The following is a 56,398-nucleotide window of genomic DNA, read 5'->3' on the forward strand; positions in this document are numbered from 1 at the left end:
GACAATCTGGACGGGTGAAGTCGGCTAGACCGTCGTCTCTTGTGAGGAGGACGCTTCCGACATGAAGGCCGTCGTGATGGCCGGAGGTGAAGGCACACGCCTTCGCCCCATGACCTCGAGCATGCCCAAGCCGCTCCTACCCGTGGCGAACCGCCCGATCATGGAGCACGTTCTGAGGCTGCTCAAAAGGCATGGGCTCAACGAGACCGTCGTTACTGTTCAGTTCCTGGCCTCACTGGTCAAGAACTACTTCGGTGACGGCGAAGAGCTCGGAATGGAGCTCTCCTATGCCAACGAGGAGAAGCCACTCGGTACCGCCGGAAGCGTCAAGAACGCCGAAGAGGCGTTGAAGGACGATGCCTTCCTCGTCATCTCCGGCGATGCCCTGACCGACTTCGACCTCACCGAGCTGATCAATTTCCACAAGGAGAAGGGCGCGCTGGTCACCGTCTGTCTGACCCGCGTACCCAATCCGCTGGAATTCGGCATCACCATTGTCGACGAAGAAGGAAAGGTCGAGCGCTTCCTCGAGAAGCCGACCTGGGGGCAGGTCTTCTCCGACACGGTGAACACCGGCATCTACGTGATGGAGCCCGAGGTCTTCGACTATGTCGAGGCCGATGTGCCCGTCGACTGGTCCGGTGATGTCTTCCCACAGCTGATGAAGGAAGGCAAGCCGATCTACGGCTTTGTCGCCGAGGGGTACTGGGAGGACGTCGGTACCCACGAGAGCTATGTGAAGGCCCAGGCCGACGTCCTGGAGGGCAAGGTCGACGTCGAGATCGACGGCTTCGAGCTCTCGCCGGGTGTGTGGGTGGCCGAGGGTGCGGAAGTGCATCCCGACGCCGTTCTTCGGGGACCGCTCTACATCGGGGACTACGCCAAGGTCGAGGCCGGCGCCGAGATCCGTGAGCACACCGTCGTGGGGTCCAACGTCGTCGTGAAGAGCGGGGCGTTCCTGCACAAGGCCGTGGTGCACGACAACGTGTACGTCGGGCAGCACAGCAATCTGCGCGGCTGTGTCGTAGGGAAGAACACCGACATCATGCGTGCGGCCCGGATCGAGGACGGCGCGGTCATCGGGGACGAGTGCCTTGTCGGTGAAGAATCGATCGTTCAGGGCAACGTACGGGTCTATCCGTTCAAGACCATCGAGGCCGGCGCCTTCGTCAATACCTCGGTGATCTGGGAGTCCCGGGGCCAGGCGCATCTCTTCGGTGCCCGAGGCGTCTCCGGCATCCTGAACGTGGAGATCACGCCCGAGCTCGCCGTGCGCCTCGCCGGCGCCTATGCCACGACCCTGAAGAAGGGGTCCACGGTCACCACGGCCCGCGACCACTCCCGTGGTGCGCGAGCGCTGAAGCGGGCGGTCATTTCCGCGCTGCAGGCCAGCGCCATCGACGTACGGGATCTGGAGAACGTACCGCTGCCCGTTGCCCGGCAGCAGACCGCTCGGGGCAGTGCGGGTGGGATCATGATTCGGACCACGCCCGGGGTGCCGGATTCCGTGGACATCATGTTCTTCGACGGGCGGGGAGCCGACCTGTCGCAGGGGAGTCAGCGGAAGCTGGACCGGGTGTTCGCGCGGCAGGAGTATCGGCGAGCGTTCCCCGGCGAGATCGGGGATCTGCACTTTCCCGCGAGCGTGTTCGACTCGTACACCGGGTCGCTGCTGCGGAACGTCGATACGACGGGTATCGCCGAGTCGGGGCTGAAGGTCGTCGTCGATGCGTCGAACGGTAGCGCCGGGCTTGTGCTGCCCAGCCTGCTCGGCAAGCTCGGGGTGGACTCGCTGACCGTCAATCCGGGGCTCGACGAGTCACGGCCCACGGAGACCGCGGATGTGCGGCGCTCGGGTCTGGTGCGGCTCGGGGAGATCGTGGCGTCGTCGCGGGCGGCGTTCGGGGTGCGGTTCGACCCGGTCGGCGAGCGGCTGTCGCTGGTCGACGAGAAGGGGCGGATCGTCGAGGACGACCGGGCGTTGCTGGTGATGCTCGACCTGGTGGCCGCGGAGCGGCGCAGTGGTCGGGTGGCGCTGCCGGTGACCACCACGCGGATCGCCGAGCAGGTGGCGGCGTACCACGGGACGCAGGTGGAGTGGACGACGACGTCGCCCGACGATCTGACGCGGGTCGGGCGGGATGACTCGACCATCTTCGGCGGCGACGGCAAGGGCGCGTTCATCGTGCCCGAGTTCAGCAGTGTGTTCGACGGTACGGCCGCCTTTGTGCGGTTGATCGGGCTGGTGGCGCGGACGCAGCTCACGCTCAGCCAGATCGACGCGCGGATTCCGCGGGCACATGTCCTCAAGCGGGATCTGGCTACCCCCTGGGCGGTCAAGGGGCTTGTGATGCGTCGGGTCGTGGAGGCGGCCGGCGATCGCTTTGTCGACACGACCGACGGGGTGCGGGTCGTGGAGACCGACGGGCGATGGGTCATGGTCCTGCCCGACCCCGCCGAGGCGGTCACCCATCTGTGGGCCGAAGGGCCCGATGACGCCTCCGCCCAGGCACTGCTCGACGAGTGGTCGGCGGTCGTGGACAGCGCCGGACGCTGAAAAACGCTGCACGCGTGCGTGCCGGACAAGTGTCCCCAAGGGGGCCTGTCCGGCACGCCGGTGGGGCCATTCGGAGGTAGTGGTCGCGACGTGCGACGATGTGCGGCATGCCGCAGCAGCCCCCCGTTCGGAGCACTCCTACGCGCCCCTCGCGCCCGGACGCATCCATGTCGCTGCTCACCAACGTCATGGACCACAGTCTCGACGACGGGTACGCGGAGGCGGCCGCTCGGAAGAAGGCCGCGGGCGAGGGGGGCCTGCCGAAGACACTGCGGGCGAAGCTCGGTCTCGCGGCCGGCCTGGTGCTGGCGGCTCTGGTCGTGACCGTCGGGGCGGCGCAGGCACGCGTCGCGGCTCCCGTCGTCGCCAAGGAGCGCGAGGAGCTGATCGACCGCATCGACCGTGAGACGGACACGGCCGACAAGCTCGAGAGCACGGTCGACGACCTTCGTGACGATGTGAGCGCCATGCAGCGTGAGGCGCTACGGGACAGCGGCGGCAGCGGGCAGGCGGACCTGGTCGGCATTCTGTCCGGTGCCACGGCCGTGCACGGACCCGGTGTGAAGCTGGTCGTGGACGACGCCAAGGAGGCCACCACCGGTGGCGACGGCGACCCGCGAGAGACCTCCGGTTTCTCCGACACCGGACGGGTCCGGGACCGGGACATGCAGCGCGTGGTCAACGGGCTGTGGGAATCGGGCGCGGAGGCCGTCTCCATCAACGGACAGCGGCTGACGGCGCTGTCCGCGATCAGGGCCGCGGGCGACGCGATACTGGTCGACAACAGGCCGCTGGTGCCGCCGTACACGGTGCTCGCGGTGGGGGACGGGCAGCGGCTGAGCACCAGGTTCCAGAACAGCGCCGACGGGCTCTATCTGAACGCCCTGCAGGAGAACTACGGCATCCGGACGAGCATCTCCGTAGAGGGGGATCTCCGGCTGCCCGCAGCAACGAGTGTGATCGTACGTACAGCACAGCCGAGAACTGAGAAGGGCACATCGTGATCGCCGTACTGGGCCTCGTCGTGGGAGTCGTGGCCGGCCTCTTGGTCCGGCCCGAGGTTCCGGCGGTCGTCGAGCCTTATCTGCCGATCGCCGTCGTGGCGGCGCTCGACGCCGTCTTCGGCGGTCTGCGGGCCATGCTCGACGGCATCTTCGACGACAAGGTCTTCGTGGTGTCGTTCCTGTCCAACGTGGTCGTCGCCGCGCTGATCGTGTTCCTGGGGGACAAGTTGGGCGTGGGTGCCCAGCTGTCGACCGGTGTGGTCGTCGTCCTCGGTATCCGGATCTTCTCCAACGCCGCGGCGATCCGTCGGCATGTCTTCCGGGCGTGAGGCCGATGAGCGACCAGGACGGCACGCCGGAGAACAGGCTGCGCAAGGAACTGCCCGACGAACGGCCCGCTACCGCCCCGGAGAGGGCGGCGTCGCCGAAGGACGACAAGCCCGGGCTGACCGGTCGGCAGCGGCTGGTCCAGGGGCTGTGGCCGCCGCGGGTCACCCGTGCCCAACTGATCGTCGCCGTGCTGTTGTTCGGCCTCGGTTTCGGGTTGGCCGTGCAGGTGGCGTCGAACAGCGACGGCGACAGCGCGCTGCGCGGTGCCCGGCAGGAAGATCTTGTTCGCATCCTCGATGAACTGGATGACCGTACACAGCGTCTTGAGGACGAGAAGCAGGGTCTCGAGAACCAGCGGGACGAGTTGGAGAACAGCTCGGACCAGGCGGAGGAGGCCCGCAAGCAGACGTTGGAGAAGGAGCGGCAACTCGGCATCCTGGCGGGCACGGTGGCCGCGCAGGGGCCGGGCATCACGATGACGATCGAGGACACGAAGAGGACGGTCGAGGCGGACATGCTGCTCGACGCGATCCAGGAGCTGCGCGCGGCCGGTGCCGAGGCGATCCAGGTGAACGGTGTGCGGGTGGTGGCCGGCACCTATCTGACCGAGTCGGGCAACAGTGTGAGCGTCGACGGGAACAAGATCAACGCTCCGTATCGTTTCAAGGTCATCGGCAAACCGCAGGACCTCGAACCGGCGCTCAACATTCCTGGAGGCGTGGTGCAGACTCTGGAGAAGGAGCAGGCCACGGTCACCGTCGAGCGGTCGACCAAGATCGTCGTGGACGCCTTGCGAGCCGCGAAGCAGCCTGACTACGCTCGGTCGTCCTCCCGGTGAACCGCGGGTGCATGAGGGACGTCCGGCGAGGGCATGAGGTTGCGGGGGGTCGGCGCACCGATTGGGTGGTGCGTGGTGGAAACTGTCTGGTGGATACGGACGTTGTCAGGATGTCCGGGTCGGCCGGTGTATGCAGTCAGGGTTCGTCCTGCCCCACGGGCGGGTCTGTTTCGGTCAAGGGGAATCGCCCGTGAAGTTGTTTGCGAAGTTGTTCGGCAAGAGCGCGCGAGAGGGTAGCGACCATGCGAACGCGACCGCTCGCCATCGCGCACAGCCAGACGCGGAGGGCCAGCGCCCGCTGTTCCGGGACCAGGTGGGCGGTGACGCTGCCGGAGCGCAGGGCGCGCCGGTTGACCCTGCGCAGCCCGGCGGCATAGGTTTCGGGCAACCGTCAACCTCAAGTACGGGTGGAGAGTTTTCCATGTCGGCCCTGGTGTGTACGAGGTGCGGTAACCGCAACGCGGAGAACAGCCGCTTCTGCTCCAACTGCGGTGCGCCGTTGCGCGGTGGGCCCGAGCGGCCGTCCGAGACGACCTCCACCATCTCCATCTCCGGTCTCGAGGCCTACGACGCCGAGGTCACCGGTCAGACGCAGGTGCCCATGCTCTCTCCGGAGGCGCAGGCGGCTGTCGACGCGCTGCCCCTGGGTTCCGCGCTCCTGGTCGTGCGCCGCGGGCCGAACTCGGGCAGCCGCTTCCTGCTGGACGGCGATCTGACGACGGCCGGCCGTCATCCGCAGAGCGACATCTTCCTGGACGACGTGACGGTGTCGCGCCGTCATGTGGAGTTCCGTCGCCAGCAGGACGGCTCGTTCACCGTGGGCGACGTCGGCAGCCTCAACGGCACGTATGTGAACCGGGAGCGGATCGACACGGTGCCGCTGCACAACGGGGACGAGGTACAGATCGGCAAGTACCGGCTGGTCTTCTACGCGAGCCAGCGGGGCTACTGACCCCGTCAGGGAAGGTCCATGCTTCAAACACCGAGCGGCGGTGCCGGTCACGGTGCCGCCGCCGCGGACAGTGGGCTGATGAGCATCGGCACGGTGCTCAACGTGCTGCGCGACGAGTTCCCCGAAGTCACCATCTCCAAGATCCGTTTCCTGGAGTCCGAGGGCCTCATCGAGCCGCAACGGACCCCTTCGGGGTACCGCAAGTTCAGTGCTGAGGACGTCGAGCGCCTCGGCCATGTGCTGCGGATGCAGCGGGACCACTATCTGCCGCTCAAGGTGATCCGGGAGTATCTGGACGCCATGGAGCGCGGTGAGGCCGTGGCGCTGCCGGTGGTGGGGCGCCAGCGGGACGGCGGGGAAGCCCTGCCGGACCCCTGGGAGGCTCCTACGGCGGCGCGGATCGGCCGGGCCGAGCTGATGGCGGCCGCCGAGATCGGTGAGCGGGAGCTCGAGGAGTGGGAGTCGTACGGGCTCATCGCTCCGTTGCCCGACGGGGCGTACGACGCCGAGGTGGTCACCGTGGCGGCGCTCGTCGTCGAGCTGGGGCGGTTCGGGATCGAGCCGCGGCATCTGCGGGCGATGAAGGCCGCCGCCGACCGCGAGGCGGGCCTTGTGGACCAGGTGGTGGCCCCGCTGAAGCGCCATCGCAATCCGCAGACCCGGGCGCACGCGGAGGCCCGCACGAAGGAACTGGCGGGGCTCACGGTGAAGCTGCACGCGGCGCTGGTGCAGACGGCCCTCGGCGTACGGCTGCCCTGAAGGGCGTGGGCGTCGGATCCGGCTCCCGTTTCCGGCCCGACTACCCAAACGTCCCGGGCACGGCCTAGGGTTGCTGTGTGAACGAGCTCGATGTCGTAGGTGTCCGGGTCGAAATGCCCTCCAACCAACCGATCGTGCTTCTGCGTGAAGTGGGAGGCGACCGCTACCTCCCCATCTGGATCGGGCCGGGGGAGGCGACGGCGATCGCTTTCGCCCAGCAGGGCATGGCCCCCGCACGACCGCTGACCCACGACCTGTTCAAGGACGTGCTGGAGGCCGTCGGCCAGGAGCTCACCGAAGTGCGCATCACGGACCTGCGTGAGGGCGTCTTCTACGCGGAGCTCGTCTTTGCCAGCGGGGTCGAGGTGAGTGCCCGGCCCTCCGACGCCATAGCGCTGGCGCTGCGCACCGGGACGCCGATCTACGGCAGCGACGGTGTGCTCGACGACGCGGGGATCGCGATCCCGGACGAGCAGGAGGACGAGGTGGAGAAGTTCCGCGAGTTCCTCGACCAGATCTCGCCGGAGGACTTCGGCACCAGCAGTCAGTGAGAGGGGCCGGTCCGGCGGACTCGCGGTCCGTGACGGGGCGGCTGTGTCCGGGCACCACGGAAATGCTGGCATTTGCCACCGGCGTGTGAGAGCGTCCTACGGCCCGCCTCAAGCGCATTCGGCTAGCCTTTCCCCGCGGTGGGGTACGGGAAACCACTCCTAGGGTGATTATCACTCGGCGTGCCGAGTGTGGCGATCGTTGACGCGCCCCGGGTGACTGCCTACCGTCGAGAAGGCAGGTCAAGGACGGAGGTCGGCGTGAGAAGCAGCGGCGACGGTACGGCTGGGGGTGCCCCCGGACGGAGTCTCGGGGCAAGCGGTCCGTACCCTCCCCCAAGCTCTCAACTGCGTTCGAGTTGGGGGGACCCCCATCACGACAGCGCGGCCGATCACGTTCCGCAGCGACCGGCGGCCGTGCCGAGCAGTGGCGGAGGGGCGACGTCCATGGCGTCCGAGGAGATCGGCTACCGCGGTCCGACGGCCTGTGCGGCCGCCGGCATCACCTATCGGCAACTCGACTACTGGGCGCGTACCGGCCTGGTCGAGCCGAGTGTGCGGCCCGCCTACGGGTCGGGGACGCAGCGGCTGTACAGCTTCCGGGACGTTGTCGTCCTGAAGATCGTCAAGCGGTTCCTCGACACCGGTGTGTCGCTGCAGAACATCCGTACCACCGTGCAGCACCTCAGGGAACGCGGCTTCCGCGACCTGGAGCGCATGACGCTGATGAGCGACGGTGCCACGGTCTACGAGTGCACCTCGCCCGACGAGGTCCACGCGCTGCTCCAGGGCGGCCAGGGGATCTTCGGGATCGCCGTGGGGGTGGTGTGGCGGGACGTGGAGAGCGCCTTGTCGCAGCTGCACGGGGAGCGGATCGACACCGGCGAGACGCTCGTGGGGCACAATCCCGCCGACGAGCTGGCGCGGCGGCGGGGCAATCGGGCCGTTTGAGGCTCTGCCCGGGGCATCACCGAGGGCATTGTCAGTGGCGTAGGGCAGCATCGGACATGTGAGAAACGCGCCCACGATCCTGCATCTCGACATGGATGCCTTCTTCGCCTCGGCGGAGCAGGCGTCCAAGCCGAGTCTGCGCGGGAAGGCCGTGGTGGTGGGCGGGCTGGGACCGCGTGGGGTGGTGGCCACCGCGTCGTACGAGGCCCGGGTCTTCGGAGTCCATTCGGCGATGCCGATGGCGCAGGCGCGGCGGCTGGCGCCGAATGCCGCGTATCTCGTGCCGCGCTTCGGGTTCTACCGGTCGATCAGTGAGCAGGTGATGGCGCTGCTGCGGGCGTTGTCGCCGCTGGTGGAGCCGTTGAGCCTCGATGAGGCGTTCGTGGATCTGGAGGCCGGGGGAGCGGCCTGGGACGAGGGGTCGGCGCGGCTCGTGGGGGAGAAGCTGCGTACCGACATACGGGCGGTCACCGCGCTCACGGGGTCGGTGGGGCTCGCGGCGTCCAAGATGCTCGCGAAGATCGCGTCCGAGCAGGCCAAGCCCGACGGTCTGGTGGTGATCGATCCGGGGACCGAGCGAGAGTTGCTCGGGCCGATGTCCGTGCGGATCCTGCCGGGGGTGGGGCCGGCCACCGGGGACCATCTGCGGCGGGCGGGGATCCACACGGTCGAGGAGATCGTGGAGGCGGGCGAGGACGAGCTGGTACGGCTGCTGGGGAAGGCGCACGGGCACGGGCTGTATGCCATGGCGTTGGCGCATGACGAGCGGCCGGTGGTGGCGGAGCGGGAGACCAAGTCGGTGTCGGTGGAGGACACGTACGACGTGGACATCCATGATCGGCTGCGGGTGGGGATGGAGGTGCAGCGGCTGGCCGACCGGTGTGTGCGGAGGCTGCGGGGGGCCGGGTTGTCGGGGCGCACGATCGTGCTCAAGGTGCGGCGGTACGACTTCTCCACGCTGACCCGGTCCGAGACGCTGCGGGGGCCCACCGATGATCCGGCGGTCGTGCGGGAGGCCGCGGCGCGGTTGTTGGAGTCCGTGGACACGACGGGGGGTGTGCGGTTGCTGGGGGTGGGGGTTTCCGGACTGGCCGACTACACGCAGGAGGATCTGTTCGCGCAGGCCGCGGGGGATCTGGGGGAGCTGCCCGAGGAGGAGCCGGGGGAGGCGGCCGCGGAGAAGGACGAGGCGCCTGTCGAGCGGCGGTGGGTTGCGGGGCATGACGTCACGCATGCCGAGTTCGGGCACGGATGGGTGCAGGGGAGTGGGCTGGGGCGGGTGACGGTGCGGTTCGAGACGCCGGATTCCGAGCCGGGGCGGGTGCGGACGTTTCGGGTGGATGATGCGTCGTTGGCTGTGGCTGAGCCTTTGCCGTTGGTGGCGGTGGAGGGTGGGGCGTCCGGCCTTCGGCCGGATTTGATTTCCCATCCGCACCACCCGTGACAGTTTCGTTGTCGGGTGCGGGTGGCCCCTGTGGGGCGGGATCGCCGTCGGCGGCTGCGGGCTGCGGGCTGCGGGCTGCGAGGCGTCAGGCTTCTGCTTCCTCTGGGCCTGCGAGTTTGCCGAAGTCTCGGTCCGGGAGCGGGGGTGCGGGGGCCACGTCCAGGCCGTAGTGGTGGTAGAGCTGGAGTTCCTGGTCGGGGGAGAGGTGGCGGCCCACGCCGAAGTCGGGTGCGTCCTTGATCAAGGAGCGGTCGAAGGGGACCCGCAGGGTGCCCTCGATCAGTTCGCTCGGCTCCAGGGGCACGAAGGCGTCCCTGGAGAACAGGCCGGTGCGTATGGCCGCCCACTCCGGCACGCCGGTCGCGTCGTCGAGGTAGACCTCGTCGATCGTGCCGATCTTGGTGCCGTTGCGGTCCATCGCCTTGCGGCCGATCAGGTTGCGCGGATCGATATCGGTCTGCACGGGCCCTCCACTAGGTCGCGACTCGCAACTCATCCGTAAGCACTACAAAAGAGCAGATTGAGGCCGGTGGCCACTCGAGGGCTCCTCCAGGGATCCGCATTTTGCGCGCTGGTAGGCTGGCAAGCGGCTGTTGACCCTGTGCGGGAGAGTCCTCCGGAGATCGTCCGGAGGCGCCGAAGGAGCAAATCCTCCCCGGAATCTCTCAGGCCCACGTACCGCACTGACGAGGCCACTCTGGAAAGCAGAGCGGGTGTCGACGGCTTCCGCTCTCACCGACGGTGAAAGCCGGGCACCTTCGGGTTGTCCGGTGAAGCTCTCAGGTTGAGATGACAGAGGGGGAGGCCGCCGGGACCCGCAGCCGTGGTGTCCCTCGAAGGTCGCGTCAGACCAGGAGGCCTCCGCAATGACCGCCCACCGCACTCCGCTCACCGAACTCGAGCAGGGGATCCCCTTCGAGCAGCGTCACATCGGCCCCGACCACGAGGCTCGGGCCAAGATGCTCGCGCAGGTCGGATACGGCTCGCTGGACGAGCTCACCGCCGCCGCGGTGCCGGATGTGATCAAGAACGCCGACTCCCTCGATCTGCCGGGGGCGCGTACCGAGGCCGAGGTGCTGGCCGAGCTTCGGTCGCTCGCCGATCGCAACCAGGTTCTCGGGTCCATGATCGGGCTCGGGTACTACGGGACCTTCACCCCGCCCGTCATCCTGCGCAACGTCATGGAGAACCCCGCCTGGTACACGGCCTACACGCCCTACCAGCCCGAGATCTCCCAGGGCCGGCTGGAGGCCCTCCTCAACTTCCAGACCATGGTCGCCGAGCTCACCGGGCTCCCGACCTCCGGTGCCTCGCTGCTCGACGAGGGCACGGCCGCCGCCGAGGCACTGGCGCTGTCCCGGCGCATGGGCAAGAACAAGAAGGGGCTGTTCCTGGTCGACGCGGACGCCCTTCCGCAGACCATCGCCGTCATCGAGACCCGCGCCGAGCCGACCGGTGTCGAGGTCGTCGTCGCCGACCTCAGTGGCGGGATCCCGGCCGACCTCGCCGCGCGTGAGATCAACGGCGTGCTCATCCAGTACCCGGGCGCCTCGGGTGCCGTACGCGACCTCAAGGCGGTCATCGACCAGGCGCACGAGCTGGGGGCCCTGGTGACCGTCGCCGCCGATCTGCTGGCGCTGACGCTGCTGAAGTCGCCCGGGGAGCTCGGGGCCGACATCGCCGTCGGGACCACGCAGCGGTTCGGTGTGCCGATGGGCTTCGGCGGGCCGCACGCCGGTTACATGGCGGTGCACGAGAAGTTCGCGCGGAGCCTGCCCGGGCGGCTTGTGGGTGTGTCCGTCGATGCCGATGGGAACAAGGCCTACCGGCTCGCGCTGCAGACCCGTGAGCAGCACATCCGGCGGGAGAAGGCCACCAGCAACATCTGTACCGCTCAGGTGCTGCTCGCCGTGATGGCGGGGATGTACGCCGTCTACCACGGGCCTGAGGGGCTGAAGGGCATCGCCCGGCGGACGCACCGGTACGCCCGTGTCCTCGCCGCGGGGCTCACCGCGGGCGGGGTCGAGGTCGTGCACGGCGCCTACTTCGACACGCTCACCGTGCGGGTGGCCGGCAAGGCCGCCGAGGTCGTCGCCACCGCCGCGGAGAACGGGGTCAACCTGCGTCTCGTCGACGCCGATCACGTCTCCGTCGCCTGCGACGAGACCACCACGCGGGCCCAGCTGGGCGCGGTATGGACCGCGTTCGGGGTCGAAGGGGACGTCGAGGCGCTGGACGCGGCGGCTGAGGACGCGCTGCCGGGTGCGCTGGTGCGTACGGACGAGTTCCTGGCCCACCCCGTCTTCCACCAGTACCGGTCCGAGACCGCGATGCTGCGCTATCTGCGTCGGCTCGCCGACCGGGACTACGCGCTCGACCGCGGCATGATCCCGCTGGGCTCCTGCACCATGAAGCTCAACGCCACCACCGAGATGGAGCCGGTCACCTGGCCGGAGTTCGGGCAGCTGCACCCCTTCGCGCCCGCCGAGCAGGCGCAGGGCTATCTGACGCTCATCCGTGAGCTGGAGGAGCGGCTGGCCGAGGTCACCGGGTACGACAAGGTGTCGCTCCAGCCCAACGCCGGGTCGCAGGGGGAGCTGGCCGGGCTGCTCGCCGTACGCGGTTATCACCGGGCCAACGGTGATGAGCAGCGGACCGTGTGTCTGATTCCGTCCTCCGCGCACGGGACCAACGCCGCCAGCGCCGTGATGGCGGGCATGAAGGTCGTCGTCGTGAAGACCGCCGAGGACGGTGAGATCGACGTCGAGGATCTGCGGGCGAAGATCGAGCAGCACCGGGACGAGCTCGCGGTGCTGATGATCACGTACCCCTCGACGCACGGTGTGTTCGAGGAGCATGTCGCCGACATCTGCGCGCAGGTGCACGAGGCGGGCGGGCAGGTGTATGTCGACGGCGCCAACCTCAACGCGCTGGTGGGCCTGGCCAAGCCGGGGCACTTCGGCGGGGACGTCTCGCACCTGAACCTGCACAAGACGTTCTGCATTCCGCACGGCGGTGGCGGGCCGGGCGTGGGTCCCGTGGGCGTGCGCGCGCATCTGGCGCCGTATCTGCCGAACCACCCGCTGCAGCCCGCCGCCGGGCCGGAGACGGGTGTTGGGCCGATCTCCGCCGCGCCCTGGGGGTCCGCGGGGATCCTGCCGATCTCCTGGGCGTATGTGCGGCTCATGGGCGGGGAAGGGCTGAAGCGGGCCACGCAGGTGGCCGTGCTGAGCGCCAACTACATCGCCAAGCGGCTGGAGCCGCACTACCCCGTGCTCTACACCGGACCCGGTGGGCTGGTCGCGCACGAGTGCATCATCGATCTGCGGCCGCTGACCAAGGCGACGGGTGTGAGTGTGGACGATGTGGCCAAGCGGCTCATCGACTACGGGTTCCACGCACCGACGATGTCCTTCCCGGTGGCCGGGACGCTGATGATCGAGCCGACCGAGTCCGAGGACATCATCGAGATCGACCGGTTCTGCGACGCGATGATCGCCATTCGCGCGGAGATCGAGAAGGTCGGGGCGGGGGAGTGGCCGGCGGAGGACAATCCGCTGCGGAATGCTCCGCACACCGCCGGGGCGCTCGGTGGGGAGTGGGAGCACGCGTACTCGCGTGAGGACGCGGTGTTCCCGGGTGGGGTTGTCGTCGCCGACAAGTACTGGCCGCCGGTGCGGCGGATCGACCAGGCGTTCGGGGACCGGAACCTGGTGTGCTCGTGCCCGCCGTTGGACGCGTACGAGAACTGAGTCCGGCTGTGCAGGAGGGCCCCGCTTTGGCGGGGCCCTCTTGTTATGCCGTTGCCAACGCGACCTCGGTCGACTTGATCAGGGCCACCACGGCCGTGCCGGGCGCGAGGGAGAGGTCGGCTGCGGCGTCCTTGGTGATGGCGGCGGTCAGTTCGATGTCGTCGAACGCGATCTTCACGGAGGCCATCGCTGCGCCCATGGCGATGGTGGTGACCGTGCCGGGGAGTTGGTTGCGGATGGAGAGGCCGGTCATCGGGGCGGTGGCTACGGCCACCTCCGTCGACTTGATGAGGGCGCGGACGGCGGAGCCCGGGGCCAGGGCGAGGGCGGTCACGGATTCCTTGGTGATCGCCGCGGTGAGGTGTTGGCCGCCGGTGAGGCGGATGCCGATGGTGGCCATTACTTCGCCGGTGGTGATGGTGGTGACTGTGCCGGGGAGTTGGTTGCGGATGCTCAGGGTCATGGGCAACCACGGTAGGGGTATGGGTGGGTTTAGGGGTGTTGGTGGTGGTCGTGTTGGTGCGGGTGGCTCTTGTGGGGGTTCAGCCCCGTTGGCGGCTGCGGCCCGGGGCTCAGCCTGTGTGGACTCTGGGGCGGCGGGTGCGGTCTGGTTCTGCTTCTCGTAGGACCTCTCGGGTCACCGGGGCCACCTCGCCCTGGCCGAAGAGGAAGAAGCGGAGGAAGTTGGCGAACGGGCTGCCCTCGGTCCACTCGAAATAGATGTGGGGGGTGCAGGCCGTGGTGTCACGGACGTGGAGGAGCAGGGCGGCCAGGGCGTTGGGGATGGAGGAGGACTCCAGAGTCAGGACCCGGTAGCGCTGGTGCAGGACCTCGCCGCGGACCGTGAGCCCGGCCTCGAACTCCGAGGGGTCGGTGACCGTGACCTCGACGAAGACGAAGTCCTCCTGGCCGGGGATGTCGTTGTCCTCGCGGATCTGCTCGATCTTGTCGCGGTACTCGGCCTTGTCCCGGCTGTCGGGCTCGTTGGCGATGAAGCGGATCTTTCGGCTGGCCATGTCCCTGATGAATCGTTCCGCCATGGGATCCAGGGACACGCTCGTGACGCGGAGTTCGAAGGCGCGGGCCAGTCGGGACAGGAGGGAGACCAGGATGATGCCCGCGATGAAGCAGGCGCCGATCTTCACACCGTCCGGGCGCTCGATGACGTTGACGACCGTCGTGTAGAGGAACACCGCGGAGATCACCGCGAAGGCGACTGTCCAGCCGCGCTGACCCGCCTTCCGCGCCGCGATGGTCACCGCGATCGCCGCCGAGCTGATCAGGACGAGGACACCGGTGGCGTACGCGCCGCCCTGGGCGTCGACGTCGGCGTCGAAGATCCAGGTGACCACGAAGGCGATCAGGGTGAAGACGATGACCATGGGGCGGACGGCGCGGGCCCAGTGCGGGGCCATGCCGTAGCGGGGGAGATAGCGGGGCATCAGGTTCAGCAGGCCCGCCATCGCGGAGGCGCCGGCGAACCACAGGATGGCAATGGTCGACACGTCGTACACCGTGCCGAAGGCGCCGCCCAGATACTCGTGGGCGAGGAAGGCGAGGGCGCGGCCGTTGGCCTGGCCGCCCGACTCGAACTCCTTCTCCGGGATGAGGAGGGTGGTGATGAAACTGGTCGCGATGAGGAAGCAGCTCATGATGAGCGCGGCCGTGGTGAGGAGCTTCTTCGTGCCCCGGATGCGGCCCGCCGGGTTCTCCTCCGTCTCGCCCGGGTCGCCCTTGACGTGTGGCATGACCGCGACGCCGGTCTCGAAGCCGGAGAGGCCGAGGGCGAGCTTGGGGAAGACGACCAGGGCCACGCCGATCATCACGAAGACGTTGCCGTGTTCGGCGGTCAGGGCGCTGGACCAGTCGGTGACCACATGGCCTGCGGTGGCGACATGCCACAGGCCGACGATCACGACCACGACGTTGAGGGCCAGGTAGAGGCCCACCAGGAAGACGGCTACGCCGATGGCCTCCAGGAAGCCCTTGAGGAACACCGCGCCGAGCAGGGCCACGAGGACCAGGGTGATCAGCATCTGCTGGTCGTGCAGGGCGCTGTTGAGGTGCGGGTTCTCGACGAGGTGGGTCGAGGCGTCGGCGGCCGACAGGGTGATGGTGATCAGGAAGTCGGTGGCGGCGAAGCCGAGCAGGGTGAGGACGAAGAGCTTGCCCTTCCAGAAGGTGAGCAGACGCTCCAGCATCGCGATGGAACCCTGGCCGTGGGGGCTCTCCTCGGCGACGCGCCGGTACACGGGCAGCGCGCCCGCGAGGGTGACGATCACCAGCACGATCGTCGCGATGGGGGAGAGCAGGCCGGCCGCGAGGGCCGCGATGCCGGGCTGGTAGCCGAGGGTCGAGAAGTAGTCGACGCCGGTCAGGCACATGACGCGGTACCAGCGCTGGCCCGGGTGTTCCGGCTCGGACCCGGGCTGTTCGGTGTGCTCGGTCTGCCCCGTCGGCCCGGCGTGGCCCTGGCCCTTGCCCATGTCGGACAGACCCTCCAGCATCCAGGCGCGCAGGCGACTGGGTGGGGGGTGTTCGGTGGTGGCCATCGAGGGCTCCTGATGTGCGGCGCGGGATGCGGTTCCGTGCGGTTCGCGGTTCCGTGCGGTCCGGCCATCACACGGACGGCGGGATCAGCGTAAGCGGAGAGTGATGCAGGGGCCCATGGATCAAGGGGGTTGTGGGCGTCAAGAGTCCGTTAAAACTGGGCCTGTGAGCGTTGGCCGCAGGTCAGGAGGTGTGTTTCCGGGACGGGGCCGGGCGCTGCGCCGTGCGGGGGAGGTGGCGGCGGCCCGGGAAGGGTGGGCACCCAGTGTTAGCAGAGTCTCGGGCAGGCCCCTCTCGGTGGGGGATCCGGTCGTGGCGAAGGCCGTCGGCGTAAGGGACCCGTCAAAGGCGCGCCGAGTGCCGTATGGGAGCCGTCAACGGGGGGCGATTCCCGGTCGCGTCGGCGGTTTCCTCGAAGCGTCCCTGTTCAACGAACCTCACTCCAGGAGCTCACGATGGCCGATCTGGCCTTCGTCGTCACCACGATCGCGTGCTTCGCGCTGGTTGCTCTCGTCGCCAAGGGGGTGACGAAGCTGTGACCGCCGAGAACATCGTCGGCCTCGTCGTGGCCGTCGCCCTGCTGGGCTATCTCGTCCTCGCCCTGATCTTTCCGGAGAGGTTCTGAGAGCCGACATGGGTCCCGTCCTCGCAGGCGTTCTCCAGCTGCTCGCCCTGATCGGCGCGCTGGCCCTCGCCTACGTTCCCCTCGGCAGCCACATGGCCAGGGTCTACTCCTCCGACAAGCACTGGCGTGTGGAGAGGTGGATCTACAAGGGCATCGGCGCCGATCCCGACACCGAGATGCGCTGGACCGCGTATCTGCGCGGTGTCCTCGCCTTCTCCGCCGTCGGCGTGCTGTTCCTGTACCTCCTGCAGCGGATGCAGGGCGTGCTGCCCGGTTCGCTCGGCTTCTCCTCGATCGATCCCGACCAGGCGTTCAACACCGCCGTGTCCTTCGTGACCAACACCAACTGGCAGTCGTACTCCGGCGAACAGGCCATGGGGCATGTCGTGCAGACCGCCGGTCTGGCCGTGCAGAACTTCGTCTCGGCGGCCGTCGGTATGGCGGTGGCGGTGGCTCTGGTGCGCGGGTTCGCTCGGTCCCGGACCGGTGAACTCGGCAACTTCTGGGCCGACTTGGTACGGGGTGTCGTACGGATTCTGGTGCCGGGGGCCTTTGTCGCCGCCGTGGTGCTGGTCGCCTGCGGTGTCATCCAGAACTTCTCCGGCATCCATGAGGTCGGTCAGTTCATGGGCGGTTCCCAGCAGTGGAACGGGGGCGCGGTCGCCTCGCAGGAGGCCATCAAGGAGCTGGGCACCAACGGTGGCGGCTACTTCAACGCCAACTCCGCCCATCCGTTCGAGAATCCCACCCCCTTCAGCAACCTCTTCGAGATCTTCCTGATCCTCGTCATCCCGTTCGCGCTGACCCGGACCTTCGGCCTCATGGTCGGCTCGGTCCGGCAGGGGTACGCGATCCTCGCGACCATGGCCACCATCTGGCTCGGCTTCACCGCCCTGATGATGTGGACCGAATTCGCCCACCACGGCCCGGCGTTCGAGATCGCCGGCGGGGCGATGGAGGGCAAGGAGACCCGCTTCGGCGTCGGTGCCTCCTCGATCTTCGCCACGGCGACCACGCTCACCTCGACCGGCGCGGTGGACTCCTTCCACTCCTCCTTCACCGGCCTGGGCGGCGGCATCACCCTGCTCGGCATGATGCTGGGCGAGATCGCGCCCGGCGGTACCGGCTCGGGCCTCTACGGCATGCTGATCATGGCGGTCATCGCGGTGTTCATCGCCGGTCTGATGGTCGGCCGTACGCCCGAGTACCTGGGCAAGAAGATCGGCGCCCGCGAGATCAAGCTGGCCGCCTGCTACATCCTGATCACCCCGGCGCTGGTGCTCGTCTTCACCGCGTTCGCCATGGCCCTGCCGACGCCGGGCCACTCGATGACCAACAGCGGGGCGCACGGGTTCTCCGAGATCCTGTACGCCTATACGTCCGCCTCCAACAACAACGGCTCGGCGTTCGCCGGCCTCGGCGCGGACACGCAGTGGTTCAACTCGACGCTCGGCCTGTGCATGCTGTTCGGCCGCTTCCTACCGATGGTGTTCGTGCTGGCGCTCGCCGGATCGCTCGCCGAACAGCGGCCTGTGCCGGCCACGGCGGGCACCCTGCGGACCGAGAAGCCGCTGTTCACCGGCCTGTTGGTGGGCGCGATCCTGATCATCACCGGGCTCACCTACTTCCCGGCGCTCGCGCTGGGGCCGCTGGCGGAGGGGCTGGCGTCATGACCACCGACCTGCAGAAACAGGACATGACCACCGACCTACAGAAGCAGGACGCGATGTCCACTCCCACCCTGGTCCCCCACCCGGACGCGCCCGCCGGGCACAAGCCCCCGGAGGGGCGTGTCGGGGCCGGCCTCTTCGATCCCGGTCAGCTGCTCAAGTCGCTGCCCGACGCCGTCCGCAAGCTCGATCCGCGGGTGATGGTCAAGTCGCCGGTGATGTTCGTGGTGTGGATCGGGTCCGTGCTGACCACGGTCTTCTCCTTCAAGGATCCGGGCGACTGGTTCGGCTGGACCATCAGCGCCTGGCTCTGGCTGACCGTGATCTTCGCCAACCTGGCGGAGGCCGTCGCCGAGGGCCGCGGGAAGGCGCAGGCCGACACCCTGCGCAGGGCCAAGACCGACACCGTGGCGCGCAGGGCCGACGGGACCGTGGTCGCGGGCACCGAGCTGAGGATCGGGGACCTGGTCGTCTGCGAGGCCGGTGACGTCATCCCCGGCGACGGGGACGTGGTCGAGGGTGTCGCGTCCGTCGATGAGTCGGCCATCACCGGTGAGTCGGCGCCGGTGATCCGGGAGTCGGGCGGTGACCGTTCCGCCGTCACCGGCGGCACGAAGGTCCTCTCCGACCGCATCGTCATCAAGATCACGACGAAGCCCGGCGAGACCTTCATCGACCGGATGATCAACCTGGTCGAGGGCGCGGCCCGGCAGAAGACGCCGAACGAGATCGCGCTCAACATCCTGCTCGCGTCACTGACGATCGTCTTCCTGCTGGCCGTGGCCACGCTGCCACCGCTCGCGGACTACGCGGGAACCCATCTGACCATGGTCGTGCTGGTCGCGCTGCTGGTCTGCCTCATCCCGACGACCATCGGCGCCCTGCTCTCCGCGATCGGAATCGCCGGAATGGACCGGCTGGTGCAGCGCAACGTCCTCGCCATGTCGGGGCGTGCGGTCGAAGCCGCCGGGGACGTCTCCACGCTGCTGCTCGACAAGACCGGCACCATCACCCTCGGCAACCGTCAGGCCGCCGCGTTCGTGCCGGTGCGCGGGGCGACCGAGGCCGAGGTCGCCGACGCCGCCCAGCTGTCGTCGCTGGCCGACGAGACGCCCGAGGGCCGCTCCGTCGTCGTCCTGGCGAAGGAGCGGTACGGGCTCCGGGAGCGTGAGCTGCACGGTGCCGAGTGGATCGCCTTCACCGCGCAGACGCGGATGTCCGGGGTGGATGTCGACGGGCGCAGGATCCGCAAGGGCGCGGCCGGTTCGGTCATCGCCTGGGTGGTCGAGCAGGGCGGTGAAGTGGGCGAGGACGCCCGGGAGCTGACCGACCGGATCGCCGAGGCCGGCGGTACCCCGCTGCTCGTGGCCGTCGAAGACGCCGACGGGGCGCGGGTGTTGGGTGTCGTCCACCTCAAGGACGTCGTCAAGGGCGGGATGCGGGAGCGGTTCGAGGAACTGCGTCGCATGGGCATCAAGACCGTCATGATCACGGGTGACAACCCGCTGACCGCGAAGGCGATCGCCGAGGAGGCGGGTGTCGACGACTTCCTCGCGGAGGCGACCCCCGAGGACAAGATGGCGCTCATCAAGCGGGAGCAGTCCGGCGGCAAGCTGGTCGCGATGACGGGGGACGGTACGAACGACGCGCCCGCGCTGGCCCAGGCGGACGTCGGCGTGGCCATGAACACCGGTACGTCGGCCGCCAAGGAGGCCGGCAACATGGTCGACCTCGACTCCGATCCGACCAAGCTCATCGAGATCGTCGCGATCGGCAAGCAACTGCTGATCACCCGGGGCGCGTTGACCACGTTCTCTATTGCCAACGACGTCGCGAAGTACTTCGCGATCATCCCGGCGCTGTTCGCGGCCGTCTATCCGGGCCTGGACAAGCTCAATGTGATGGGCCTCAGCTCGCCCGACTCCGCGATCCTGTCGGCCGTCGTCTTCAACGCGCTGATCATCGTCGCGCTGGTGCCGCTGTCCTTGAAGGGCGTGCGGTACCGGCCGGTGAGCGCGGACAGGCTGCTGCGCCGGAACCTCACCCTCTACGGGCTGGGCGGGCTGATCGCTCCGTTCGTCGGTATCAAGCTCATCGACCTGCTCATCTCCCTGATCCCCGGAATCGGTTGACCGCCATGAACAACTCAGTTGCGAACACCGGACGTTTGCTGGGCGCGGGCCTGCGCGCGCTGCTGGCGCTGACCCTGCTCACCGGTGTCGTCTATCCGCTGGCCGTCACCGGCGTCGCGCAGGCCCTCTTCCCCGACAAGGCGAACGGCTCCGAGATCAAGGCCGACGGCAAGGTCGTCGGGTCCGCGCTGATCGGCCAGCAGGGATACAGCCTGGACTACTTCCAACCCCGTCCGGCCCGAGGCCTGGGCGAGAACACGGTCAACACCCAGTACAGGCTGCTCCTGTCCGGCGCCACCAACCGCTCCGGCGACAACCCCGAGCTGATCAAGTGGGTGAAGGAGGCGAAGGCCAAGGTCGTCAGGGAGAACTCCACCGCCGGCTACCAGGTCAGGCCCTCCCAGGTCCCCGCCGACGCGGTCACCTCCTCCGGATCGGGCCTCGACCCGGACATCTCCCCGCAGTACGCCGACCTCCAGGTCCATCGGGTCGCCGAGCGCAACGGCCTCTCCGTGGCCGAGGTGCGGAAGCTGGTCGACGCCCACACCGAAGGCCGCGGCCTCGGCTTCCTCGGGGAGCCCCGGGTGAACGTGCTGGAGCTCAACATCGCGCTCAAGGCGTTGGTCGAGGGCGACTGACGTCATCAAGATGCCGCCCGGCCGGTCCCGGCCGCGTGCCGCCGCCCCTCGGCGGTACCTGCGAGCGGGCAAGCGCTGTCTTGTTCCCGCCCGGGCATCCTCGTACAGTCCGCTTTCGTAATGTTCGCCAGTGGGGCCGAATGTTTCGATCGGCCCCGTCGGAAGGGCTGACGCATATGCGGACGTACGACAACCCCGTTCTCGGTGGCTTCCACCCCGACCCCAGCGTGTGCCGGGTCGGCGACGACTACTACCTGGTCTGCTCCAGTTTCGAGTACTTTCCCGGCGTCCCGCTCTTCCACAGCCGCGACCTCGTGCACTGGCAGCAGATCGGCAACGTCCTCGACCGGCCGGGGCAGCTGGAGCTCCCCGACGACGTCCCGGCCTCCGCGGGGATCTACGCCCCGACCCTGCGCCACCACGACGGCCGCTTCTACCTGATCACCACTGCCGTCGGCGCCGGTGAGAACTTCATCGTCACCAGCGAGCGGCCCGAGGGGCCGTGGTCCGACCCGGTGTGGGTCGACGTTCCCAGCATCGACCCCGACCTGGCCTGGGACGAGGACGGCAACTGCTGGTGCACGGTCGCCGGGTGCAGCCTCGCGCGCATCGACCCCGGGACAGGAAAGGTGCTGGAAGGGCCCCTTCCGGTGTGGTCCGGGACCGGGCTTGAGCACCCCGAGGCGCCGCACCTCTACCGGATCGGCGACTGGTGGTACCTGATGCTCGCCGAGGGCGGCACGGCCCACGGGCACAGTGTGTCGATCGCCCGTGCCCGCTCGCCGCGCGGACCCTGGGAACCCGCCCCGGACAACCCCGTGCTGAGCCACCGCAGCACCGACTCGCCCATCCAGTGCACCGGCCACGCCGACCTCGTCGAGGCGGCCGACGGCACGTGGTGGATGCTGCTGCTGGGCACCCGTCCACGCGGCTACTTCCCGGGCTTTCATGTGCTCGGCCGGGAGACCTTCCTGACGCCTGTGGCGTGGGTCGACGGCTGGCCGCAGGTGGGTCCGGTGCGGGAGAGCCATCCGGCGCCGGCCGCCTGGCACCCCGTACCGCCGCAGCCGGAGCGGGACGACTTCGACGCCGCCGAACTCGCCCCGTACTGGATCTCCCCGCGCCGCAGGCCGGCCGGCTCGTGGTCGCTCGACGAGCGGCCCGGGACGCTCACCCTGCACGCCACCGGAGACAGCCTCGACCGGCCGGGACACACCTTCGTCGGGCGCCGCCAACAGCACCCCGAGTGCCGGGTGGAGGCTTTGCTGGAGCCCGGAAACGGGCGCGCCGGGCTGTCCGTACGGATCGACGAGGCCCATCACTACGACCTGGAGATCGCCGGGGGAGAGGCGAGCGTGATCGCCCGGGTCGGGCCGGCGCGGCAGTGCGTCGCGCGGCGGCCGGTGGGCGCCGGACCGCTCGCCCTCGGCATCGGCGTGCGCACAGAACCGCTGGTCACCGCGACGGGCGAGGACCTGTCGGGACTGCGGGCCGGCGGCCCCGACGCGATCACCTTCACCGTCGACGGCGAGGAACTCGCCGCGCTCGACGGCCGCTATCTGTCCACCCAGGTCGCCGGCGGATTCACCGGCCGGGTCATCGGAATGTACGTCACCGAGGGCAGCGCCGGCTTCGACTGGTTCACGTACGCGGCCGAGCCGACGCGGTAGTTCCGGAAGGCGTCGGAAACTCTCGGGCCGGGCGCGTCGGTGTCAGACGCCACGGGCGCCGCGGAAGTCGTCGGCAGATTCACCTCGTACAAGGGGTTGCCACCGTTTGGGAGCTGTCTCTAGGGTGCGGCATCAACGAAGCTTTCTGGATCAACTCCGAAACTTTCGGTCCTGAGGACGGTGTAGTGGACACGCCGTCCCGTACCCAAGGAGTACAAAATGGGCGACCCGGCACTGTCCCGCCGCGGCTTCCTGGCGGCGTCCGCCGCGACCGGTCTGGGCATGACCGCACTGAGCGGCTGCGGTGGCGACTCGGACGGTGGGTCGTCCGACGGAACGACCACGATCGAGTGGTGGAACATCTCCACCACCGAGCCGGCCCACACCGTCTGGGCGGGCCTCGCCAAGAAGTTCGAGGCCCAGAACCCCAAGGTCAAGGTAAAGATCGTTCAGATGGAGAACGACGCCTACAAGTCGAAGATGACGGCGCTGATCGCCTCCGGGAAGCTCCCCGACATCTTCCACACCTGGGGCGGCGGCGTCCTCAAGCAGCAGGTCGACGCGGGCCTCGTCGAGGACCTCACCGACAAGACCAAGCCGTGGGCCGACGACCTGCTGAAGGTCTCCAAGGAGGCCTATCTGATCGACGACAAGGTCTACGGCATACCGTTCGACATCGGCATGATCGGCTTCTGGTACAACAAGGCGCTCTTCAAGCAGGCCGGCATCACCGAACCCCCCACCACCTGGGGGGCGTTCCTCGAAGCCGTCAGCAAGCTGAAGTCGAAGAACATCACGCCCATCGCCCTCGCCGGCAAGGAGAAGTGGCCCGGCATGTACTACTGGGCCTACCTCGCGATGCGCACCGCCGGCGCCAGCGCCCTGCAGAAGGCCTACGACGCCCAGGACTTCACCGGCGCCGAGTTCGTCCAAGCGGGCGCGCACCTCAAGACCCTCGTCGACCTCCAGCCGTTCCAGAAGGGCTTCCTCAACGCCGCGTACTCCACCCCGACCGGCCAGGCGGCCAGCGTCGGCAACGGCAAGGCGGCCATGGAGCTCATGGGCCAGTGGGCGCCGCAGGTCGAGGCCGACGCGGGCAAGGGCCTCGGGAAGGACCTCGGCTTCTTCCCGTTCCCGGCGGTCGAGGGCGGCAAGGGCGCCATCACCGAGGTGTTCGGCGGCGGCGGCGGGCACGCGCTGCGCCGGGGCGCCCCGCAGGCGGCCGTCGACTTCCTGAAGTTCTTCGCCTCCGAGGCCACCGACCTGGAACTGGTCAAGAAGACCGGCACCCTCCCGGTGGTCCCGGGCGCCGAGAGCGCCATCTCCGACGCCAACCTCAAGGCCGTACAGGCCCAGTTGAACGGGGCCACCGGCTTCCAGCTCTATCTCGACCAGGCCTACGCCCCCGCCGTCGGCCAGGAGGTCAACGACAGCGTGGCCGCGCTCATCGCCGGCTCCAAGTCCCCCGAGCAGGTCGCCCAGTCGATCACGAAGGTCACGAAGGAAGAGCAGTAGCAGCCGATGACCTCCACGTTCCTCGCAGACAAGCGGAGCGGACCCGGCACCGACGTCCCGCCCCCGGACAAGCTCAGGGCCCGGGGGCGGGCCCGGCGGCGCACGCTCAACTGGCTCACCGCGATGGGCTTCCAGCTGCCCGCGCTGGTCCTGTTCACCGGGCTCGTGCTGCTGCCGATGCTGTTCGCGCTGTACGCCGCCTTCTTCCGATGGGGCGGCTTCGGGATGCCCGAGGACTACATCGGTGTCGACAACTTCACCGACCTCTTCGACAACCCGGTGTTCCTGGGCGACCTGTGGCGCTGCCTCCTCCTGGTGCTGCTCACGCTCGCGCTGCAACTGCCCTTCGCCCTCGCGATGGCGGTCCTGCTCAACCAGCGGCTGCGCGGCCGGGCCGTCTACCGGATGCTGTTCTTCGCGCCCTACGTCCTGTCCGAGGCCATCACCGGCGTGCTCTTCAGCATGGTGTTCGCACCGGACGACGGTCTCGCCGACCATCTCCTCGGCGCCATCGGCCTCGACAGCCTCGGCGGCGAGTGGTTCGCCGACCCGTCGTGGGTCATGGCGACCCTGTTCATCGTCATGACCTGGAAGTACTTCGGCTTCCACATGATGCTCTACCTGGCCGGACTCCAGTCCGTGCCACGGGAGTTGACGGAGGCGGCGCTCATCGACGGCGCCAACGCCTGGCAGCGCTTCCGCAGTGTCACGCTGCCGCTGCTCATGCCCACCATCCGCATCAGCGTCTTCCTGGCCGTGATCGGCTCGATCCAGCTCTTCGACCTGGTGTGGGTGATCACGCAGGGCGGACCCGACCACCACTCCGAGACCATGGCCGTGACCATGTTCCAGTACGGCTTCAAGCGCTACCAGGTCGGCTACGCCAGCGCGATCAGCGTGGTCATGTTCGGCATCTGCCTCGTCTTCGCCCTCGCCTACCAGCGGTTCGTGCTCCGCCGCGACCTCGAAGGGGCCACCACCACGATGAGGGGGGCCGGCACATGAGCCTCAAGACCGAGGCACCGGGCCGCAGGAGTGACGGAACGAGCCGCAGGAGTGACGGAACGAGCCGCAGGAGCAGGACCGCACGCACGCTGCCGCTGCACGCCATCCTGCTCGCCGTCGGCGCCGTCATGGTCGTACCGCTGGTGTACGCCGTCCTGTCCGGCTTCAAATCCACGGACGAGCTCTCCACCAACCCGTTCGGGCTGCCGGAGCACTGGCTGGCGAGCAACTACACCGACATCCTCGGCTCGGGCGACTTCTGGAAGCTGCTCGGCAACAGCACGCTGATCGCGATCGCCACGACCGTGATCGTCGTCGCGGTGTCGGCGCTGGCCGCGTTCTCCTTCGCCCGGTTCGCCTTCCGGGGCCGGGAGGTGCTGTTCACCTTCTTCACGATGGGGCTGATGTTCCCCTTCGCGGTGGCCGCGCTGCCGCTCTTCCTGCTGCTGCGCTATCTCGGGCTGCTGGACAACCCGTTGGGCGTGATCCTGCCGCAGGCCGCGTTCGGGCTGCCGATGACCATCATCATCCTGCGGGCCTTCTTCCGGGAGATCCCGGGGGAGTTGGAGGAGGCGGCCACCCTCGACGGGTGCAGCTCCTTCGGGTTCATGTGGCGGGTGCTGCTGCCGATGGCCCGGCCGGCGCTCGGCACGGTCTCGGTGCTCGCGGTCGTCACCAGCTGGAACAACTTCATGCTGCCGCTGCTGGTGTTCACCGACAACACCTGGTGGACGCTGCCCATCGGCGTCCAGCAGTTCCAGGGCCAGTACTCCGCCGAGTACGCCCGGGTCTTCGCCTATCTCGTCCTCGCGATGGTTCCCGCCCTCGCCTTCTACTCGGTCGCCGAGCGCCAGCTCGTCGGCGGCCTCACCGCCGGAGCCACCAAGGGCTGACGGCGGCAGTACGGCCCCCACCCCCGCACGTGAGGAGTCGCACCACCATGCTCAAGAACCGCCTCAGACTCGTCGGCGCCCTGGCCGCGGTCCTGGTCGCCAGCGGAATGGCGGCGCCCGCCCAGGCGCACGACAAGCAGCCCACGCTCGCCGACCTCGCCCAGCGTCACGGCCGCTACTTCGGCAGCGCCACCGACAACCCCGAACTCGTCGACGAGCCCTACAAGGCGCTCCTCGGCAGCGAGTTCGACCAGATCACGCCCGGCAACGGCATGAAGTGGTACGCCACCGAGCCCCAGCAGGGCGTCTTCGACTGGACCAACGGCGACGAGATCGTGAACCTCGCCCGCGCACACCACCAGAAGGTGCGAGGCCACACCCTCGTCTGGCACAGCCAGCTGCCCGACTGGGTGACCTCCAGGGAGTGGACGGCCACCGAGCTGCGGGCCGTGCTGAAGAAGCACATCCAGACCGAGGTACGGCACTACCGCGGCAAGGTCTTCGCCTGGGACGTCGTCAACGAGGCCTTCAACGAGGACGGCACCTACCGCGAGACGGTCTTCTACAAGACCCTCGGCCCCGGCTACATCGCCGACGCCCTGCGCTGGGCCCGGCAGGCCGACCCGAAGGTCAAGCTCTACCTCAACGACTACAACATCGAGACGGTCGGCGCGAAGAGCGACGCTTACTACAACCTCGCCAAGGAGCTGAAGGCCAAGGGCGTCCCGCTCGACGGCATCGGTCTCCAGGCCCACCTGGCGCTCCAGTACGGCTATCCCACCTCGCTGGAGGACAACCTCCGCCGGTTCGCCAAGCTGGGCCTCGACACGGCGCTCACCGAGGTCGACATCCGGATGATACTGCCGGCGACCGAGGAGAAGCTCGCCGAACAGGCCCAGTGGTACGCCGACCTGACCGACGCGTGCCTCGCGGTGCGCCGGTGCGTGGGCATCACGATCTGGGACTACACCGACAAGTACAGCTGGATCCCGGCGTTCTTCGACGGCGAGGGCGCGGCCCTGCCGTACGACGAGCAACTCCAGCCGAAGCCCGCGTACTTCGCGATCAGGGACGCGCTGAAGTAGCGGCGGCCTCATGAGACACCCGGCGGCTGGGCACGGAGGGGAGTCCGCCGGGGTGCGGCCCGGCCCGGCGGTGCGTCCCACCGCCGGGCCGGTGTCGTGTTGTCAGCCGGGAAGCGACGCCGTGTCGTCAGCCGACATGCGGTGCCGCATTGTCAGCCGGGATGCGGTGCCGTGCTCGCGCGGATCACCAGCTCCGTGCCGAGCTCCACCCTGGGGGAGTCCGGCTGTTCGTCGCGGGCCAGTCTGAGCACCGTACGGACGGCCAACTTGCCCATGTCCGCGAGCGGTTGACGGATTGTGGTGAGGGGCGGGGCGGACCAGCGGACTTCCGGAAGGTCGTCGAACCCGACCAGGCTCATGTCCTCCGGCACCCTGAGCCCGCGGCGGCGCAGCGCCTCGATCGCGCCGAGCGCCATCTGGTCGCTGGCCGCGAAGATCGCGGTGGGCGGCTCGGGCAGGTCCAGCAGGGCGTTGCAGCCGTTGAAGCCGGACTCGGGGTGGAAGTCGCCGGGGACGACGAGGGAGTCGTCGACGCCGAGCCCCGCACCCTCCAGCGCGGCCCGGTAGCCGTCGAACCGCGCCCGGGAGCAGAGCAGCCGGGGCGGGCCCGCGATCAGGGCGATCCTGCGGTGGCCCAGGGAGAGCAGATGCTCGGTGGCCGCCATGCCGCCCGACCAGTTGGCGGCGCCGATGGTGGGGGCGTCCAGCGCGGGGGAGCCCGCCGGGTCGACGACCACCAGCGGGACGCCGAGGATGCGCAACTCCTCGTGCAGCACGGGCTCCAGGAACGAGGTGACGAGGATGACGCCGTCGGAGGCGCGGGCCCGCAGATTGCGCATCCACTCGCGGGCGTCGCCGGAGCGGCCGTGGATCGCCGAGACCACGGTGCCGACGCCGGCCGCGTGAGCCACCTCCTCGACCCCGCGGATGATCTCCACCGCCCAGGGGCTGTCGAGGTCGTTGAAGACCAGGTCGAGCAGGGCGGCGCCGGTGCCCGAGGCCGTGGGGCGCTTGCGGTAGCCGTACTGCTGGAGCAGTTGCTCGACCCGCGCCCGGGTCTTCGGGGACACGTCGGAACGCCCGTTGACGACCCGGGAGACCGTCGGCACCGAGACACCGGCCTGTCGGGCGATCTCGGTGATCGTGACCCGGCTCCCGGGCTCGGTCGGCCCTTCGGTGCCGACCTCGTGTGTTGCCAACTCCCCACCTCCGTGGACGGATCCACTGACGGATCGAAACTTCCAGGAGTCTTCCGGAAAACGGGCACGGATGGGAAGGGGCGCAGGGGGTCGATCGTCAGGATGAGCGCATTCCGCATGCGGGGCTACGGGGAGTGAGCACCCCCGGACATGCGTCGGGGCCGGTTCGCAGCGTGTGTCTGCGGGCCGGCCCCACTGTTCTCCGGGCGTGCGCCGGCCGCCCGGCGGTGCGTCAGGCGGCGGTCATCACCTTGTCGGTGCCCAGCGGGCGGTGCGGGGCGATGATCTGGCCGTCGGGCAGGAGCTCGCCGGTGTCCTCGAAGAGCAGAACCCCGTTGCACAGCAGGCTCCAGCCCTGCTCCGGGTGGTGCGCCGCGAGGCGGGCGGATTCCCGGTCGGCGGAGTCGGCGGTCGGACACGGCGGCTGGTGCTGGCACATGGGTGGGATCTTTCGCTTTGTCGTGGTTTTCATCGTTGCCCCCGTTGTGATAAGTCGGTCGGAACCAGTGTTGCCCCACGGGCGTCAATCCGCAGGGATTTGGCAGCACCGCTACTCACAGGTTCAGGACGCGTCACCCGGGCGGACGGTTCATCCCAACTGCACTGTCCCTTCGGGTGGTTCGCGATGGCCGGATGGGGCTAGTCCGGACGGGTGCGGGCAGGAAAAAAGGCTCGTACGAGCTGTGATTCGCTCGTACGAGCCGATGTCGTCGATGCCTTCGGTGTCGTGGGTGTCGTGGGTGTCAGGCGGGTTGGCTCAGCAGGGGTGCGGGCGCGGGTGTCACCCGGTGGGTCAGCATCGGGAGGAGTTCGGCGACGCGGTGCGGCCGGTGGGCGGCGATACCGGGTGGCGCGGGCGCGAGCGGGACGAGCAGATCGGTGGCGGCGGGATGGCCGCCAGCGCCGTCGGCGGTGCAGTCGCCGTGCAGCCAGAGCGTGAGCATGTACAGGCCGGGGACCGACAACAGGCGGGGCTGATAGTGCTGTTGCATGGTCTCGGCCTGGCGCAGCGCGCGCTCGGTGGAGGTGATGTAGGGGCCTTCGAAGAAGTGCGAGAAGGCCCAGCCGTCGGGGGTCAGCCGGGTCTCGGCCGCGGCCACGGCGCGGTCGCCGCACCGGATCAGGAAGCGCCACCCGGCCAGCCGGGTGGCGGCGGCGCCCTCGGCGGTGATCTCGTCGAGTACGTGGACGGGCAGCGGGAGTTCGGGGGTGGCGGGTCCCTGGGCGTTGCGCAGGGACGGTGTTCGGGCCTCGCGGACAGCGGTGGGCGAACCGAGCGCGGTGAGGACGGAGCGAAGTGCGGGCGCGGGGGCCGGGGGTACATGCAGCGGCATGGTGGGTCGCCTCTCATTCGACAGGCACAGTGGCGCGAGGGCGTGGGCGGACGGCGCTGTCAGCTCGCGGGGTCAGAGAGGCGGGGGCCGGGTCGTGCATACGCTTGAGGGGGGTGAGGCCTGCCGTACGGGACCTTGACGGCAGGATCGTTCGACCGGGGCGCCCGCCTACTGCCTCGCTCGCGGAGTTTATACGACACGTGTTCAGACGATGTTTCGTCTAGCCGTTTCCGAGGCGTTCGGCAAGGGTCCATTCGGTCGGCGATACGTGGGAATCATCCCGATTCTGGATCGGCCGTACGGCGATGACCTCGAAGAATGCCGGAGAACTGGACGGCCAATTGTCGTCGGCGTTTTTCACGAGATGTTCAGGGCACTCGAAACTGCACAGTGCCGCATGCCCGGTGAATGTGCCGCCGGTCACTTGCGCCAGAGTAGCGGTTGCCGGGTCCGTGCGGGACGTTATCGATCGGCTCCGCTGGGCATCATCCCACCTGACCCGGGACGCCCGGCGGCCGATGTACGGCACGCCCATCCGAGGAGGGACGCTTCGATGGGGGAGAAGGTCGTGGCAGGTCGGTTCGATCTGTCCGATCGCCAGCGCTACCGCGGCAAGCTCCGGCAGTGCCTGACGGGCTTGGAGCGGCTGCTGGAGGAGAAGCGGTTCGATCGGCCGAAGAACCTCATGGGGCTGGAGATCGAACTGAATCTCACCGGCGCCGACGGCATGCCGAAAATGCTGAATGCGCAGGTGCTCGAACGCATCGCGAGCCGAGATTTCCAAACAGAACTCGCCATGTTCAACCTGGAAGTCAACATAGCTCCACATCCGTTGGGAGGGCGTGTATTCGACCGGCTCGCCGAGGAAATACGCACCTCGCTGGCCTATGCGGACCGAAAGGCGGGAGAGCTCGACGCGGGGATCGTGATGATCGGCATTCTGCCGACGCTCGACCGGGACGACCTGGTCTCCTCCAACCTCTCCGACGTCGACCGCTACACCCTGCTCAACGACCAGATCGTGGCCGCCCGCGGTGAGGACTTCACCCTGGACATCGACGGGGTGGAACGCCTGAGCTGCACCTCGAAGTCGATAGCGCCGGAGGCCGCCTGCACCTCCGTGCAACTGCACCTCCAGGTCACCCCGGGGCGCTTCGCCGACGTGTGGAACGCCGCGCAGGCCGTCACCGCCGCGCAGATCGCCGTCGGCGCCAACTCGCCGTTCCTGTTCGGCAAGGAGCTGTGGAGCGAGTCCCGGCCCCCGCTGTTCCAGCAGTCCACCGACACCCGCCCGCCCGAACTCCAGGCGCAGGGGGTGCGGCCGCGGACCTGGTTCGGGGAGCGGTGGATCTCCTCGGCGTACGACCTCTTCGAGGAGAACCTGCGCTACTACCCGGCGCTGCTGCCGATCTGCGACGACGAGGACCCGCTGCAGGTGCTGGACGAGGGCGGGGTGCCGTCTCTCGCCGAACTCGTCCTGCACAACGGCACGGTGTACCGCTGGAACCGGCCGGTGTACGGCATCGCCGACGGTGTCCCGCATCTGCGCGTGGAGAACCGAGTACTCCCGGCCGGGCCCACCGTCACCGACGTCATCGCCAACGCCGCGTTCTACTACGGTGTCGTCCGCGCCCTCGCTGAGGAGTCGCGGCCCGTCTGGACCCGGTTGCCCTTCGAGTCGGCCGCCGCCAACTTCGACGCGGCCTGCAAGTACGGGATCGACGCCCGCTTCGAATGGCCGCGGCGCGGACGTCTCGGCGGGCTGACCCAGGTCGACGCCGTCACCCTCGTCCGCGACGAGCTGCTGCCGCTGGCCGAGGCAGGGCTCGACGGGTGGGGCGTGGAACCCGCCGACCGGGACTTCTACCTCGGTGTCATCGACGAACGCTGCCGACGCCGTGCCAACGGGGCGACCTGGCAGTCCGCGACCTTTCACCGGGCCCTGGAGAAAGGGCTGAGCCGCGACGCCGCGTTCGCCGCGCTGACGCGCAGGTACTGCGAGCTGATGCACGTCGGCGACCCGGTGCACATGTGGCCGGTGGGGTTGCCGGAGCCGGTGCCGCTGGGGTGAGGGCGCGGAGGGGAGATGGCGTGGGCCCGGTGGGCACCGCCGGGCTGGGCGGCGGTGGCTGAGCGCCGTTGCGGCGGGCGATGCGGACCGGCATGACGAGGGGCGGGCAGGTGGGAGGGCGCCATAGGAGGAAGGGTGCGGGCGGGATAGACGGGAGGGTGCGGGGAAGGCGGGAGGTGCGGGAGGGATAGGCGGGAGGGCCGGGGGGCGCCATAGGCGGGGGCGAGGTGTGGGGTGTCAGGCGTGGATGTGCCTGCGCCGACCGCCCGTCCGCGTTCAGCTTGCGCCAGCCGCCAGCCGCCAGCCGCCAGCCGCCAGCCGCCAGCCGCCGTCCGAGTTCAGCCCCGTCGCTGCCAGTCCGCGCCGGCCGTCCTCCGCGCTCCACCTCTGTCGCTGCCGTCCGCGCTCAGCCCGGGCGGGCTGTCTTCCGCGCTCGCCTCTCACTGCTGTCCTCCGCGTTCAGCCCCCGCTGTTGTCCTACACGCTCAGCCCCGCTCCTCCCGTCCGCGTTCCCCCGGCTGTTGTCCTCCGCGCTCAGCCTGCGCCGCTGTCCTCCGGGCTCAGTCTGCGCCGGTTGTCGTCCGTGTCGGCCCCGGCTGTTGTCCTCCGCGCTCAGCCTGCGCCGCTGTCCTCCGGGCTCAGTCTGCGCCGGTTGTCGTCCGTGTCGGCCCCCGCTGCTGTCCTCCGCGCTCATCCCGCGCCGCTGTCCTCCGCGCTCACTCCCCGCCGCTGCGCTCCGCGTTCAGCCCGCGCCGGCCGTCGTCCGAGCCGGCCCGCGCTGCTGCCCTCCGCGTAGAGCCCCGCCGCCCTCGTTGCTGCCCTCCGCGTTCAGCCCCGCCGCCCTCGTGCCTGCCTCCGCGCTCACCCCCCGCCGCCCTCCTGCGCCCCCGCCGCCACGATTGCCTTCAGGATTACCTCGTGGATCTGGGACGGGTCGGAGACCTCCTGGCCGGAGCCGCCTGTCGCGGTGGCTATCTGGGTGGCCTCCGTGCGGTCCGCGTCGGGGCCTACGGCGATCATGATGAGGGGGACGGGGCGGTCGGGTTCGGTGAGCCCGCGGAGGCGGTTGACGAGGGCGCCGCGGGCGATGCTGCCGGGGTCCTGGTTGACCCCGTCGGTCAGGACGACCAGGGCGTTGAACTTGCCCTTGGCGTAGGAGGCGACGGCGGCTTTGTAGGCGGCGAGGGTGGTGTCGTAGAGGCCGGTCGCGCCGTTCGGGACGGGGGTGAGGCCGCTGAAGGCCGCTGTCAGGCGGTCGCGCTGGGTGCCGTTGCCCTGAGTCGAGCCGAGGCGCTCGGTCGGCACCAGGACGCGGTAGTCCTTGTCGCCGTCCAGCTTGGTGGAGAAGTCCCACAGGCCGATCTCGTCGTCCGGCGTGAACGTGGCGAGGGCCTGGAGGAGGGACGCCTTGGTGACGTCCATGCGGGACTGGGCCGTGCCCGCGACCGGCTCGGACATCGAGGAGGACGCGTCCACGACCGTGGTGATCCGCGCGCTCTGCACCGTGATCGTCCAGGTGCCGAGCGCCTCCTCGAGCGCCGCCTTGGAGGCCGGCCGTACGGCGGGCTTCGCGTAGGGCTGCGGCTTGCTGCCGCCCGCCCGCGTGACGACCGACTGCGCCACCTCGTCGTCGGAGGTGCGGAAGCCGTACTTGTGGAACAGCTTCTGCTGCTCGGGCTTGCGCAGATAGTTCACGAACCGCAGCGCCGCCCGGCTCTCGTCCGTGCTCAGCACTGCCTGGTCGACCAGGGTGTAGGGGAAGTCGAGCCGCGGTGAGCCGTCCTTCGGATAGAAGAGGTCGAGCCCCTCGCCCCCGGGGGAGGCGTTGTACGCGAACGCCGCCTGCTCGCTGAGCACCAGCGCCTGGTTGCGCTTCGGGTTGCCCTGCTCGGTGCCGGAGGCGTCGCGCGGGAGGGTGTCCAGGACCTGGGTGTCACTGTCGGACGTGCGCTGCGACAGGGTCTTCATCATGGCCGCCGCCTGGGTGTCGCCGCCCTCGATCGCGCCCGCGGCGGCGCTCAGCCGGGTCAGCGCGAGCAGGCCGGTCGCGCTGCGCGCGGGGTCGGCCGCGCCGAGCCTGAGGCCGTCGTCCCGCAGGGTGGCACCGGCGAGTTCGATCCAGCTGTACGTCTTCTTCGGCCAGCCCAGCGACTTCGCGGCCCGCGGCACCATCGCCACCCCCACGGGCGAGGACGCGAAGTTGCCGACCGGCGTCACCTCCGTCGCCGCCCTGTCCGCCCCGACCCGCTCGACCCAGATCTCCGAGTCCGGCACCCATATCTGCACATCGGTCTTGCGGCCCCCGAGCAGCGTGTCCGCGACCTTGTGGGAGTCCTGGGCGCTGACGGTGACGTCCACGCAGCGGCCGTCGGAGGTGAGGCTGTGGTCGCGGGCCCGCTCCGCCGCCGCGCGCAGGGCCCGGGCCACGTCGGGAGAGGCGGCGACCTTCAGTCGTACCGCGTTGTCCTGGCAGGAGGAGCCGAAGGAGAGCAGTCCGCTGCGGACGGCCGCCGCCGCGCCGCCGGCGACGGTCAGGACGAGTACGGTCGCGATGGCCACCGTGCGGCGCCGGGCGCGTGGGCGGGGGTCGCTGGCGCCCGCCCCATACTGATCGGGCAAGCTGTGACGTCCCATGACGGTGGTGCCCCTCCCTGTCGGACCTGCTGCCGGTCGCCGGCCGGATGGCGGTCGAAGGGGGAGGAACGCCCCGTACGGTGTCCGTCCCCCAACGGCCTGTCGCGCACGATCGTCGTAAGTTCTCACGATCTTCGTAAGTTCTTTCGAGGACCCTAGCGGGGCCACGAAGGGGATGAGACGGGATTACTGAATTGGAGTCAGTTGTGCAGGCAGAGGCGGGTGCGGTGGCTGATTCTTTTCCGCCGGAGCGGCCCTCACGACGGATCCTCCGGGACGAGACCCTGCTCGTTCTGGGGCTTTCGCTCGGTGCGAGCGGTGTGTCCGCACTGATCAGTTTTGTCGGATCGGTTACCAAGCCAGGCGGCCTCAAGGACCAGGCGGCCACCCTCAACGCCTCGGCCGCGCCCGGCCGTCCCTGGCTCGATCTCGCCTGGCAGCTCTTCGGGATCGCCTCGTCACTCGTGCCCGTCGCCCTGGTCGCGCATCTGCTGCTGCGGGAGGGGAGCAGCCTGCGCGTCCTCGGCTTCGACCGCACCAAGCCGTGGTTCGACCTGGCGCGGGGCGCGGGGATCGCCGCGGTGATCGGCAGTACCGGAATCGCCTTCTACCTGGCCGCACGCGGCCTGGGCTTCAATCTCACCGTCGTGCCCGAGGCGCTGCCCGAGGTGTGGTGGAAGTACCCGGTGCTGGTGCTGTCCGCGATGCAGAACGCGATCCTCGAGGAGGTCATCGTCGTCGGCTATCTGCTGCGCCGGCTCGGCCAGTTGGGCTGGACGCCGGGGACCGCGCTGGTGGCCAGTTCCGTACTGCGCGGGTCGTACCACCTCTACCAGGGCATCGGCGGGTTCATCGGCAACATGGCGATGGGCGTGGTGTTCGTCTACCTCTACCGTCGATGGGGCCGGGTGGGTCCCCTGGTGGTGGCGCATTCGCTGCTCGACATCGGGGCGTTCGTCGGGTACGCGCTGCTGGCCGGGAAGGTGGGCTGGCTGCCGACCGCGTGAGCCGGCGCCGGCCCTGCCGGGGGCGTCAGACGAGCAGTTCGCCCTCGATCGTGGTGACCGCGCGGCCCGTGAGGAGGGTGCGGTCGCCGCGGAGTTCGGTGCGGACCCGGCCCGAGCGCGGGGAGGCCTGGAGGCCGGTCAGTTCGGTGCGGCCCAGCCGCTCGGCCCAGAAGGGGGCCAGCGCGGTGTGCGCGCTGCCGGTGACCGGGTCCTCGTCGATGCCGTAGTTCGGGAAGAAGCAGCGGGAGACGAAGTCGTAGCCCCGGGCCGGGTCCTCGGCGCGGGCGGTCGCGATGATGCCGCGCTCGGAGAAGGCGGCGAGGGCCTTGTGGTCGGGGTCGAGGGCGTGGACGGTCTTCTCGTCGGCGAGTTCGAGGACCAGGTCGCCGACGTTCGGGCCGGTGTCGAACGCGGAGAGCGGCACCGCGCCGAGCGCCTCCGCGACCCCGGCCGGCACCTCGGTCCGGGTGAGCGGCGCGGTGGGGAAGTCCAGGGTGATCGAACCGTCCTCGCCCGGTGTCGCGATGAGCACCCCGCTGCGCGTGGCGAACCGCACCGGGCCCTCGTGCGCGCCGGTCGTGCGCAGCACGTGCGCCGTGGCCAGCGTGGCATGGCCGCACATGTTCACCTCGGCGGCCGGAGTGAACCAGCGCAGCGCCCAGTCGGCGTCGCCGCCCTCGGGAAGGGGGTGGGCGAAGGCCGTCTCGGCGTGGTTGACCTCGACGGCCACGTTCTGGAGCCGCTCGTCGTCCGGGAAGGAGTCGAGGAGCAGCACGCCGGCGGGGTTGCCGGCGAAGGGGCGGTCGGTGAAGGCGTCGACGATTCGGATGCGCATGCGCTCGACGCTAAGCGCGAGTGGCCTACCAGGCCAAGGCCAATTCGGGGCCACTGGACCCATTTCCTTCCCGGGATTCCTCCCGTTCTCCCTCCCGGAGTGCTGTCTGGACGCGTCGCCCCGGCGGTGCGACCGTCGTCAACGCGTCACCCATCCGCGACAGTCCAGGAGGCCGCCATGTCCCAGCCGTCCGTTCTCCAAGCCCTGCTGGCCGGGCTGCGGGGCGGTGCGATCGAGGTCGTCGATCTCACGGCGCCGCTGTCCTCGGAGACCCCGGTGATCCAGCTGCCCGAGCCGTTCGGGCAGACGCAGGTGTTCGAGCTGGAGGAGATCAGCCGGTACGACGACCGCGGCCCGGCCTGGTACTGGAACAACTTCCGCACGGGCGAGCACACCGGCACCCACTTCGACGCCCCCAACCACTGGGTCACCGGCAAGGACCTCGGCGACGTGGCCTCGGTGCCGGTGAGCCGGCTGATCGCGCCCGCGGTCGTGCTGGACTTCTCCGCCGAGGCGGCCGAGGATCCCGACTTCCTGGTCGAGGTGGACCACATCAAGGCGTGGGAGGCCGGGAACGGTCCGCTGCCCGACGGGGGCTGGCTGCTGCTGCGCACCGGCTGGGACGCCCGGTCCCAGTCCCAGCGGGAGTTCCTGAACGCCGACGAGAACGGTCCTCACACCCCGGGCCTGTCGCCCGAGTGCGCCCGCTGGGTCGCCGAGGAGTCCCCGGTGATCGGCCTCGGCACCGAGACGGTGGGCACCGACGCCGGCGGGGCACACTCCTTCGACCCCGTCTTCCCCTGCCACTCGTACCTCATGGGCAACGACAAGTACGGGCTGACGCAGCTCCAGAACCTCGGTGAGCTGCCCGTCACCGGCGCGGTGGTCGTCGCGGGTCCGCTGCCGATCGTCCACGGCTCGGGCTCGCCGGCCCGGGTCATCGCCCTGGTGGAGCGCTCATGAAGGTCGCCGAGGCGGTCGGCAGGGCCCTGACCGGGGCTGGTGTGCGGCAGGTGTTCGGCGTGGTCGGCTCCGGCAACTTCCATGTCACCAACGCGATGACCGCGGCCGGTGCCCGCTTCGTCGCCGCCCGCCACGAGGGCGGAGCGGCCACCATGGCCGACGCCTACGCCCGGGTCAGCGGCACGGTCGCCGCCCTCAGCGTCCATCAGGGGCCCGGCCTGACCAACGCCCTGACGGGTGTCGCGGAGGCCGCGAAGAGCCGCACCCCGCTGCTCGTCCTGGCCGCCGAGGCCACCCGGCCGACCTCCAACTTCCACGTCGACCAGGAGGCGTTGGCGCGGGCGGTGGGTGCGGTCACGGAACGCGTGACGTCCCCGGCGTCGGCGGTCGAGCAGGCCTGCGGCGCCGTACGACGCGTGCTGCACGAGCGCCGTACCGTCGTCCTCAACCTCCCCTTGGACGTGCAGGACCTGGACGTCCCCGACATGGGCGCCCTGGCCGTCGTACCGCCCCCGGCGCGGAGCCCCGTGGAACCGGCCGCGGCCGAGGTGGCGGCGCTGGTCGCGGCCCTCGCCCGGTCCCGCCGCCCGGTGTTCGTGGCGGGCCGGGGCGCCAGGGCGGCCGGCGAGGCCCTGACCGCGCTCGCCGACCACCACGGCGCCCTGCTCGCCACCTCCGCCGTCGCCCACGGCCTGTTCCACGGCGACCCCTGGTCGCTCGGCATCTCCGGAGGCTTCGCCACGCCCCTGGCCGCCGAGCTGATCGAGGACGCCGACCTGATCGTGGCCTGGGGCTGCGCCCTCACCATGTGGACCACGCGGCACGGCCGGCTGATCGGGCCCGACACCACCGTCGTCCAGGTCGACGACGACGCCTCCGCGCTCGGCGCGCACCGCGAGATCCACCTGGGCGTCACGGGCGACGTCGCCCGCACGGCACGACAGGCGCTGGCCGCGGGCGGCGCACGACGCGAGGGCCGGCGCACCGAGGACATCGCGCAAGCCCTCCGCGCCCGCGGTCGGTGGCGGGACATCCCCTACGACGACGAGAGCACCCGGGACCGTATCGACCCGTGCACCCTGAGCGCCGCCCTCGACGCCATCCTCCCGGCCGAGCGGGTCGTGGGCGTCGACTCCGGCAATTTCATGGGCTATCCGAGCGCCTATCTGTCGGTGCCCGACGAGGACGGATTCTGTTTCACCCAGGCCTTCCAGTCGATCGGCCTGGGCCTCGCGACGACGATCGGCGCGGCCCTGGCCCGACCGGACCGCCTGCCGGTGGCGGCGCTCGGGGACGGCGGGGCGCTGATGGGAGTGGCCGAGCTGGACACCGTACGACGGCTCGGGCTGCCCATGGTCGTGATCGTCTACGACGACGAGGCCTACGGCGCCGAGGTCCACCACTTCGGGCCCGACGGCTTCCCCCTCGACACGGTCACCTTCCCGCCCACCGACCTCGCGGCCGTCGCCCGCGGCCATGGCTTCGAGGCGGTGACCGTGCGCGGCCGCGCCGACCTCAAGGCGGTGGAGGACTGGGTGGCGGGGCCCCGTTCGGCGCCGCTGCTGGTGGACGCCAAGGTGACGCGGGAGCACGGGGCCTGGTGGCTGGAGGAGGCGTTCCGGGGGCACTGAGCGGGAGCACGGCACGCGGGGGTCGGCTCCAGGGGCCTTGCCATGCGAACAGTTCCGATATATCGTTGACGCATCGCGACAGATCAACGATGGATGGAGTGATGGCGATGCGTTCCCATGGATTCGAACGTGGACACGGTGGACCCGGCCCCCGCGGCGGCCGAGGCGGTTCCGACGGTCGGCGTGGTGCCTTCGGGCCCTTCGGGCCGGGTGGCCCCGGCGGCCCCGGCTTCGGCGGACCGGGCTTCGGTCCGGGCCCCTGGGGGCCACGAGGGCGCGGCGGACCGAGGGGGAGGGCGCGGCGCGGCGACGTACGCGCGTCGATCCTCGCCCTGCTCAGGGACCGGCCGATGCACGGGTACGAGATGATCCAGGAGATCGCCGAGCGCAGCGGCGGGGCGTGGAAGCCCAGTCCCGGCTCGGTGTACCCCACCCTTCAGCTGCTGGAGGACGAGGGCCTGATCGCCAGCGAGAGCGAGGGCGGCAAGAAGCTGTTCTCGCTCACCGAGGCGGGCCGCACCGCGGCCGAGGAGGGCCCCGACGCGCCCTGGGAGGAAGCCTCCCGTGGTGTGGACTTCGAGGCGCTGGGTGAGATCCGCCAGGCCGGCTTCGGTCTGATGGAGGCCTTCGGGCAGGTCTGGAAGACCGGCAGCAAGGAGCAGCGCGAGAAGGCGGTCGGTGTCATCAACGAGGCCCGCAAGAAGCTGTATCTGATCCTCGCCGAAGAGGACTGACGGTCCGTACGGCCGTGCAGAGGCGCCCCGCGGAACATCCGCGGGGCGCCTTCGTGTGCGTCCGCTCCCGGTCAGGCCACCAGACCCGCCAGCTTCCGCAGCGATTCGTTCAGCGCGGCCGTCGCCGAGTCCTTCAGCTTGCCCGCCATCAGGGACACCGCCGCGCCCGTGAACTCGCTGTCGATGCGGACCGTGGTCGCGTCGCCGTCGGGGACGAGCGTGTAGCGGTTGACCAGGCTCACCGCCATCGGGCCCTTGCCCCTGGTGGCGAACACCCGGGCCGGCTCCAGCTCGTCGATGGTCCACTCGACCTCGGCCGGGAAGCCCATCAGCTTCATGTTCTCCTGGTAGGTCCCGCCCACTTCGAGGCTCTTCGGGCCGCCCTCGGGGAAGCTGGTGTGGGTGGCGTTCCACTCGCCGTACGACGACCAGTCCGTGAGCCGGCTCCACACCTTCTCGGCCGGCGCCTCGATCCGTGCCTCCGCGCTGACTTCGGCCATGCGACCACCCCTTCGTCTCCGGCTACGGTGTCGCGGAACGTAGCCGCAGGGCCGCGAACATTCAATGCTGATGAACCGTCAGGAAATGTGGAGACGGGCCGAGCCGGCGGCCGGTCAGGCCACCAGGCGTATCACCGCCGCGTCGAACACGTCCCACGCCCGCGGGAACGTGCTCTCGTCGTGGCAGTGCCAGGCGTCCCAGAACAGGTCGGCGAGCAGCGCGTCCTCCGGGGCGTACACCCGGTACACGTACTGCATCCCGTCGACGGCCGGCAGAGCCACCAGCCAACAGCTGCTCTCCATGTACCTGTGAGACGAGCGAGCCGGTACGGGTGGTTGCGTACGCGCGGGAATCAAGGCGGCGCGCGCCCGTCGTGGGGATACGGCCAGATCTCATCCGTAAGAACGAGATTTCGGCCGTGCGGGTCCACTCTCCGCCGGACGCGAAGATGGTTCCCGCCGGGGATGCCCCGCTGCGGCGGGACTGATGGGGTAGGGGATGTGCAACCCCGTATTCCCCGGCAGTCGGTGAGCGAGCCGGGAGGTCATCGCGCGGACCACGATGCCCGGCTCGGCGAGGAGCTGGCAGCGGTGGTCTCCGGCGCGCGCCGGCGGGCGCTCCGCGACGGGGACCGGCAGATCGACACGGCCCATCTTCTGCACTCCCTCCTGGAGTACGACGCCGAGGTACGGGCCGTCTTCGAGGGCGGACCGCGGCTCGCCCGGCTGCTCGCCTATCTCGTGCAGCGCAGCATCGGCTACGGGCTGCGCTGGCAGGGCAGCGTCGAGGACTCCGGCGCGGTGCCCGTGGTGACCCAGACGGAGGGCTTCTCGCCGCTGGCCGCGGGCGCGATGGAGTACGCCGAGGAGCGCGCCGCCGACCGTGGCGCAGACCGGGCGAGCGGCATCGACCTGCTCGCGGCCGTCGTCGCCGACCCCGAGGCGCGCGCCGTCGAGGTGCTGACCCGCGCCGGGATCGACGCGGGCGAGGTGCTCGCCCGGGTCGACACGCGTCCATGGGACGGCGACCTGCCGGACAGCCGTACGGCGTCCAGCCGCTGAGACAGGTGTCATCGGGGGTGACGCTCATGTCATCGCCTGTCATCATGTGCCGGTGCAGACGATTGACAGCAGTGGCGGCAACCACGGACGGGGTGTCGGGCTCGGCCTCGCCCTCGCGTCGGCGGTCGCCTTCGGAGGATCCGGTGTCGCGGCCAAGCCGCTGATCGAGGCGGGGCTCGACCCGCTTCACGTGGTGTGGCTGCGGGTGGCCGGCGCGGCCCTCGTGATGCTGCCGCTCGCCGTGCGCCACCGGGCCCTGCTGCGTCGTCGCCCCGCGCTGCTCGCCGGGTTCGGACTGCTCGGCGTGGCCGGGGTCCAGGCCTTCTACTTCGCCTCCATCTCCCGGATCCCGGTCGGTGTCGCGCTGCTCGTCGAATACCTCGCGCCCGCCCTCGTCCTCGGCTGGGTGCGGTTCGTGCAGCGCCGGCCGGTCACCCGGGCCGCCGCGCTCGGTGTGGTCCTCGCGGTCGGCGGGCTGGCATGCGTGGTCGAGGTCTGGTCGGGGCTGAGCTTCGACGCGGTGGGTCTGCTCCTCGCGCTCGGCGCGGCCTGCTGCCAGGTCGGCTACTTCGTCCTGTCCGACCAGGGCAGCGACTCCGGCGCCGACGCCCCCGACCCGCTGGGGGTCATCGCGTACGGCCTCCTCGTCGGAGCCCTCGTGCTCACCGCCGTGGCCCGCCCCTGGACCATGGACTGGTCCGTGCTCGCTGGCACCGCCGACATGAACGGCACCTCGGTCGCCTCCGCCCTGCTGCTGTCCTGGATCGTCCTGATCGCGACCGTGCTCGCGTACATCACCGGCGTGGTCTCCGTACGCCGCCTCTCGCCCCAGGTCGCCGGAGTCGTCGCCTGCCTGGAAGCGGTCATCGCGACCGTCCTCGCCTGGATCCTGCTCGGCGAGCACCTCTCCGCCCCGCAGATCATCGGCGGCGCGGTCGTCCTGGCCGGCGCCTTCGTCGCCCAGTCCTCGGCCCCCGCGAAGGGCTCCCCGGAACCGGTGGCGAGCGGCGGCCCGGAAAGGGAGTTGTCGGATCGCTCGGCAGCTGCCTAGTCTGCCGATCATGCATACGCACCGCGTCATCGCGCCGCCCGCCGTCTAGGACCTGTCCGGCGGCTCATGCCGCAGACGCGGGGGCTGGCACGCCGGCCTGCGGCGTTGTCGTCGGTTGCCGACTCCCCCACTCTCGGCTTCGCTCGAGCGGGAGGGGCCCCCATCGCGTCGCCGCCCTCCTCCGCCTTGCATTCCGACGCGCCAGCCCCCGCTCACCGGCGTCGATGAGGCGCCGCGGCTTTCCTGCGACTTGATCCGCCGGACAGGCCCTAGGCGGGCCCTGCCGAAGCCATGCCCGGCCCCGTGCCGGGTGGAACGGTGCTGCCCGCGGACGAAGTCCATGGATCCCGCTCGGTCGGGGTCCGCACTTCTCCAAGTCTGCGGAGACGACACATGTCGAATGCTGTTTCCGGCCTGCCCATCGGGCGAGGCCTGCTCTGTCTGATCGTCGCCGGGGTCGCCTGGGGCACCGCGGGCGCGGTCGCCACGCTGGCCTACGGCGTCAGTGATCTGGGGCCCGTCGCCCTGTCCTTCTGGCGCTGCGCGTCCGGGCTCGTCCTGCTGGCCGCCGTACGGCTGCTGCGCCCCCGGGCCCGCACCGCACCGCGCCAGCCGCTCGGCCGCAAGGCGCTGCGGGCGGCGGTCACCGGCCTCGGGCTCGCCGTGTTCCAGACCGGCTACTTCGCCGCTGTCCAGGTCACCGGGCTCGCCGTGGCCACGGTCGTCTCGCTGGGCGCGGGGCCCGTCTTCGTCGCCGTCGGCGCCCGGCTGACCCTGGGGGAGCGGCTCGGGCGCGGTGGCGTGACGGCCGTCGCCGGGGCACTCGCCGGGCTCGGGGTGCTGACGCTCTGGGACGACGGTTCCGCGGTACGCCCCTGGGGCGTGCTGCTCGGGCTGGGGTCGGCGGCCGGGGGCTGCGCGATGACCCTGCTCACCCGGCGCTGGGGCCGGGACGGCGAGGCGGACGCGGCCGGTACGTCCGTCGGGGTGTTCGCCGTCACCAGCGCGCTGCTGCTGCCGTTCGCACTGGCCGAGGGCCTGGTCCCGCACACCGCCCGCCCCGCCCTGCTGCTCTGGCTGCTGGCCTACCTCGCCACCGTGCCGACGGCCCTCGCCTACACCCTCTACTTCGCGGGCGCCGCGGCCGTACGGTCGGCGACCGTGTCCGTGATCATGCTCCTGGAGCCGGTCGGCGCGGCCGTGCTGGCCGTGGTCCTGTTCGGCGAGCGGCTGACGGCGCCGACCCTTCTCGGCACCCTGCTGATGCTGGGGTCGGTCACGGGTCTCGCGATGGCGGAGACCCGTGCGGGGCGGCGCGGCGAGCCCGTACCGGTGTAGTCGCGTCAGGAGACGCGGCGGCGCCGGATGTGCTCGCACGCCGCCGCGTCCCGCGGCCCGGACCGCTCCGCCAGATGTTCGGCGATCGAGTCCTGGACCTCCTCGGTCCGTCTGCCGCCGAACTTGAACTTCGCGCGTACGCCCGTGACTTCGAGCCGGACGCCGCGCAGACCGGACAGCAGCCGGTCGAACGGCACCTCGCCCACCGCGACTTCCGCCGTACCGCCCTCCGGTTGGAAGTGCCCGACCTGGCGGTTGAGCAGTGCCGCCTTCTCGGCGGGGTCGTCCACCACATGGGCCCGGCACCGGAGTTGGACGGCCGCGTAGAAACTGGTCGGCGTGCCGTGCTCGGACGGGATCTCCGGACCGGCCTGCCAGGGGCCGGGGACGTACACGTAGTCGTCGACCACGCTCAGTACGACGTCGGGGTTCGACAACAGCGCCGCCCACATCGGGTGGGGGCGGGCCAGGTGCGTGAGCACCTCGCCGCGCTCGGCGTCGTAGGTGAAGTGCAGCGGCTGGACGTACGGCGGTTCACCGTCCTGGCCGTTGACGGCGAGGTGCCCGAAGTCGTGGGCGGAGAGCCACTGTTGCCACTCGGTGTCGGCGCGAGGGGCGTCCCACGGGTGGATCAGCATCACAGGGTCGTCAGGTAGTCGGGCAACTCGGTGTCGGGGGCCAGGTCGGGGTCGCCGATCGGGGTGTCGTAGCCCTTGCGCAGGGGGACGACTCCGGCCCAGTGGGGGAGGGCGAAGTCCTCGGGCTCGTCGTTGACGCCGCCGGTGCGCATCTTGGCCGAGACCTCGTCGAGGTCGAGGCGGATGACGGCGGTGGCGGCCAGCTCCTTCTTGTTGGCCGGCCGCGAGTCCTTGGAGCGGCCCGCCACGACGTGGTCGACGAGCGCGTCCAGGGCGAGGCGCTTCTCCTCCGGGTCCGTCACGTCGTACGCCGTGCCGTGCACCACCACGGACCGGTAGTTGATCGAGTGGTGGAAGGCCGAGCGGGCCAGAATCAGGGCGTCGACGTGCGTGACCGTCAGACACACCGGCAGACCGGGGTCGGCCTGGCCAGTCATCCGCAGCGGGCGCGAGCCGGTGGAGCCATGCACATAGAGGCGCTCGCCGACCCGGGCGTACAGGGTCGGCAGCACGACCGGCGCGCCGTCGCGGACGAAGCCGAGGTGGCAGACGTAGGCCTCGTCGAGTATCGCGTGCACGACGTCCTTGTCGTACGCGGCACGGTCCGCGGAGCGGGTGGGCACCGTGCGGTCGGTCGCCGGGTAGGCGGCGGTCGGTGGTGGTGTCGTCGGCTGCGTGGTCCCCTGCATGGCGGTCTCCGTAACGAAAGGTGCGGCGAGTTGCGAGGCTGTTTGCACTAGTGCATAATCTGCTTTGTGCTAGGAGAATACCGGATCGAAGGACGTGGCGCAGCCGAGATCGCGGCGAGCGTCGAGCGCGCGGTAGGTGCCGGTGAGCTGGAGCCGGGCCAACTGCTGCCGCCCATGCGGGAGTTGGCGGGCGAGCTGGGTGTGAACCCGAACACGGTCGCGGCGGCGTACCGCATCCTGCGCGAGCGCGGGGTGATCGAGACCTCGGGGCGCCGGGGCAGCCGGGTGCGGCCCAAGCCGGCCACGACCGGGCGCGAGTCGATCCGGGTGGAGGTGCCGGCGGGCGTCCGGGACGTGGCGAGCGGCAACCCGGACCGGGAGCTGCTGCCGAGCCTGGCGGGCGTGTTCGCGGCGGCGGCCGAGCGGAACGACCGGGAGCCGGTGATGTACGGGGAGGCGGCGGTGGAGCCGGAGTTGGCACGCCGCGCGCGGGCCGCGCTGGACGCCGACGGTGTACCCGACGGGCCCCTGGAGGTCGCCTCGGGCTCGCTCGACGTGATCGAGCGCGTCCTCGCGGCCCACCTCAAACCGGGTGACACGGTCGCCGTCGAGGACCCGGGGTGGGGCAGCCTGCTGGATCTGATCCCGGCCGTAGGACTGCGTACGGCTCCTGTCGGTGTGGACGACGAGGGGCCGCTCCCGGACGACGTCCGCGCGGCCCTGCGGTCGGGGGCGCGCGCCCTGATCGTCACCGACCGGGCGCAGAACCCGACCGGCGCCGCCGTGACCGCCGCACGCGCGCGTGCCCTGCGTGCCGTGCTGAGGGAACACCCGGACACCCTGCTCATCGAGGACGACCACGGCCACGGCATCGTCGACCTGCCCCTGCACGCCCTGGCCGGCGCCACCCGTAGCTGGGCCTTCGTCCGCTCGGCCGCCAAGGCCTACGGCCCCGACCTGCGGCTCGCAGTCTTCACGGGTGACCCCGTCACGGTCGACCGGGTGCGCGGCCGGCAGAGTCTCGGCCCGGGCTGGGTCAGCAGGATCACCCAGCGGGCGGTGGCACGGCTGTGGGCCGAGGGCGCGGTCGATCCGAAGACGGTGGCGGCGGCCTACGCGGCCCGCCGGGACGCCCTGATCGCGGAACTGGCGCGGCGCGGTGTTCCCGCGCACGGCCGCAGCGGCCTCAACGTCTGGATCCCGGTCCCCGACGAGACGGGCGCGGTGGCCCGCCTCCTCCACGCCGGCTGGGCGGTGGCACCGGGCGCCCGCTTCCGCCTGGACGCCGCCCCCGGCATCCGCGTCACGATCGCCACGCTGACCGAGCCGGAGACGGCACCTCTGGCCGAGGCGATCGCGGCGGCGGTGGGGCCTGGGCCGGGGCGGGGGTATGTGTGACGGCGCTGGTTGGGGTGGGGTGTGGGTGGCGTCGTCGGCTGGGGCGAGGGTGTGTGGGGCGAGATCGGTTGGGGTGACGGTACGCGGTACGGAATCGGCCGGGGGTGAGGGTGTAGGTGGCGTTATCGGCCTGGGTGAGGGTGTTCGTGGCGGGCTGCTCGGGTGCGGGCGGTGTCCGTCGCACCGTCGACCGGGGCCGGGGCGCGGCCTGCCTGGTCGGTGGGGTCGAAGGTACGGGCAGGGGGGTTGGTCGGGCCTCGCGTGGGGCGGTTCGGTCGGTCGGGCCTGGGGTGGGGTGGTTCGGTTGGTCGGCCCCGGGTGGTGGGCAGTGTGGTGGCCGGGGCTGCGGCCGGGGTGTAGGCAGGGCGGTTCGCCGGGGCTGGGGTGGGGGTCGCAGGGGCGACCGGGCTCGGGGTGCGGGCCGTGTGGTTGGCCTGGTTCGGGTGGGGGTGGTGTGGTCTGTCGGCTGGGTTTTCTGGTCCTGTGTTAGCTGGTTGGGCCCGGGGTCGGGGTGGTGTGGTTTGTCGGGGTCGGGGTGTGGGCATTGCGGTTGGCCGGGGTCGCGGCTGGGGTGTAGGCAGGGCGGTTCGCCGGGGCCGGGGTGGGGGTCGCAGGGGTGACCGGGGTGGGGGTGTGGGCCGTGTGGTTGGCCTGGTTCGGGGTGGGGGTGGTGTGGTCCGTCGGCTGGGCCTTTCGGGCCTGGGTCAGCGCCGCTCCCGCCAGGACGATCGCCGCTCCCACCGGGGTGGACCAGCTCAGCGACTCCCCGAGGATCGCGACGCCCGCCGCGGTGGCGATGACGGGGATGAAGTACGTGACCATCTGGGCGGTCGTGGGTCCGACCTCGGCGACCAGGCCGTACTGGATGAGCACGGCCAGCCCGGTGCCCAGCGCGCCCAGCGTGGCGATCGCCAGCAGGGGGACGCCCGCGAAGTGCGTCGGGAGCGAGGTGAACAGCGGTGTGACGACGGCCAGTTGGAGCGTCGCCAGCAGCAGTTGGGCCCCGGTCATGGAGAGGTGGGAGTGTCCCGTCCCGGCGAGGGTGCGGCGGACGTAGATCCAGCCGATCGGGTAGCTCAGAGAGGCGAGCAGTGCCATCGCCGTGCCCTTGGCGTCCAGGCCGTGGAAGCCCTGCCAGGCGCCCAGCACCGTCAGGACCCCGAGGAACCCGATCCCCAGCCCGGCGACCCGGACCCGCGTCGGCCGGTCCTCGGACAGCGCGACCACGGACAGCGCCATGCCCCACAGCGGTGAGGTCGCGTTGCAGATCCCCGCGAGCGTGGACGGGATCGTCAGTTCCGCGTACGCGAAGAGCGAGAACGGCAGGGCGTTCAGGAGGAGAGCTGCCATCGTCAAATGGCCCCAGGTGCGGGCGCCGCGGGGCAGCCGCTCACGCTTCACCGCCATCGCCGCCGCCAGCACCAGCGTCCCGAACAGCAACCGCCCGAAGGTGACCTGGAAGGGGGCGTACCCGTCCGTGCCCACCTTGATGAGCAGGAAGCTGAAACCCCAGATCAGAGCCAGGGCGGCGAAGCGCGGGCGCCAGTCGAGCGTTCGGGTCCGGGTGCGGGCGGCGGTGGTCATGAGAGCAACCATGACGCCGAAAACCTCGTAGCACAAGCGAGATATTCGACGCGATATCTCGTAGCATCACTTACATGTTGAACCTGGAGCGACTGCGCACCCTCGACGCCCTCGCCCGGCACGGCTCGGTGAGCGGCGCCGCCGAGGGGCTGCACATCACGACGTCCGCGGTCTCCCAGCAGATGTCCAAACTGGAGCGCGAGGTCGGCCAGCAGCTCCTCGCCAAGAACGGCAGAGGGGTGCGGCTCACGGACGCCGGCCGGCTGCTCGCCGAGCACGCGGCCCGTATCCTCTCGCAGGTCGAACTCGCCCAGTCCGACCTGGAGGCCCAACGCGGGCAGGTCGTCGGCGAGTTGCGGCTCTCCGCGTTCCCCACGGCCGCGCGCGGGCTGTTCCCGGCCGCCCTCTCCGCGCTCGTCGCCGCCCACCCCGCGCTGCGGGTCCGCTCGTGCGAGCTGGAACCGGAACTCGGCATCGCCGGCGTGGTCCGCGGCGACCTGGACCTGGCCGTGGTCCTCGACTGGTACAACAAGCCGATGCCGCTTCCCGACGGCCTGGTCAAGGCCTCCGTCCTGGACGACCCGGCCGACGTGGCGATGCCGGTCGGGCATCGGCTCGCCGACCGCGAGGAGGTGGACCTCGCCGAGTTCGCGGGGGACGAGTGGATCACCTGGGGGCAGGGCGAGTTCTGTCACGAGTGGCTGATGTTCACCCTGCGCGCCAAGGGCATCGAGCCCATCGTCGGCCACCGCGCGGCCGAGACGCACACCCAACTCGGCCTGGTGGCCGCCGGGTTGGGTGTCTGTATCGCCCCGCTGCTGGGCCGCCACCCGATGCCCGAAGGGGTCGTGACCGTCCCGCTCAAGCAACGGGTCCGGCGCCATGTGTACGTCGTCTGGCGCACGGACGCCGACCGCCGCCCGTCGATCAGGGCGGCGGTCGAGGCGCTCAGGGCGGCGGCGGCCGACCTCGGCTGAACCGCCCTACAGAGAGGGCAGCTTGCGGAAGTCCCACGACACGATCTTGTCCGGGGTCAGCCGCATCCACGCGTGCCGCCCGTCGTGCGGCATCTCGTCGAGGCCGAAGTTCTTGCGCGCGAACAGCGTCTCGGGGACGTCGAGTTCGGCGTACAGATCCCCGACCCGGGGCGCCTCGCCGACGAACTCCACGGCCCCCGACAGCTCGACGCCGCGCAGTTCGTCGTACTCCTCACCGGTGTCGACCACGATCGCGACCCGTGGATCGCGGCGCAGATCGGTCCAGCGCTTGCTCTTCACCACCGAGTACAGCCACAACGAGGTGCCGTCCCAGGCGAACCACAAGGTGCTCACATGCGGAGCGCCGTCCTTCGACACGGTGGCGACCCGGCAGGTGCGCTGTCCTGCGAGGAACTCGTCCAGCTCGCCCGGTGTCATCATGATCTTCCGGCCCCGGCGCTGAGTGGCGGTCATGCGCCCCCCTCTCTCCTGGCTCAGTTTCTGACAGCCCGTCAGAAGACGTCTGTCAGAAGACAATGCGGTCTCTTCCTTCAACACGCAATGGTGGCTACGCTCGCCCGCTCCACACCGTCGGCGACAAGGGGGAAAACATGCCGTCGCGCGAGCAGTTGAGCGCACTCCTCGACCCGGCGACCACCGTGCTGCTCACCGTCGAGTGTCAGCAAGGTGTCGTCGGCCCGGACAGCGCACTTCCCGAACTCGCCAAGGAGGCGCGGTCGTCGGGCGTCCTCGCCAACGTGGCCCGGCTGGTCGCGGCCGCCCACGACAGCGGTGTCCAGGTCGTCCACGCCATCGCCGAACGCCGCCCCGACGGCCGCGGCGCCAACCGCAACGCCCGCCTCTTCCGCGCCGCCGAACGGCTCCCCGTCCAGCAGCTGTCCGGCACCAGCGCGGTCCGGGTCGCGGCCCCGATCGAGGTGTCCGAGGAGGATTTCGTCGTACGACGGCTGCACGGGCTGTCGCCGATCCAGGGCACCGACGTCGACCCGCTGTTGCGCAACCTGGGCTGCCGCACCCTCGTCGTCACCGGCGTCTCCGCCAACATCGCGATCCCCAACGCCGTGTTCGACGCGGTCAACCGCGGCTACACGGCCGTGGTGCCCACGGACGCCATCGCGGGGGTGCCCTCCGACTACACCCCCGCGATGATCCGCCACACCCTCGCGCTGGTCGCCACGCTCACCACGACGGCCGACCTGCTGGCCTGTCTCGGCCGGCGAAAGCGGGCCTGACCCTCACGCGAGAGTGATCGAGTCCCCGCTCACGGTGATCTTCTCCTCCGGCAGCGGCTGGGTGGCGGGCCCCTTCTTCACGCTGCCGTCGGTCACCGAGAACTCGCTCTTGTGGCACGGGCAGGTGATCACCCCGTCGGCGATCCCCGTCACCGCACAGCCCTGATGCGTGCACTTGGACGAGAACGCCTTGTACGTGCCCGCCGTCGGCTGGGTCACCACGACCCCCGCGTCCGCGAAGATCTTGCCGCCGCCCTCCGGGATGTCCGCGGTCTTGCCGAGCACGGTCCCGGCCGCGGCGGTCGACCCCTCGTCGTCCGAGCCGCACGCGTTGAGCGTGATGGCGAGCCCTGCCGCCCCCACCGCCGCCACGACCGTACGGCGGCTCGGTGCCGAAGCGGGATGAAGCGATTCGCTGGCCATGCTGACGTCCCTTCCGCGGATACCTCGTGAACTGCCCTGAGGTACGGGCCCGGAGTGCGGGTTGTTCAGCGGAGCCCCAGTAACCTGGGGCGATGCTCAAGGAAGCCATCGCGACCCGTTTCATCACGCCCCTGCGTGAGGGCGGCTCGCTGCCGGGACTCGTCGAGGCCGACGACCTCGGGACGTACGTCATGAAGTTCACCGGCGCGGGACAGGGCCGCAAGACGCTGGTCGCCGAGGTCCTGTGCGGTGAGCTCGCCCGTCGGCTCGGGTTCCGGGTGCCGCGGCTCGTGACGCTCGACCTGGACCCGGTCCTCGGACTCGGCGAGCCCGAGCAGCAGGTGCAGGACCTGCTGCGGGGCAGCGGCGGCACCAACCTCGGGATGGACTTCCTCTCCGGCGCGATCGGCTTCGACCCGCTCGCCTTCGAGGTGGACGCGGCCGAGGCCGGGCGGATCGTCTGGTTCGACGCCCTGATCAACAACGTCGACCGCTCCTGGCGCAACCCCAACCTGCTGATGTGGCACGGCGAGCTGTGGCTGATCGACCACGGCGCCACCATGATCTGGCACCACAACTGGCCCGGCGCCGAGGCCTCCGCGGCTCGTCCGTACGACGCCGGCGACCATGCCCTCGCCCGGTTCGCCCCCGACCTCGCGGCCGCCGCCGCGGAGCTGGCACCGCGGGTCACCGAGGAACTCCTCGCCGAGGTCACCGCCGAGATCCCGGACGCCTGGCTGGCCGACGAACCCGGCTTCGACACCCCGGACGAGCTGCGCCGGGCCTACACCCGGCCCCTGCTGGCCCGGGCCGCCGTCATCCACGACCGCATCCAGGGGATCGCATGAGCGAGCGCCACATCCACATGGCCGGCAGCGTCGTCGAACGCCACATCATCAAGGGCGGCGAGGGCAACGACCGGGACGTCTACGAGTACGCCCTGCTGCGCGTCGTGCCGCGCGTGGAGCGCGGCGAGTGCATCAACGCCGGGGTGCTCGTGTACTGCCGGGCGAAGGGGTACGTCGGTGCCCGCACCCACCTCGACGAGGCCCGGCTGCGGGCCCTGCACCCGGAGGCCGACGTGGCCGGGGTCAGGGCGGCGCTGGCCGCCGTGGAACGGGTCTGCGGCGGTGGTGACGCGGCCGGTCAGGCCGCTGCCGACGACGCCGGGCGGCGCTTCCGCTGGCTGATCGCACCCCGCTCCACCGTCGTCCAGCCGGGCCCCGTGCATACCGGGCTCACCCTGGATCCGGCGGCCGAGACCGAGCGTCTGCTGGACCTCCTGGTCAGGTAATGGATCACACCCGGGGCGTGCGGCGTTGACACCGGGTGCCAGGGCTTCTAGCGTCACGTCTGCTGAAGGTACTAAGCGGTCGCTCACCGATCGGGCCGCACATTCTTCAAGGGCGAGGAGAAGCAGCAATGTCCACCACTGAGCAGCGGGTAGCGATCGTCACCGGTGCCGCGCGCGGCATCGGCGCGGCCACCGCCGTACGACTGGCCGCCGAGGGCCGCGCGGTCGCCGTGATCGACCTCGACGAGGCCGCCTGCAAGGACACCGTCGAGAAGATCACCGCGGCCGGCGGCAAGGCGATCGCGGTCGGCGCGGACGTCTCCGACGAGGCCCAGGTCGAGGCGGCCGTAGCGCGCGTCGTCGCGGAGCTGGGCGCCCCGACGATCCTCGTCAACAACGCGGGCGTGCTCCGCGACAACCTGCTGTTCAAGATGAGCGCCTCGGACTGGGACACCGTCCTGAACGTGCACCTGCGCGGCTCCTTCCTGATGACGAAGTACGTCCAGAAGCACATGGTCGACGCCGGCTTCGGCCGCGTGGTCAACCTGTCCTCGTCCTCCGCGCTCGGCAACCGCGGCCAGGCCAACTACTCCGCCGCCAAGGCCGGTCTCCAGGGCTTCACCAAGACCCTCGCCATCGAGCTCGGCAAGTTCGGCATCACCGCCAACGCCGTCGCCCCCGGCTTCATCGCCACCGACATGACCGCGGCCACCGCCGCCCGCGTCGGCATGGGCTTCGAGGAGTTCAAGGCCGCCGCCGCCACCCAGATCCCGGTGGCCCGGGTCGGCGAGCCCGAGGACATCGCCAACGCCATCGCCTTCTTCACGAACGAAGCCGCCGGCTTCGTCTCCGGCCAGGTGCTGTACGTGGCCGGCGGACCGCTCGACTAGGGGAACAGGAACATGACTTCGGTGGAACTCCCCGAACTCTCCGGCAAGGTCGCCCTCGTCACGGGCGCCAGCCGCGGCATCGGCTACGGCGTCGCCGAGGCGCTCGTCGCCCGCGGTGACCGGGTCGTCATCACCGGCCGCAACGAGGACGCCCTCAAGGAGGCCGTCGAGCAGCTCGGTGCCGACCGTGTCATCGGCGTCGCCGGCAAGGCCCACGACGAGGCCCACCAGGCCGTCGCCGTCGAGCGCGCCATGGAGGCCTTCGGCCGCGTCGACTTCCTGGTCAACAACGCCGGTACCAACCCGGTGTTCGGCCCGATCGCCGACCTCGACCTGAACGTGGCCCGCAAGGTGTTCGAGACCAACGTGATCTCGGCCCTCGGCTTCGCGCAGAAGACCTGGCACGCCTGGCAGAAGGAGAACGGCGGCGCGATCGTCAACATCGCCTCCGTCGCGGGCATCGCGCCCTCGCCCTTCATCGCCGCCTACGGCGTCAGCAAGGCCGCGATGATCAACCTGACCCAGCAGCTCGCCCACGAGTTCGCGCCCAAGGTGCGGGTCAACGCGATCGCCCCGGCCGTCGTGAAGACCAAGTTCGCCCAGGCCCTGTACGAGGGCCGCGAGGAGGAGGCCGCGGCCTCCTACCCGCTGGCCCGGCTCGGTGTGCCCTCCGACATCGGCGGCGCCGCGGAGTTCCTCACCTCCGAGCAGTCCGCCTGGGTCACCGGCCAGACGCTCGTCGTCGACGGCGGCATCTTCCTCAACGCCGGCGTCGGCTGACCCTCTCGTACGACCGACCCGGGCGCCGCTCGACAGAAGCGGCGCCCGGGTCGACGTACAGACCGGCCGTCCGTGTCGACGTACAAACACCGCACACGGGGACGTACAACAACCGCACAGACTCCTGACAGCGCCGCCGCGGTCTCAACGCTCGAGAACCAGCCGGAGGACCCGGTTCGGGTCGCCCGGGGCTGCGGTATGGTCTGCCAACCCTTGGCATGGCAGATCGAGGAGCGTGCGCGTGTTCAACCGGAACCGAGGCATACGACGGATGGCGGCCTTCGCCTCCATATCGTCGCTGGTGGCCGGGTGTGGCGTCCTGTCGTCGGACTCCTCCGACGAGCAGGGTCCGATCATCGTCGGTACCACCAGTGCCCCCAGCACCCTGGACCCCGCCGCGTCCTGGGACAGCTCCTGGGAGCTGTTCCGCAACATCTACCAGACGCTCCTCAGCTATCCCTCCGGCGCCACCACGCCGCAGCCGGACGCCGCCGAGAGCTGCAAGTTCACCGACTCGTCGAACCGCACCTACAGCTGCACGCTGCGCGCGGGACTGAAGTTCTCCGACGGTGACACGCTCGACGCCAAGGCCGTCAAGCACTCCATCGACCGGATCGGCAAGATCAACGTCAACGGTGGCCCCGCCGGTCTGCTCGGCAGCCTCGACCGGGTCCAGGCGCTCGGCGACCGCGAGATCGTCTTCCACCTCAACAAGCCCGACGCCACCTTCCCGTTCGTCCTCGCCACCCCCGCCATGTCGATCGTCGACCCCGACGAGTACCCGGCCGGCTCGCTGCGCAAGGGCGACACCATCGTCGGCTCGGGCCCGTACACCCTCAAGGCGTACAGCGACGACAAGGCCGAACTCGTCAAGAACGGCGACTACGACGGCTACGCCAAGCGCAAGAACGACGCGGTGACCATCCGCTACTTCAAGGAGTCCGCGCCCATGGTGCAGGGCCTGAAGGACGGCTCCCTCGACGTCGCCTTCCGCGGACTGGGCGCCGACGACATCGTGACCCTGGACAAGGAGCAGAACGACTCCGACTTCCAGCTCTTCGACGGCTCCGGCACCGAGATCAGCTACCTGGTGTTCAACCCCAAGGACCCCTGGGCGGGCAAGCTCGCCGTCCGCAAGGCCATCGCCCAGATCGTCGACCGCGGGGCGATCGCGCACAAGGTCTACAAGGACACCGTCGAGCCGCTGTACTCCATGGTCCCCAAGGGCCTCACCGGCCACACCACGGGCTTCTTCGACGACTACGGAAACCCCAGCGTCGCCAAGGCCAAGAAGATCCTCCAGGACGCCGGGATCACCCAGACCGTCCCGCTCACCCTCTGGTACACCACGGACCGCTACGGCTCCGCGACCAAGGCCGAGTTCGAGGAGCTGAAGGCCCAGCTGGAGGACTCCGGCCTTTTCGAGATCACGCTCAAGAGCCGTCCCTGGAAGACCTATGTCACCGGCTACCAGAACGGTGAGTACCCGGTGTTCGGGCGCGGCTGGTTCCCCGACTTCCCGGACGCCGACAACTTCATCTCCCCCTTCGTCGGCGACCAGAACGCCCTCGGCACGCCCTACCCGCAGCCCGAGATCACCGGCACCCTGCTGCCGCGCTCGCGCCGCCAGAGCGACCGCGCCAACGTGGTCAAGGACTTCGAGGAGGCCCAGCAGATCATCACCGACGACGCCCGGCTGCTGCCGCTGTGGCAGGGCCGGCAGTACGTCGCCGCGAACGACGACATCTCCGGTGGCGAGACGGCCCTGGACCCGTCGACGATCATGATGATGGGCGAGCTCTACCGCAAGACGAGCTGGTGAGTGGGGGCTTTCGGGGTGTGCGGTCCGTTGTCAGTGGTCGCCTGTAGGTTCTGAGCACTGAAGTGACCGCACGACATAAGGACGTTGACGTGACCGACATCGCCATGCTGCCCGAGTCCTGGCGCGGGGTCCTGGGCGACGAGCTCCAGCAGCCCTATTTCAAGGAGCTGACCGAGTTCGTCGAGGAGGAGCGGGCGAAGGGTCCCGTCTTTCCGCCGCGCGAGGAGGTCTTCGCCGCCCTCGACGCGACGCCCTACGACCAGGTGAAGGTCCTGATCCTCGGTCAGGACCCGTACCACGGCGAGGGGCAGGGGCATGGCCTGTGCTTCTCGGTCCGTCCCGGTGTGAAGACCCCGCCCTCCCTGCGGAACATCTACAAGGAGATGAAGGAGGAGCTGGGCACGCCCGTTCCTGACAACGGCTATCTGCTGCCCTGGGCCCAGCAGGGCGTCCTGCTGCTCAACGCGGTGCTCACCGTCCGCTCCGGCGAGGCCAACTCGCACAAGGGCAAGGGCTGGGAGAAGTTCACCGACGCGGTCATCCGCGCGGTGGCCGACCGGCCCGACCCGGCGGTCTTCGTGCTCTGGGGCAACTACGCCCAGAAGAAGCTCCCGCTGATCGACGAGACCCGGCATGTCGTGGTCAAGGGCGCCCACCCCTCGCCCCTGTCCGCGAAGAAGTTCTTCGGCTCCCGCCCCTTCACGCAGATCAACGAGGCGGTCGCGCTCCAGGGCCATGAGCCGATCGACTGGACCATCCCGAACCTGGCCTGAGCCGTCCCGGGGCCGATCCGCCGGGTCGGCCCCGCCTCGCCGTGATTGTCAGTGTCTCCGATTAGCGTCGGCTGCGACCAGGACGGCCTGACGGTGTGGAGGACGCGGTGGCGGAGCGACAGGAGCAGGCGGCGCCGGATGCCGTGATGACACGGATCGGGCAGGTCGTCATGTTGCATCACGCGGGGGACCGCGAGGAGGCCCGGCACCGCTTCCTGGACCTGTGGGCGGAGATCGGCGAGGACGGCGACCCGCTGCACCGCTGCACCCTCGCCCACTACATGGCCGACGCCCAGGACGACCCCTGCGACGAACTGGCCTGGGATCTCAGGGCGTTGACGGCAGCTGAGGAACTCACCGACGACCGCCTTGCCGAGCACGAGAGCACCCTCGCCGTGCGCGCCCTGTATCCCTCGCTGCATCTCAATCTGGCCGCCGACTATGTGAAACTCGACCGCTCCGACGCCGCCCGCACCCACCTCCACCGGGCCCGCGGGGCGGCGGACGCCCTCGCCGACGACAGTTACGGGGACGGCGTGCGGGCCGCGATCAGCCGGCTGGAGCTGCGGCTGGGGGAGGGCGGACCGTCCGGCGAGGGCG

At 70.1% G+C, this 56,398-nt stretch carries 53 protein-coding genes and 1 riboswitch (1 of these 54 cut by a window edge); of the genes, 37 read left to right on the top strand and 16 right to left on the bottom strand.

Annotated features, from left to right (window positions below; all coding sequences use genetic code 11):
- Window positions 1–61: 61 nt before the first annotated feature.
- From OG885_RS37410 to OG885_RS37450, 9 genes are all read left to right on the top strand, one after another.
- Window positions 62–2,557, top strand: coding sequence for a sugar phosphate nucleotidyltransferase (locus OG885_RS37410; RefSeq protein WP_399960229.1), 2,496 nt, complete (start codon window positions 62–64; stop codon window positions 2,555–2,557).
- A 167-nt stretch (window positions 2,558–2,724) separates the two neighbouring features.
- Window positions 2,725–3,561: a DUF881 domain-containing protein gene (locus OG885_RS37415; RefSeq protein WP_405739487.1), complete on the top strand. Its 837-nt coding sequence runs from the start codon at window positions 2,725–2,727 to the stop codon at window positions 3,559–3,561.
- Window positions 3,558–3,890, top strand: coding sequence for a small basic family protein (locus OG885_RS37420; protein WP_003988855.1), 333 nt, complete (start codon window positions 3,558–3,560; stop codon window positions 3,888–3,890). Before OG885_RS37415 ends, OG885_RS37420 begins: the two co-directional genes overlap by 4 nt.
- Before the next feature lie 5 nt (window positions 3,891–3,895).
- The gene (locus OG885_RS37425; protein WP_405739490.1) at window positions 3,896–4,729 is read left to right on the top strand and encodes a DUF881 domain-containing protein; all 834 of its coding nucleotides are present in this window, start codon (window positions 3,896–3,898) and stop codon (window positions 4,727–4,729) included.
- A 61-nt stretch (window positions 4,730–4,790) separates the two neighbouring features.
- Complete coding sequence (locus OG885_RS37430) at window positions 4,791–5,681, top strand: FHA domain-containing protein (RefSeq protein WP_405739493.1); 891 nt, start codon at window positions 4,791–4,793, stop codon at window positions 5,679–5,681.
- 18 nt (window positions 5,682–5,699) lie between these two features.
- Window positions 5,700–6,440 (top strand): MerR family transcriptional regulator, encoded by a 741-nt coding sequence (locus OG885_RS37435; RefSeq protein WP_399960237.1) that lies wholly within the window; start codon window positions 5,700–5,702, stop codon window positions 6,438–6,440.
- Window positions 6,441–6,517: 77 nt separating this feature from the next.
- Window positions 6,518–6,991: a bifunctional nuclease family protein gene (locus OG885_RS37440; RefSeq protein ID WP_004002801.1), complete on the top strand. Its 474-nt coding sequence runs from the start codon at window positions 6,518–6,520 to the stop codon at window positions 6,989–6,991.
- 258 nt (window positions 6,992–7,249) lie between these two features.
- Window positions 7,250–7,939 (top strand): MerR family transcriptional regulator, encoded by a 690-nt coding sequence (locus OG885_RS37445; RefSeq protein ID WP_405739496.1) that lies wholly within the window; start codon window positions 7,250–7,252, stop codon window positions 7,937–7,939.
- A gap of 58 nt (window positions 7,940–7,997) precedes the next feature.
- Window positions 7,998–9,383 carry a DNA polymerase IV gene (locus tag OG885_RS37450; protein WP_405739499.1) on the top strand — a complete coding sequence of 462 codons (1,386 nt, stop codon included), beginning with the start codon at window positions 7,998–8,000 and terminating at the stop codon, window positions 9,381–9,383.
- A gap of 85 nt (window positions 9,384–9,468) precedes the next feature.
- Here OG885_RS37450 and OG885_RS37455 read toward each other — a convergent pair whose 3' ends face one another.
- A complete protein-coding gene (locus OG885_RS37455) occupies window positions 9,469–9,846 on the bottom strand; it encodes a PRC-barrel domain-containing protein (RefSeq protein WP_405739502.1) in 378 nt (125 codons plus the stop codon).
- A gap of 131 nt (window positions 9,847–9,977) precedes the next feature.
- Window positions 9,978–10,074: riboswitch (glycine riboswitch) on the top strand.
- A gap of 175 nt (window positions 10,075–10,249) precedes the next feature.
- Between OG885_RS37455 and gcvP the strand changes: the two genes are divergently transcribed.
- On the top strand, window positions 10,250–13,135 hold the full coding sequence (gene gcvP, locus OG885_RS37460; RefSeq protein WP_405739505.1) for an aminomethyl-transferring glycine dehydrogenase: 2,886 nt from the start codon (window positions 10,250–10,252) through the stop codon (window positions 13,133–13,135).
- Between the two features lie 43 nt (window positions 13,136–13,178).
- Here gcvP and OG885_RS37465 read toward each other — a convergent pair whose 3' ends face one another.
- Window positions 13,179–13,598 (bottom strand): molybdopterin-binding protein, encoded by a 420-nt coding sequence (locus OG885_RS37465; RefSeq protein ID WP_405739508.1) that lies wholly within the window; start codon window positions 13,596–13,598, stop codon window positions 13,179–13,181.
- 109 nt (window positions 13,599–13,707) lie between these two features.
- Window positions 13,708–15,687, bottom strand: a complete 1,980-nt coding sequence (locus OG885_RS37470; protein ID WP_405739511.1) for an APC family permease — start codon at window positions 15,685–15,687, stop codon at window positions 13,708–13,710.
- A 533-nt stretch (window positions 15,688–16,220) separates the two neighbouring features.
- Between OG885_RS37470 and kdpF the strand changes: the two genes are divergently transcribed.
- From kdpF to OG885_RS37515, 9 genes are all read left to right on the top strand, one after another.
- Window positions 16,221–16,310, top strand: coding sequence for a K(+)-transporting ATPase subunit F (gene kdpF / locus OG885_RS37475; protein WP_016434100.1), 90 nt, complete (start codon window positions 16,221–16,223; stop codon window positions 16,308–16,310).
- A gap of 8 nt (window positions 16,311–16,318) precedes the next feature.
- The gene (gene kdpA / locus OG885_RS37480) at window positions 16,319–17,983 is read left to right on the top strand and encodes a potassium-transporting ATPase subunit KdpA (protein ID WP_405739514.1); all 1,665 of its coding nucleotides are present in this window, start codon (window positions 16,319–16,321) and stop codon (window positions 17,981–17,983) included.
- A gap of 53 nt (window positions 17,984–18,036) precedes the next feature.
- A complete protein-coding gene (kdpB, locus tag OG885_RS37485) occupies window positions 18,037–20,112 on the top strand; it encodes a potassium-transporting ATPase subunit KdpB (RefSeq protein WP_405743056.1) in 2,076 nt (691 codons plus the stop codon).
- Between the two features lie 5 nt (window positions 20,113–20,117).
- Window positions 20,118–20,750, top strand: a complete 633-nt coding sequence (locus tag OG885_RS37490) for a potassium-transporting ATPase subunit C (protein WP_405739517.1) — start codon at window positions 20,118–20,120, stop codon at window positions 20,748–20,750.
- 176 nt (window positions 20,751–20,926) lie between these two features.
- Window positions 20,927–22,420, top strand: coding sequence for a glycoside hydrolase family 43 protein (locus OG885_RS37495; RefSeq protein WP_405739520.1), 1,494 nt, complete (start codon window positions 20,927–20,929; stop codon window positions 22,418–22,420).
- A 219-nt stretch (window positions 22,421–22,639) separates the two neighbouring features.
- Entirely contained in the window at window positions 22,640–23,935 is a 1,296-nt protein-coding gene (locus tag OG885_RS37500; protein ID WP_405739523.1) for an extracellular solute-binding protein, read from the top strand.
- Between the two features lie 6 nt (window positions 23,936–23,941).
- The gene (locus tag OG885_RS37505; protein WP_405739526.1) at window positions 23,942–24,940 is read left to right on the top strand and encodes a carbohydrate ABC transporter permease; all 999 of its coding nucleotides are present in this window, start codon (window positions 23,942–23,944) and stop codon (window positions 24,938–24,940) included.
- Between the two features lie 128 nt (window positions 24,941–25,068).
- Entirely contained in the window at window positions 25,069–25,833 is a 765-nt protein-coding gene (locus tag OG885_RS37510) for a carbohydrate ABC transporter permease (protein ID WP_405743058.1), read from the top strand.
- A gap of 47 nt (window positions 25,834–25,880) precedes the next feature.
- Window positions 25,881–26,918: an endo-1,4-beta-xylanase gene (locus OG885_RS37515; RefSeq protein ID WP_405739529.1), complete on the top strand. Its 1,038-nt coding sequence runs from the start codon at window positions 25,881–25,883 to the stop codon at window positions 26,916–26,918.
- Window positions 26,919–27,070: 152 nt separating this feature from the next.
- Here the strand turns inward: OG885_RS37515 and OG885_RS37520 are convergent, their stop codons facing one another.
- From OG885_RS37520 to OG885_RS37535, 4 genes are all read right to left on the bottom strand, one after another.
- Window positions 27,071–28,117, bottom strand: a complete 1,047-nt coding sequence (locus tag OG885_RS37520) for a LacI family DNA-binding transcriptional regulator (protein ID WP_405739532.1) — start codon at window positions 28,115–28,117, stop codon at window positions 27,071–27,073.
- Between the two features lie 232 nt (window positions 28,118–28,349).
- Window positions 28,350–28,556: a DUF5999 family protein gene (locus tag OG885_RS37525; RefSeq protein ID WP_329341539.1), complete on the bottom strand. Its 207-nt coding sequence runs from the start codon at window positions 28,554–28,556 to the stop codon at window positions 28,350–28,352.
- A 304-nt stretch (window positions 28,557–28,860) separates the two neighbouring features.
- A complete protein-coding gene (locus tag OG885_RS37530; RefSeq protein ID WP_405739536.1) occupies window positions 28,861–29,451 on the bottom strand; it encodes a hypothetical protein in 591 nt (196 codons plus the stop codon).
- Window positions 29,452–29,671: 220 nt separating this feature from the next.
- Window positions 29,672–29,875 carry a hypothetical protein gene (locus OG885_RS37535; protein WP_405739538.1) on the bottom strand — a complete coding sequence of 68 codons (204 nt, stop codon included), beginning with the start codon at window positions 29,873–29,875 and terminating at the stop codon, window positions 29,672–29,674.
- A gap of 129 nt (window positions 29,876–30,004) precedes the next feature.
- On the opposite strand from OG885_RS37535, the gene OG885_RS37540 reads away from it, so the two are divergent.
- A complete protein-coding gene (locus OG885_RS37540) occupies window positions 30,005–31,522 on the top strand; it encodes a glutamate--cysteine ligase (protein ID WP_405739541.1) in 1,518 nt (505 codons plus the stop codon).
- Between the two features lie 861 nt (window positions 31,523–32,383).
- Here the strand turns inward: OG885_RS37540 and OG885_RS37545 are convergent.
- Window positions 32,384–34,156 (bottom strand): substrate-binding and VWA domain-containing protein, encoded by a 1,773-nt coding sequence (locus tag OG885_RS37545; protein ID WP_405739544.1) that lies wholly within the window; start codon window positions 34,154–34,156, stop codon window positions 32,384–32,386.
- A gap of 206 nt (window positions 34,157–34,362) precedes the next feature.
- On the opposite strand from OG885_RS37545, the gene OG885_RS37550 reads away from it, so the two are divergent.
- A complete protein-coding gene (locus OG885_RS37550) occupies window positions 34,363–35,163 on the top strand; it encodes a CPBP family intramembrane glutamic endopeptidase (protein ID WP_405739547.1) in 801 nt (266 codons plus the stop codon).
- 25 nt (window positions 35,164–35,188) lie between these two features.
- On the opposite strand, the gene OG885_RS37555 is transcribed toward OG885_RS37550, so the two are convergent.
- A complete protein-coding gene (locus OG885_RS37555; RefSeq protein WP_405739550.1) occupies window positions 35,189–35,998 on the bottom strand; it encodes a PhzF family phenazine biosynthesis protein in 810 nt (269 codons plus the stop codon).
- A gap of 177 nt (window positions 35,999–36,175) precedes the next feature.
- Here OG885_RS37555 and OG885_RS37560 point away from each other — a divergent pair, with 177 nt between their 5' ends.
- The 3 genes from OG885_RS37560 to OG885_RS37570 all read left to right on the top strand — a co-directional run bounded on the left by OG885_RS37560 (window position 36,176) and on the right by OG885_RS37570 (window position 39,326).
- On the top strand, window positions 36,176–36,961 hold the full coding sequence (locus OG885_RS37560) for a cyclase family protein (RefSeq protein ID WP_405739553.1): 786 nt from the start codon (window positions 36,176–36,178) through the stop codon (window positions 36,959–36,961).
- Window positions 36,958–38,592, top strand: a complete 1,635-nt coding sequence (locus tag OG885_RS37565) for a thiamine pyrophosphate-binding protein (protein ID WP_405739556.1) — start codon at window positions 36,958–36,960, stop codon at window positions 38,590–38,592. The genes OG885_RS37560 and OG885_RS37565 overlap by 4 nt, the downstream gene beginning before the upstream one ends.
- Window positions 38,593–38,699: 107 nt before the next feature.
- A complete protein-coding gene (locus OG885_RS37570; RefSeq protein WP_405739559.1) occupies window positions 38,700–39,326 on the top strand; it encodes a PadR family transcriptional regulator in 627 nt (208 codons plus the stop codon).
- A 71-nt stretch (window positions 39,327–39,397) separates the two neighbouring features.
- Here the strand turns inward: OG885_RS37570 and OG885_RS37575 are convergent, their stop codons facing one another.
- Entirely contained in the window at window positions 39,398–39,826 is a 429-nt protein-coding gene (locus OG885_RS37575; RefSeq protein WP_405739561.1) for an SRPBCC family protein, read from the bottom strand.
- Window positions 39,827–39,940: 114 nt separating this feature from the next.
- Window positions 39,941–40,129 carry a hypothetical protein gene (locus OG885_RS37580; RefSeq protein WP_399960283.1) on the bottom strand — a complete coding sequence of 63 codons (189 nt, stop codon included), beginning with the start codon at window positions 40,127–40,129 and terminating at the stop codon, window positions 39,941–39,943.
- 198 nt (window positions 40,130–40,327) lie between these two features.
- Between OG885_RS37580 and OG885_RS37585 the strand changes: the two genes are divergently transcribed.
- From OG885_RS37585 to OG885_RS37595, 3 genes are all read left to right on the top strand, one after another.
- Entirely contained in the window at window positions 40,328–40,888 is a 561-nt protein-coding gene (locus OG885_RS37585; protein ID WP_405739564.1) for a Clp protease N-terminal domain-containing protein, read from the top strand.
- Window positions 40,889–40,934: 46 nt separating this feature from the next.
- The gene (locus OG885_RS37590; protein WP_405739567.1) at window positions 40,935–41,939 is read left to right on the top strand and encodes an EamA family transporter; all 1,005 of its coding nucleotides are present in this window, start codon (window positions 40,935–40,937) and stop codon (window positions 41,937–41,939) included.
- Between the two features lie 393 nt (window positions 41,940–42,332).
- Window positions 42,333–43,277 carry a DMT family transporter gene (locus tag OG885_RS37595; RefSeq protein WP_405739569.1) on the top strand — a complete coding sequence of 315 codons (945 nt, stop codon included), beginning with the start codon at window positions 42,333–42,335 and terminating at the stop codon, window positions 43,275–43,277.
- Between the two features lie 5 nt (window positions 43,278–43,282).
- Here the strand turns inward: OG885_RS37595 and OG885_RS37600 are convergent, their stop codons facing one another.
- Together OG885_RS37600 and OG885_RS37605 are read right to left on the bottom strand one after the other, a co-directional pair.
- Entirely contained in the window at window positions 43,283–43,915 is a 633-nt protein-coding gene (locus tag OG885_RS37600; protein ID WP_405739572.1) for an FMN-binding negative transcriptional regulator, read from the bottom strand.
- A complete protein-coding gene (locus tag OG885_RS37605) occupies window positions 43,915–44,604 on the bottom strand; it encodes a pyridoxamine 5'-phosphate oxidase family protein (RefSeq protein WP_405739574.1) in 690 nt (229 codons plus the stop codon). Before OG885_RS37605 ends, OG885_RS37600 begins: the two co-directional genes overlap by 1 nt.
- A gap of 66 nt (window positions 44,605–44,670) precedes the next feature.
- Here OG885_RS37605 and OG885_RS37610 point away from each other — a divergent pair, with 66 nt between their 5' ends.
- Window positions 44,671–46,002 (top strand): aminotransferase class I/II-fold pyridoxal phosphate-dependent enzyme, encoded by a 1,332-nt coding sequence (locus OG885_RS37610; RefSeq protein ID WP_405739577.1) that lies wholly within the window; start codon window positions 44,671–44,673, stop codon window positions 46,000–46,002.
- A gap of 486 nt (window positions 46,003–46,488) precedes the next feature.
- Here OG885_RS37610 and OG885_RS37615 read toward each other — a convergent pair whose 3' ends face one another.
- Window positions 46,489–47,598 (bottom strand): DMT family transporter, encoded by a 1,110-nt coding sequence (locus OG885_RS37615; RefSeq protein ID WP_405739580.1) that lies wholly within the window; start codon window positions 47,596–47,598, stop codon window positions 46,489–46,491.
- Between the two features lie 62 nt (window positions 47,599–47,660).
- On the opposite strand from OG885_RS37615, the gene OG885_RS37620 reads away from it, so the two are divergent.
- Complete coding sequence (locus tag OG885_RS37620) at window positions 47,661–48,563, top strand: LysR family transcriptional regulator (protein ID WP_405739583.1); 903 nt, start codon at window positions 47,661–47,663, stop codon at window positions 48,561–48,563.
- Window positions 48,564–48,569: 6 nt separating this feature from the next.
- On the opposite strand, the gene OG885_RS37625 is transcribed toward OG885_RS37620, so the two are convergent.
- Entirely contained in the window at window positions 48,570–49,037 is a 468-nt protein-coding gene (locus OG885_RS37625) for a pyridoxamine 5'-phosphate oxidase family protein (RefSeq protein WP_405739586.1), read from the bottom strand.
- Window positions 49,038–49,174: 137 nt separating this feature from the next.
- Between OG885_RS37625 and OG885_RS37630 the strand changes: the two genes are divergently transcribed.
- Window positions 49,175–49,816: a cysteine hydrolase gene (locus tag OG885_RS37630; RefSeq protein WP_405739589.1), complete on the top strand. Its 642-nt coding sequence runs from the start codon at window positions 49,175–49,177 to the stop codon at window positions 49,814–49,816.
- 3 nt (window positions 49,817–49,819) lie between these two features.
- Here the strand turns inward: OG885_RS37630 and OG885_RS37635 are convergent, their stop codons facing one another.
- Complete coding sequence (locus tag OG885_RS37635; protein WP_405739592.1) at window positions 49,820–50,239, bottom strand: Rieske (2Fe-2S) protein; 420 nt, start codon at window positions 50,237–50,239, stop codon at window positions 49,820–49,822.
- A gap of 92 nt (window positions 50,240–50,331) precedes the next feature.
- Here OG885_RS37635 and OG885_RS37640 point away from each other — a divergent pair, with 92 nt between their 5' ends.
- From OG885_RS37640 to OG885_RS37670, 7 genes are all read left to right on the top strand, one after another.
- Window positions 50,332–51,087, top strand: coding sequence for a HipA family kinase (locus tag OG885_RS37640; RefSeq protein WP_405739595.1), 756 nt, complete (start codon window positions 50,332–50,334; stop codon window positions 51,085–51,087).
- A complete protein-coding gene (locus tag OG885_RS37645) occupies window positions 51,084–51,533 on the top strand; it encodes a DUF3037 domain-containing protein (RefSeq protein ID WP_405739598.1) in 450 nt (149 codons plus the stop codon). Before OG885_RS37640 ends, OG885_RS37645 begins: the two co-directional genes overlap by 4 nt.
- Window positions 51,534–51,661: 128 nt before the next feature.
- Window positions 51,662–52,423 carry a 3-oxoacyl-ACP reductase FabG gene (gene fabG / locus OG885_RS37650; protein ID WP_399960306.1) on the top strand — a complete coding sequence of 254 codons (762 nt, stop codon included), beginning with the start codon at window positions 51,662–51,664 and terminating at the stop codon, window positions 52,421–52,423.
- A 12-nt stretch (window positions 52,424–52,435) separates the two neighbouring features.
- Window positions 52,436–53,203, top strand: coding sequence for an SDR family oxidoreductase (locus OG885_RS37655; protein WP_399960308.1), 768 nt, complete (start codon window positions 52,436–52,438; stop codon window positions 53,201–53,203).
- Window positions 53,204–53,444: 241 nt separating this feature from the next.
- On the top strand, window positions 53,445–55,025 hold the full coding sequence (locus OG885_RS37660) for an ABC transporter substrate-binding protein (protein ID WP_405739602.1): 1,581 nt from the start codon (window positions 53,445–53,447) through the stop codon (window positions 55,023–55,025).
- A gap of 89 nt (window positions 55,026–55,114) precedes the next feature.
- Window positions 55,115–55,798, top strand: coding sequence for a uracil-DNA glycosylase (locus OG885_RS37665; RefSeq protein WP_405739604.1), 684 nt, complete (start codon window positions 55,115–55,117; stop codon window positions 55,796–55,798).
- Between the two features lie 107 nt (window positions 55,799–55,905).
- Window positions 55,906–56,398, top strand: partial view of a hypothetical protein gene (locus OG885_RS37670; protein WP_405739607.1) — the 5' portion only. It continues 29 nt past the right edge of the window; 493 of the gene's 522 nt are visible here — the first part of the coding sequence; the start codon lies at window positions 55,906–55,908; its stop codon lies beyond the right edge, outside the window.

Origin of the sequence: Streptomyces sp. NBC_00028 (assembly GCF_045041065.1) — a bacterium.
Lineage (GTDB): Bacteria > Actinomycetota > Actinomycetes > Streptomycetales > Streptomycetaceae > Streptomyces.

Excerpts from the sequence above, each read along its gene's own strand:
- OG885_RS37500 (WP_405739523.1), top strand. The coding sequence starts at position 22,640 with ATGGGCGACCCGGCACTGTCCCGCCGCGGCTTCCTGGCGGCGTCCGCC.
- OG885_RS37605 (WP_405739574.1), bottom strand. The coding sequence starts at position 44,604 with ATGCAGGGGACCACGCAGCCGACGACACCACCACCGACCGCCGCCTAC.
- kdpA (WP_405739514.1), top strand. The coding sequence starts at position 16,319 with ATGGGTCCCGTCCTCGCAGGCGTTCTCCAGCTGCTCGCCCTGATCGGC.
- OG885_RS37530 (WP_405739536.1), bottom strand. The coding sequence starts at position 29,451 with ATGCCGCTGCATGTACCCCCGGCCCCCGCGCCCGCACTTCGCTCCGTC.
- OG885_RS37415 (WP_405739487.1), top strand. The coding sequence starts at position 2,725 with ATGTCGCTGCTCACCAACGTCATGGACCACAGTCTCGACGACGGGTAC.
- OG885_RS37545 (WP_405739544.1), bottom strand. The coding sequence starts at position 34,156 with ATGGGACGTCACAGCTTGCCCGATCAGTATGGGGCGGGCGCCAGCGAC.
- OG885_RS37595 (WP_405739569.1), top strand. The coding sequence starts at position 42,333 with ATGTCGAATGCTGTTTCCGGCCTGCCCATCGGGCGAGGCCTGCTCTGT.
- OG885_RS37630 (WP_405739589.1), top strand. The coding sequence starts at position 49,175 with ATGCCGTCGCGCGAGCAGTTGAGCGCACTCCTCGACCCGGCGACCACC.
- OG885_RS37600 (WP_405739572.1), bottom strand. The coding sequence starts at position 43,915 with ATGCTGATCCACCCGTGGGACGCCCCTCGCGCCGACACCGAGTGGCAA.
- OG885_RS37580 (WP_399960283.1), bottom strand. The coding sequence starts at position 40,129 with ATGGAGAGCAGCTGTTGGCTGGTGGCTCTGCCGGCCGTCGACGGGATG.
- OG885_RS37570 (WP_405739559.1), top strand. The coding sequence starts at position 38,700 with ATGCGTTCCCATGGATTCGAACGTGGACACGGTGGACCCGGCCCCCGC.
- OG885_RS37505 (WP_405739526.1), top strand. The coding sequence starts at position 23,942 with ATGACCTCCACGTTCCTCGCAGACAAGCGGAGCGGACCCGGCACCGAC.
- OG885_RS37615 (WP_405739580.1), bottom strand. The coding sequence starts at position 47,598 with ATGGTTGCTCTCATGACCACCGCCGCCCGCACCCGGACCCGAACGCTC.
- OG885_RS37495 (WP_405739520.1), top strand. The coding sequence starts at position 20,927 with ATGCGGACGTACGACAACCCCGTTCTCGGTGGCTTCCACCCCGACCCC.
- OG885_RS37645 (WP_405739598.1), top strand. The coding sequence starts at position 51,084 with ATGAGCGAGCGCCACATCCACATGGCCGGCAGCGTCGTCGAACGCCAC.
- OG885_RS37655 (WP_399960308.1), top strand. The coding sequence starts at position 52,436 with ATGACTTCGGTGGAACTCCCCGAACTCTCCGGCAAGGTCGCCCTCGTC.
- kdpB (WP_405743056.1), top strand. The coding sequence starts at position 18,037 with ATGTCCACTCCCACCCTGGTCCCCCACCCGGACGCGCCCGCCGGGCAC.
- OG885_RS37620 (WP_405739583.1), top strand. The coding sequence starts at position 47,661 with ATGTTGAACCTGGAGCGACTGCGCACCCTCGACGCCCTCGCCCGGCAC.
- OG885_RS37560 (WP_405739553.1), top strand. The coding sequence starts at position 36,176 with ATGTCCCAGCCGTCCGTTCTCCAAGCCCTGCTGGCCGGGCTGCGGGGC.
- OG885_RS37575 (WP_405739561.1), bottom strand. The coding sequence starts at position 39,826 with ATGGCCGAAGTCAGCGCGGAGGCACGGATCGAGGCGCCGGCCGAGAAG.
- OG885_RS37540 (WP_405739541.1), top strand. The coding sequence starts at position 30,005 with ATGGGGGAGAAGGTCGTGGCAGGTCGGTTCGATCTGTCCGATCGCCAG.
- OG885_RS37435 (WP_399960237.1), top strand. The coding sequence starts at position 5,700 with ATGCTTCAAACACCGAGCGGCGGTGCCGGTCACGGTGCCGCCGCCGCG.
- OG885_RS37465 (WP_405739508.1), bottom strand. The coding sequence starts at position 13,598 with ATGACCCTGAGCATCCGCAACCAACTCCCCGGCACAGTCACCACCATC.
- OG885_RS37410 (WP_399960229.1), top strand. The coding sequence starts at position 62 with ATGAAGGCCGTCGTGATGGCCGGAGGTGAAGGCACACGCCTTCGCCCC.
- OG885_RS37515 (WP_405739529.1), top strand. The coding sequence starts at position 25,881 with ATGCTCAAGAACCGCCTCAGACTCGTCGGCGCCCTGGCCGCGGTCCTG.
- OG885_RS37490 (WP_405739517.1), top strand. The coding sequence starts at position 20,118 with ATGAACAACTCAGTTGCGAACACCGGACGTTTGCTGGGCGCGGGCCTG.
- OG885_RS37640 (WP_405739595.1), top strand. The coding sequence starts at position 50,332 with ATGCTCAAGGAAGCCATCGCGACCCGTTTCATCACGCCCCTGCGTGAG.
- OG885_RS37525 (WP_329341539.1), bottom strand. The coding sequence starts at position 28,556 with ATGTGCCAGCACCAGCCGCCGTGTCCGACCGCCGACTCCGCCGACCGG.
- OG885_RS37510 (WP_405743058.1), top strand. The coding sequence starts at position 25,069 with ATGGTCGTACCGCTGGTGTACGCCGTCCTGTCCGGCTTCAAATCCACG.
- OG885_RS37635 (WP_405739592.1), bottom strand. The coding sequence starts at position 50,239 with ATGGCCAGCGAATCGCTTCATCCCGCTTCGGCACCGAGCCGCCGTACG.
- OG885_RS37555 (WP_405739550.1), bottom strand. The coding sequence starts at position 35,998 with ATGCGCATCCGAATCGTCGACGCCTTCACCGACCGCCCCTTCGCCGGC.
- gcvP (WP_405739505.1), top strand. The coding sequence starts at position 10,250 with ATGACCGCCCACCGCACTCCGCTCACCGAACTCGAGCAGGGGATCCCC.
- OG885_RS37625 (WP_405739586.1), bottom strand. The coding sequence starts at position 49,037 with ATGACCGCCACTCAGCGCCGGGGCCGGAAGATCATGATGACACCGGGC.
- OG885_RS37425 (WP_405739490.1), top strand. The coding sequence starts at position 3,896 with ATGAGCGACCAGGACGGCACGCCGGAGAACAGGCTGCGCAAGGAACTG.
- OG885_RS37470 (WP_405739511.1), bottom strand. The coding sequence starts at position 15,687 with ATGGCCACCACCGAACACCCCCCACCCAGTCGCCTGCGCGCCTGGATG.
- OG885_RS37565 (WP_405739556.1), top strand. The coding sequence starts at position 36,958 with ATGAAGGTCGCCGAGGCGGTCGGCAGGGCCCTGACCGGGGCTGGTGTG.
- fabG (WP_399960306.1), top strand. The coding sequence starts at position 51,662 with ATGTCCACCACTGAGCAGCGGGTAGCGATCGTCACCGGTGCCGCGCGC.